This window comes from Methylophaga sp. UBA2012 (assembly GCF_002335235.1).
GTDB lineage: Bacteria > Pseudomonadota > Gammaproteobacteria > Nitrosococcales > Methylophagaceae > Methylophaga > Methylophaga thalassica.
Genome location: NZ_DDCG01000001.1, coordinates 225714 through 283384, shown reverse-complemented (window position 1 = coordinate 283384; position 57671 = coordinate 225714). Strand labels below are relative to the sequence as shown.

51 protein-coding genes, 1 tRNA gene and 1 pseudogene (2 of these 53 cut by a window edge) are annotated in these 57671 nt (G+C 43.6%); 15 read left to right on the top strand and 38 right to left on the bottom strand.

What is annotated here, in order from left to right; all coding sequences use genetic code 11:
• The 8 genes from B2248_RS01305 to B2248_RS01270 all read right to left on the bottom strand — a co-directional run.
• On the bottom strand, window positions 1-727 hold the 5' end (the start) of the coding sequence (locus B2248_RS01305; RefSeq protein WP_273181454.1) for a GspE/PulE family protein. The gene continues 992 nt to the left of window position 1, outside the view; 727 of the gene's 1719 nt are visible here — the first part of the coding sequence; it begins with the start codon at window positions 725-727; its stop codon lies beyond the left edge, outside the window.
• A complete protein-coding gene (locus tag B2248_RS01300; RefSeq protein ID WP_273181456.1) occupies window positions 724-1920 on the bottom strand; it encodes a type II secretion system F family protein in 1197 nt (398 codons plus the stop codon). The genes B2248_RS01305 and B2248_RS01300 overlap by 4 nt, the downstream gene beginning before the upstream one ends.
• Before the next feature lie 12 nt (window positions 1921-1932).
• Window positions 1933-2382 carry a type II secretion system major pseudopilin GspG gene (gene gspG, locus B2248_RS01295; protein WP_273181459.1) on the bottom strand — a complete coding sequence of 150 codons (450 nt, stop codon included), beginning with the start codon at window positions 2380-2382 and terminating at the stop codon, window positions 1933-1935.
• A 73-nt stretch (window positions 2383-2455) separates the two neighbouring features.
• Window positions 2456-4663, bottom strand: coding sequence for a calcium-binding protein (locus B2248_RS01290; protein WP_273181461.1), 2208 nt, complete (start codon window positions 4661-4663; stop codon window positions 2456-2458).
• 105 nt (window positions 4664-4768) lie between these two features.
• Entirely contained in the window at window positions 4769-5701 is a 933-nt protein-coding gene (locus B2248_RS01285) for a hypothetical protein (RefSeq protein WP_273181463.1), read from the bottom strand.
• 159 nt (window positions 5702-5860) lie between these two features.
• A complete protein-coding gene (locus B2248_RS01280; protein ID WP_273181464.1) occupies window positions 5861-9277 on the bottom strand; it encodes a TonB-dependent receptor domain-containing protein in 3417 nt (1138 codons plus the stop codon).
• Between the two features lie 145 nt (window positions 9278-9422).
• A complete protein-coding gene (locus tag B2248_RS01275) occupies window positions 9423-10394 on the bottom strand; it encodes a FecR domain-containing protein (RefSeq protein WP_273181466.1) in 972 nt (323 codons plus the stop codon).
• 11 nt (window positions 10395-10405) lie between these two features.
• Window positions 10406-10954 carry a sigma-70 family RNA polymerase sigma factor gene (locus B2248_RS01270; RefSeq protein ID WP_273181469.1) on the bottom strand — a complete coding sequence of 183 codons (549 nt, stop codon included), beginning with the start codon at window positions 10952-10954 and terminating at the stop codon, window positions 10406-10408.
• 428 nt (window positions 10955-11382) lie between these two features.
• Here B2248_RS01270 and B2248_RS01265 point away from each other — a divergent pair, with 428 nt between their 5' ends.
• The 7 genes from B2248_RS01265 (at window position 11383) to B2248_RS01235 (ending at window position 18035) form a co-directional block, all read left to right on the top strand.
• Entirely contained in the window at window positions 11383-12126 is a 744-nt protein-coding gene (locus B2248_RS01265) for a dienelactone hydrolase family protein (protein WP_007145253.1), read from the top strand.
• A 398-nt stretch (window positions 12127-12524) separates the two neighbouring features.
• On the top strand, window positions 12525-13499 hold the full coding sequence (locus tag B2248_RS01260; protein ID WP_273181472.1) for a zinc transporter ZntB: 975 nt from the start codon (window positions 12525-12527) through the stop codon (window positions 13497-13499).
• A gap of 127 nt (window positions 13500-13626) precedes the next feature.
• Window positions 13627-13702, top strand: a tRNA-Val gene (locus B2248_RS01255).
• 90 nt (window positions 13703-13792) lie between these two features.
• Window positions 13793-14566: a nuclease-related domain-containing protein gene (locus tag B2248_RS01250; RefSeq protein WP_273181473.1), complete on the top strand. Its 774-nt coding sequence runs from the start codon at window positions 13793-13795 to the stop codon at window positions 14564-14566.
• A 29-nt stretch (window positions 14567-14595) separates the two neighbouring features.
• Complete coding sequence (locus B2248_RS01245) at window positions 14596-15498, top strand: KPN_02809 family neutral zinc metallopeptidase (protein ID WP_273181475.1); 903 nt, start codon at window positions 14596-14598, stop codon at window positions 15496-15498.
• Window positions 15499-15635: 137 nt separating this feature from the next.
• Window positions 15636-17699 carry an EAL domain-containing protein gene (locus tag B2248_RS01240; protein ID WP_273181477.1) on the top strand — a complete coding sequence of 688 codons (2064 nt, stop codon included), beginning with the start codon at window positions 15636-15638 and terminating at the stop codon, window positions 17697-17699.
• Window positions 17700-18035: a hypothetical protein gene (locus tag B2248_RS01235; RefSeq protein ID WP_273181479.1), complete on the top strand. Its 336-nt coding sequence runs from the start codon at window positions 17700-17702 to the stop codon at window positions 18033-18035.
• Between the two features lie 23 nt (window positions 18036-18058).
• Here B2248_RS01235 and B2248_RS01230 read toward each other — a convergent pair whose 3' ends face one another.
• Genes B2248_RS01230 through B2248_RS01210 form a run of 5 tightly spaced genes read right to left on the bottom strand, consistent with a single transcriptional unit; the run spans window position 18059 to window position 21274 of the window.
• Complete coding sequence (locus B2248_RS01230) at window positions 18059-18865, bottom strand: quinoprotein dehydrogenase-associated SoxYZ-like carrier (protein ID WP_273181480.1); 807 nt, start codon at window positions 18863-18865, stop codon at window positions 18059-18061.
• Between the two features lie 4 nt (window positions 18866-18869).
• Window positions 18870-19811: a quinoprotein relay system zinc metallohydrolase 2 gene (locus B2248_RS01225; protein WP_273181482.1), complete on the bottom strand. Its 942-nt coding sequence runs from the start codon at window positions 19809-19811 to the stop codon at window positions 18870-18872.
• Between the two features lie 34 nt (window positions 19812-19845).
• Window positions 19846-20112 (bottom strand): DUF4242 domain-containing protein, encoded by a 267-nt coding sequence (locus B2248_RS01220; protein ID WP_007145261.1) that lies wholly within the window; start codon window positions 20110-20112, stop codon window positions 19846-19848.
• A 59-nt stretch (window positions 20113-20171) separates the two neighbouring features.
• A complete protein-coding gene (locus tag B2248_RS01215) occupies window positions 20172-20765 on the bottom strand; it encodes a TetR/AcrR family transcriptional regulator (protein ID WP_273181486.1) in 594 nt (197 codons plus the stop codon).
• Window positions 20766-20818: 53 nt separating this feature from the next.
• Window positions 20819-21274, bottom strand: a complete 456-nt coding sequence (locus B2248_RS01210; RefSeq protein WP_007145263.1) for a hypothetical protein — start codon at window positions 21272-21274, stop codon at window positions 20819-20821.
• Between the two features lie 164 nt (window positions 21275-21438).
• On the opposite strand from B2248_RS01210, the gene B2248_RS01205 reads away from it, so the two are divergent.
• A complete protein-coding gene (locus tag B2248_RS01205; RefSeq protein ID WP_273181489.1) occupies window positions 21439-21768 on the top strand; it encodes a hypothetical protein in 330 nt (109 codons plus the stop codon).
• Here the strand turns inward: B2248_RS01205 and B2248_RS01200 are convergent.
• Entirely contained in the window at window positions 21765-23453 is a 1689-nt protein-coding gene (locus tag B2248_RS01200; RefSeq protein ID WP_273181491.1) for a GAF domain-containing hybrid sensor histidine kinase/response regulator, read from the bottom strand. The genes B2248_RS01205 and B2248_RS01200 overlap by 4 nt on opposite strands.
• Window positions 23454-23682: 229 nt before the next feature.
• Here B2248_RS01200 and B2248_RS01195 point away from each other — a divergent pair, with 229 nt between their 5' ends.
• Both B2248_RS01195 and B2248_RS01190 read left to right on the top strand, forming a co-directional pair.
• Window positions 23683-25092 carry a phospholipase D-like domain-containing protein gene (locus tag B2248_RS01195; RefSeq protein WP_273181493.1) on the top strand — a complete coding sequence of 470 codons (1410 nt, stop codon included), beginning with the start codon at window positions 23683-23685 and terminating at the stop codon, window positions 25090-25092.
• A gap of 33 nt (window positions 25093-25125) precedes the next feature.
• Window positions 25126-25401, top strand: a complete 276-nt coding sequence (locus tag B2248_RS01190) for an Lrp/AsnC family transcriptional regulator (RefSeq protein WP_273181495.1) — start codon at window positions 25126-25128, stop codon at window positions 25399-25401.
• Between the two features lies 1 nt (window position 25402).
• Here B2248_RS01190 and B2248_RS01185 read toward each other — a convergent pair whose 3' ends face one another.
• Genes B2248_RS01185 through B2248_RS01170 form a run of 4 tightly spaced genes read right to left on the bottom strand, consistent with a single transcriptional unit; the run spans window position 25403 to window position 30123 of the window.
• The gene (locus B2248_RS01185; RefSeq protein WP_273181496.1) at window positions 25403-26302 is read right to left on the bottom strand and encodes an HlyD family secretion protein; all 900 of its coding nucleotides are present in this window, start codon (window positions 26300-26302) and stop codon (window positions 25403-25405) included.
• Window position 26303: 1 nt separating this feature from the next.
• Entirely contained in the window at window positions 26304-26513 is a 210-nt protein-coding gene (locus B2248_RS01180) for a DUF1656 domain-containing protein (protein ID WP_007145270.1), read from the bottom strand.
• Window positions 26510-28651, bottom strand: coding sequence for an FUSC family protein (locus tag B2248_RS01175; protein WP_273181498.1), 2142 nt, complete (start codon window positions 28649-28651; stop codon window positions 26510-26512). The genes B2248_RS01180 and B2248_RS01175 overlap by 4 nt, the downstream gene beginning before the upstream one ends.
• Window positions 28651-30123: an efflux transporter outer membrane subunit gene (locus B2248_RS01170; RefSeq protein WP_273181501.1), complete on the bottom strand. Its 1473-nt coding sequence runs from the start codon at window positions 30121-30123 to the stop codon at window positions 28651-28653. The genes B2248_RS01175 and B2248_RS01170 overlap by 1 nt, the downstream gene beginning before the upstream one ends.
• 119 nt (window positions 30124-30242) lie before the next feature.
• Here B2248_RS01170 and B2248_RS01165 point away from each other — a divergent pair, with 119 nt between their 5' ends.
• Entirely contained in the window at window positions 30243-31169 is a 927-nt protein-coding gene (locus B2248_RS01165) for a LysR family transcriptional regulator (protein WP_273181503.1), read from the top strand.
• Between the two features lie 37 nt (window positions 31170-31206).
• On the opposite strand, the gene fldB is transcribed toward B2248_RS01165, so the two are convergent.
• The 6 genes from fldB to B2248_RS01135 all read right to left on the bottom strand — a co-directional run bounded on the left by fldB (window position 31207) and on the right by B2248_RS01135 (window position 38766).
• Complete coding sequence (fldB, locus tag B2248_RS01160) at window positions 31207-31722, bottom strand: flavodoxin FldB (protein ID WP_007145274.1); 516 nt, start codon at window positions 31720-31722, stop codon at window positions 31207-31209.
• Window positions 31723-31825: 103 nt separating this feature from the next.
• Window positions 31826-32608, bottom strand: a complete 783-nt coding sequence (locus tag B2248_RS01155; RefSeq protein WP_273181506.1) for a hypothetical protein — start codon at window positions 32606-32608, stop codon at window positions 31826-31828.
• Between the two features lie 444 nt (window positions 32609-33052).
• Window positions 33053-36160 (bottom strand): efflux RND transporter permease subunit, encoded by a 3108-nt coding sequence (locus B2248_RS01150; protein ID WP_273181508.1) that lies wholly within the window; start codon window positions 36158-36160, stop codon window positions 33053-33055.
• Window positions 36161-36175: 15 nt separating this feature from the next.
• Window positions 36176-37108: an efflux RND transporter periplasmic adaptor subunit gene (locus tag B2248_RS01145; RefSeq protein WP_273181511.1), complete on the bottom strand. Its 933-nt coding sequence runs from the start codon at window positions 37106-37108 to the stop codon at window positions 36176-36178.
• The gene (locus B2248_RS01140) at window positions 37101-38408 is read right to left on the bottom strand and encodes a TolC family protein (RefSeq protein ID WP_273181514.1); all 1308 of its coding nucleotides are present in this window, start codon (window positions 38406-38408) and stop codon (window positions 37101-37103) included. Before B2248_RS01140 ends, B2248_RS01145 begins: the two co-directional genes overlap by 8 nt.
• Before the next feature lie 67 nt (window positions 38409-38475).
• Window positions 38476-38766 carry a hypothetical protein gene (locus B2248_RS01135; protein WP_273181516.1) on the bottom strand — a complete coding sequence of 97 codons (291 nt, stop codon included), beginning with the start codon at window positions 38764-38766 and terminating at the stop codon, window positions 38476-38478.
• 119 nt (window positions 38767-38885) lie between these two features.
• Between B2248_RS01135 and B2248_RS01130 the strand changes: the two genes are divergently transcribed.
• The gene (locus B2248_RS01130) at window positions 38886-39752 is read left to right on the top strand and encodes an alpha/beta hydrolase (protein ID WP_273181518.1); all 867 of its coding nucleotides are present in this window, start codon (window positions 38886-38888) and stop codon (window positions 39750-39752) included.
• Between the two features lie 49 nt (window positions 39753-39801).
• Here the strand turns inward: B2248_RS01130 and B2248_RS01125 are convergent, their stop codons facing one another.
• Complete coding sequence (locus B2248_RS01125) at window positions 39802-40764, bottom strand: hypothetical protein (RefSeq protein ID WP_007145282.1); 963 nt, start codon at window positions 40762-40764, stop codon at window positions 39802-39804.
• Between the two features lie 152 nt (window positions 40765-40916).
• Window positions 40917-42227 (bottom strand): sensor domain-containing protein, encoded by a 1311-nt coding sequence (locus tag B2248_RS01120; protein WP_007145283.1) that lies wholly within the window; start codon window positions 42225-42227, stop codon window positions 40917-40919.
• 151 nt (window positions 42228-42378) lie between these two features.
• On the opposite strand from B2248_RS01120, the gene B2248_RS01115 reads away from it, so the two are divergent.
• Both B2248_RS01115 and B2248_RS01110 read left to right on the top strand, forming a co-directional pair.
• Entirely contained in the window at window positions 42379-43392 is a 1014-nt protein-coding gene (locus B2248_RS01115; RefSeq protein ID WP_273181521.1) for a catalase family peroxidase, read from the top strand.
• A gap of 32 nt (window positions 43393-43424) precedes the next feature.
• Window positions 43425-43667 carry a hypothetical protein gene (locus tag B2248_RS01110; protein WP_273181523.1) on the top strand — a complete coding sequence of 81 codons (243 nt, stop codon included), beginning with the start codon at window positions 43425-43427 and terminating at the stop codon, window positions 43665-43667.
• 55 nt (window positions 43668-43722) lie between these two features.
• On the opposite strand, the gene fae is transcribed toward B2248_RS01110, so the two are convergent.
• The 3 genes and pseudogenes from fae to ahr form a co-directional block, all read right to left on the bottom strand.
• A complete protein-coding gene (fae, locus tag B2248_RS01105; RefSeq protein ID WP_273181526.1) occupies window positions 43723-44274 on the bottom strand; it encodes a formaldehyde-activating enzyme in 552 nt (183 codons plus the stop codon).
• A 32-nt stretch (window positions 44275-44306) separates the two neighbouring features.
• Window positions 44307-44360, bottom strand: a pseudogene (locus tag B2248_RS14755) (AgrD family cyclic lactone autoinducer peptide); the annotation flags it as partial.
• A 71-nt stretch (window positions 44361-44431) separates the two neighbouring features.
• Window positions 44432-45430, bottom strand: a complete 999-nt coding sequence (gene ahr, locus B2248_RS01100; RefSeq protein WP_273181528.1) for an NADPH-dependent aldehyde reductase Ahr — start codon at window positions 45428-45430, stop codon at window positions 44432-44434.
• A 179-nt stretch (window positions 45431-45609) separates the two neighbouring features.
• On the opposite strand from ahr, the gene B2248_RS01095 reads away from it, so the two are divergent.
• On the top strand, window positions 45610-47226 hold the full coding sequence (locus tag B2248_RS01095; protein ID WP_273181532.1) for a methyl-accepting chemotaxis protein: 1617 nt from the start codon (window positions 45610-45612) through the stop codon (window positions 47224-47226).
• Window positions 47227-47268: 42 nt separating this feature from the next.
• Here B2248_RS01095 and B2248_RS01090 read toward each other — a convergent pair whose 3' ends face one another.
• The 9 genes from B2248_RS01090 to ureC form a co-directional block, all read right to left on the bottom strand.
• A complete protein-coding gene (locus tag B2248_RS01090; RefSeq protein WP_007145289.1) occupies window positions 47269-48048 on the bottom strand; it encodes an RMD1 family protein in 780 nt (259 codons plus the stop codon).
• Window positions 48049-48133: 85 nt separating this feature from the next.
• The gene (locus B2248_RS01085) at window positions 48134-49210 is read right to left on the bottom strand and encodes an NAD(P)-dependent alcohol dehydrogenase (RefSeq protein ID WP_273181534.1); all 1077 of its coding nucleotides are present in this window, start codon (window positions 49208-49210) and stop codon (window positions 48134-48136) included.
• Between the two features lie 232 nt (window positions 49211-49442).
• Window positions 49443-50384 (bottom strand): response regulator transcription factor, encoded by a 942-nt coding sequence (locus B2248_RS01080; protein ID WP_273181536.1) that lies wholly within the window; start codon window positions 50382-50384, stop codon window positions 49443-49445.
• The gene (locus B2248_RS01075) at window positions 50377-53790 is read right to left on the bottom strand and encodes a hybrid sensor histidine kinase/response regulator (protein ID WP_273181538.1); all 3414 of its coding nucleotides are present in this window, start codon (window positions 53788-53790) and stop codon (window positions 50377-50379) included. The genes B2248_RS01080 and B2248_RS01075 overlap by 8 nt, the downstream gene beginning before the upstream one ends.
• A 181-nt stretch (window positions 53791-53971) precedes the next feature.
• Window positions 53972-54541: a HupE/UreJ family protein gene (locus tag B2248_RS01070; protein ID WP_007145293.1), complete on the bottom strand. Its 570-nt coding sequence runs from the start codon at window positions 54539-54541 to the stop codon at window positions 53972-53974.
• Window positions 54542-54562: 21 nt separating this feature from the next.
• Window positions 54563-55171 (bottom strand): urease accessory protein UreG, encoded by a 609-nt coding sequence (gene ureG / locus B2248_RS01065; RefSeq protein ID WP_007145294.1) that lies wholly within the window; start codon window positions 55169-55171, stop codon window positions 54563-54565.
• Between the two features lie 12 nt (window positions 55172-55183).
• Complete coding sequence (locus B2248_RS01060; protein ID WP_273181541.1) at window positions 55184-55867, bottom strand: urease accessory protein UreF; 684 nt, start codon at window positions 55865-55867, stop codon at window positions 55184-55186.
• Between the two features lie 2 nt (window positions 55868-55869).
• Complete coding sequence (gene ureE / locus B2248_RS01055; protein ID WP_273181545.1) at window positions 55870-56361, bottom strand: urease accessory protein UreE; 492 nt, start codon at window positions 56359-56361, stop codon at window positions 55870-55872.
• A 9-nt stretch (window positions 56362-56370) separates the two neighbouring features.
• On the bottom strand, window positions 56371-57671 hold the 3' portion of the coding sequence (gene ureC, locus B2248_RS01050) for an urease subunit alpha (RefSeq protein ID WP_273181546.1). Its footprint extends 418 nt past the window's final position; only the last 1301 of its 1719 coding nucleotides appear in the window; its start codon lies off the right edge, out of view — the gene reads right to left on this strand; the stop codon is at window positions 56371-56373.

The window sequence follows — 57671 nt, the reverse complement described above, 5'->3', positions numbered from 1 at the left end:
TGACTTTGACACGGGAAATCACTTGCTCTGCCTGAGCCAGTCCCTGAATACCACCGACATGACTCAATACACCATCAATACGGTATTTCACTTTAAGCCCGTTTTGATCCGTTTCCAGATGCACATCACTGGCCCCAGCTTTCAGGGCATCGTATAAAGTCGAGCGTACAAACTTCACAATCGGGCTGGTATCTTCGCTGATTGAGCGTAAGGAGATATCTTCTATACCTTGCTCATCCTCATTACGCTCAGCATGGTGCTCTGATACCTCATCACCTAAAGCACGCATATTGGCTTCATGATGAGATAGATAGACGTTTAAATCGTCGGTGTGCGCCAAGGCCCAGGTGGCTGGTTCATTCACCAGCAGATCCAGTTTGGAATACAAATTGGCTTCAAATGGATTTGCGTGAACCAGATATAAGGCGTCATGTTTATCACGCACCGCCAGGCAGCCGATTTTCTCCGCCTGCGTAAACGGCACCACATCAAAATCAGGTTGCAAGTGATAGAGCTGAGAAATCGTCAACACCGGATAACGCACCAATAAACCCAGCGCTTGCACAAATACATCAGGAGTTAACTCACTGACTTCTTCCAGCACCTTAAGTAAAGGCTGCTTAGTTTGCTGTGCCAATTGCGTGGCTTGATTTAACTGCTCTACAGTCAGCGCATCGACCTGAATATCCGTCTGTATAATCGGCGTGTCATGATAGGCCGTATTCATTGAATACTCCCTGCCAATTCAAAAATCGGCATATACATCAGCACCACGACTAAGCCCACCACCAGACCAATAATGATCATCAAAGCCGGTTCAAGTAATTTGGTAAACCATTCGACCGCACGGGCAATTTCATCATCGTAGAACACGCCAATGCGTTCCATCATGTCGCCCATCTGTCCGGTACGCTCACCCACCCGTAACATACGGACAGAAATCGAGGTGGTCATGCCATGTAATTCCATGGCGTTAGATAAGGGTTTACCTTCTTTCACATCATTAGCCACCAAGGCTAATTTGCTGCGTAATAAAGGTTGTAATAACGAGGACACCATCTGCATAGCCGTAATCAATGGGATACCACCACGCAGTAACATACTTAATGTTCGGTAAAAACGGGCAAGCTGGTAGATTCGCAGCGTTTCGCCCAGTTTAGGAATTTGCCAGACTTTCGCCATAATAAAACGACGTACAAACGACCGCGTCAGCACATAACTCATTACAGCAATACTGGCGATAAACACCATAAACGCTTCACGTCCATGACTGTGTAATAACTGCCCCCAGCTCAGTAATAACTGTGATAACCAAGGCAGATCCGCATTGGTGCTTTCATAAATCACACTGAATTTGGGTACGACATACCCCAGTAAAAACAACACAACCAAGCCGCCGACCACCAGTAATAACACCGGATATATAGCTGCAGAGACGATTTTCTTTTTCATTGCATCGACTTGGGACTGATACGCCACATGTCGACTTAATGCCGTTGTCATATCCCCCGTACGTTCGCTGGAACGAATCAGGGCTATATATAAAGGAGTAAACACCTCTGGTACTTTTTCCAGAGCAGTAGATAAAGGCTGTCCATCAAATAAAGCGGCTTTGATTTGGTTCAATACCGCTTTTGATTCGGCATGAGTTTCTTTCTCAGCTAAGGCTTCTATGGCCTCAACCAGACTGAGTCCGGACTCGAGCAATGCCAGTAATTCCTGGCTGAACAGCATCACATTGAATTTAGTTTTTTTTAATTGAGGCAAACCAAGAGACAATGCCCCACTTTTTTGTTGATTGATAGAAAGTACGTGATGGCCTTGTCTTTCTGCCAGATAACGTGCCTGATTGGCATTACCGGCTTCAATCTCTATCAGTCTGACTGCACCATCATGAATGACTTTCATCGTAAAAATCATAAAGTCAGAAACCTAACGCCAGCTCACAATGTCGGCCGCCGTGTCTTTACCACCGCTGGCACCATCGCTGCCTAATGACCACAAGTCATAGTCTGCATACTGACTATGTGTGCCCGGCATCTGATAAAAATACGGGTTATCCCAAGGATCGTTTGGTACGTCTTTTTTAAGGTATGGCCCTTGCCATTTACGTTCATTATTGGGTGGTGTATTGAGTGCAGCCAGTCCCTGCTCTGTTGTTGGGTAATGGCCAACATCCAAACGATATTGATCCAGAGCTTTACCTAATGCTTCAATCTGAGCACGGGCCGTTTTCACTTCGGACTTACCAATTTGAGCAAAATACTTTGGTCCAACATAACCGGCTAACAAACCGATAATGACCATCACCACCAAGAGTTCTAACAAGGTAAATCCGGCTTGATGGTTTTTCTGTTTTAAATAAATAACAACGTCTGGCATAACAATAATCTCAGCGGGTGACCAGTAAGAAAAAAGAGGATGTACCCAACGGGTACACCCTCTCCATTCACTTTTATGCAAACACTTCAATGTCAGATGCGCTTAATGAAGTCACACCTGTCAAAGTAGCAAATTGCACAGCAGCACCAGAGCCACTGCCATCCGCGTCATAGCTCAATGCACCCGTTGATGTGTCGAATAACAAGAAGTCATTCGCATCACCAGCAGCTGCACCTACACTACAAACAAGATTATCAGCAGTGAAACTACCTGCCGTCAGAGAAGTAAACTGATCAATGTTCAGGGCAATCGTATCCAACCCACTCACAAAGTCAGTAATGGTATCGATACCAGTTAAATCAAATGCAGTATCTACATAGGTTTGAACTTCATCGTCATCACCAGTCACGACTTGCTCATGGACCTGACCAAACACGAAAGTATCCGCGCCATCACCACCAGTCAGCGTATCGTTACCACCGTTACCGACGAAAACATCATCCTGCGTTGTACCGATAAAGGTATTGTCATTACCATTACCTTCAAAACGCAGACCATTTGCAGTTACACCAGAAGCATCAACAACGACATTATCGATGGTACCGCCATTGTTACCCAGGCTATTGTCTAAATCATCGACAGTACCGTTGGCAGCAAAATAGTAGTGGTCATTCAACATTTGCAATGCATCATTTTCCACATTCAGTTGGTCTACTGTGCCACCTACCTGAACCACTTCCATACCTTGGAAATTGTCATCATTTAAAACGATAGTGCCGTTAGCTTTTGTATCTGCACCGACACCCGTGGTAATCCGTAATGTATCAACACCATCACCACCCACGATCAGATCGTGTTCAGCACCTGTTGCAATCCATTCCTGATTACCATCATCAGCCGCAGAGGTTGTACCAGAATTACCTGAACCGAAACCACCGACAAGGAAGATATCGTCACCGTCTTCACCATACAGGCTATCGGCACCGCTTCCACCAACCAGGACATCGTTACCATCACCACCGTAGTAAGTATCATTACCACCGTTCATGACACCGTAGTCGACACCATCACTGCCATATACAGTTTCAGTCGCACCAGCTGATTCATTGCCGCCATAAACATGAGTAAAGCTACCTTCTTCACCTTCACTGGCATCGTAGATCATGTCAACGTTGTGGAATAAATTCGCTACTGCAAATTCCTCAACAGAGAACTCAGCGTAGTCATATTCCTCTTCCTCTGCACCGACGATATCTTCATCAGGTTCAAACTCAGCTTCTTCAAACTCCATCTCAACCGTGACTGACTCGCTCGATCCACCGGCTGTACCATGAATCTGCAGACCTGGATTTAAGAAACCCGTGCTTAATGACTCAGCATTGTCTTCCAACTGCTCAGAAGATAAGGTGATATTAACGCCGCTATCCAGTTCTAGACGCTCAATTCCAGAGAATGATAAAGACTCATCAAAGTCACCGCTTTCTGTAAACTGCAAAGTATCAACAGCGTTATAGCCTGCAAAGGTAGAGGCAGCGGTATTGATTTCAGTCGAACCAGGACGAGTAACCAGATTCAAGCGAACATCCGTTTCAGCTTGTTCTGACATTTCCTGATCTTCAATTTCAACAAACTCATTGTTAACAGTGTCGAAACCGAATAAAGGCCCTTCTTCTTCCTCGCCTTCTTCTTCCTCTTCTTCGCCTTCTTCACCTTCAGCTTCGTTCAAATCAACGTATCTTGCTGCATCGCCTGAAAGGTCTTGAGCTGAAACACCACCTTGGATGATGGTCAGTTCTTCAAACTCATCCCCCATTACAAACGTGTCATTTCCAGCGCCACCAATGAGAACATCTTGTGAAGTTACATGAAAGAGATTACCAGAGACAGTTTCATCGCCAGCACTACTTCCTTGACCGTCTATGTAATCTGAACCAGCACCGCCAGATAAGATATCGTCACCATCACCTGCAAAGATAACGTCATCACCTTCTCCGCCAGCAATAATATCCTCACCACTGCCAGTTACGATGTTATCGATGCCCTTACCACCTGAAATAATATTATCCCCACCATCTGAGTAAACGATATCATTACCATCCCCGCCTGCAATAATGTCATTGCCAGTTCCAGTAAAGATAATATCGTCGCCTGCACCGCCGTGAATAATATTATTACCATTACCACCATCTATAGTGTTACCGAGATCATTCCCCAACACTAAGTCATTTGCTGAGGTACCTGTGTAACTCGTTTCAGTTGAGTTAAAAACTTTAATCGCCATATCCGTTCCTTATATATAAGTAAAAGCTTGTCAACGTAATTTTTGTCCAAGAGCAGATGGCAAAACATCTCGCCATCTGCCCTAGACTTATCACACGAACAATCCTTAGTTTGGAATCACACCTTCTACTTCTACTTCAATAAATGGATTATCAGTTGAACCATCAGCACTTAGCTCTTGGAAGGTTTGACGCAGACGAATTGCATCCGCAGCAGTCGTAAATGTGCCACTTGTACAGCTCGCTCTGACATAGCTCATTCCTGATAAAGGATTAGTACTACCGTCATCATCGAGAAAATTCGCATCGGTAGTGAAATCTACCCAGTCTGTATCGATATCGGCTTTTTGCTCTGCTGCAGTTGGACGTCCTGCTGGCGTAGGCCATACATTTACACCGTTAATAGCAGGACTTGAACCTAGACCAGTGATGGGTTGATCAACAAAACCAGGACGATGTTGAACTGAGGTAAAGGTTCGCCCTATACGATAAATTGGTGATGCAGTAGTAGGCACCGTAGAATATGCAACATCTATGGTTTTACCACTCCAACCTTTTCGAGCTATGTCATTCACTTCAAAAGTCTGTTTACCACTTACAGTTAAGTTGTAGTCTGTGTTTGTCAAAGATACTCGCATACCATAGATACACATATTAGTACTGGAATTACGCCAGACATACTCTTTCACATTGCCAATCACCACATCAGTATTATTGGTGTAGCTATTATTCATAGTGATTGTACGTGTCCCATTAACGACGGGAATTCGGCTAGCCCCAGTAAAACTTGAGTCTGGCGGTAATAATTCACTAGTAGGTAAAACAGCACAAGGACTCGCTGTTGATGTTGGTCGAACCGGGGCATCTGCACCTGAACCAGAACCAAAATCACCGGTTGGATTACATAAAATGTATGCACTCGTATCACTACCTACAGATACACCTGTTGCAGGTAAGTTTTCCCAAGCTGCCAATGCTTGAGTCGATGCTAAACAACTTAAACTACTTAACAACGCTAATTTTAATTTGAAGTTTTTCATCATTTTTCTCCATCCATGTACAATAGACGGGCATTTGTGGCTGCCCGAAGCACCCATTCACCATAATCTTTAGTTCGTGCCTTAATACTTACCAAGATTGTGGTTGAATTCCTTTTGTGGCAGTCGCAATTGCACTACCTATTTCCATATCTCAAACAACTAAAATTGCCATCTCAAACTCAGCCATGCACCTCTTTTGGCTCCTGGTGCCACAAAGTTTGTACTATCCCATTCAAGTGAATTATGGTTGTAACCAGCAGGACCATCATCAGCGCCGTAAGGGCCCGGTGAAAATGGATTTCGACCTAAGGTGCCAGCAGTAAAATATTCTTTATCAAAAATATTATTCACTAATAAGTTAATGCTTAAATTCTCATCAAATCGATAGGTACTTTGAAAATTGAAGGTCATATACCCTGGTACTTTGCCTGGATTACTAGTGGGTTTTCGAGTAACCACGACTTGTTTACCTGAAATTTCCCTAGTCTCAGTCAAGACAACCCCTTTTCGATGTTTATTGTTTTCATTACCGCGAACAAAACTTTCTGAGTGTGCAATGGCTGTGAGACCGATATTCCATTTAGGGGTAACGTCATAAGTTACCGTTGCATTGAGGTTATGAAGTGATACACCAGGCATACGATCACCCGGCTCGACATCAATCATACGGCTATAATTGTAATTACCACTAAATCGCTCGTATGAGCTGCTATTATCATTACCGGCGATGGTAAAGTTATCTTCAAAGGTGGCATCTGTCAGGGCATAATTAACTGTGAAACCCCAGCGATCTTTTTGCCCAGAAACACCAAACTCAATCCCCTGGCGCCGCGTTTTTCCAATAGTGTCAAAGTAGTTACGGTTACCGGGAAAAGTCACCATATATAAATCATCTTTTAAATTAGTTTGATATGCCGCGATATTCCACTGGATGTTGTCGCCCAACAGACCGCGCATCCCTACTTCCCATGTTTCGGCTTTAATCTGTGGTAAATACGGGTCACCTGATAAATTCGATGGCAGTGAACAAGTACGATTCTCTCTAAGGCTCTTATACACACCATCAATGAGTGTTTTATCCAGAGCGCAACCTAATTCGATTACAGAAGGTACACGAACACCTTGAGCAAAATTAGCGTAAACATTCAATGTTTCTTTAGCTTGCCAAGCCACGCCTAAAGAAGGATTTAATGAGTAATAACTAAAATCCTCTTTTTCCTCTTCATTAATAAGTTTCGACGTATCGGGGATAACATAACCTGTAGGGCAATCTTCACCCGGACGACACACACCGAAACTATCTGGGTAGGCTTCTAATTCGGCTAGATTGGGAACAAAACCAATACCATATTCCCTAGACTTCATTCTATTCTGACCTTGAGTATCGTTATATCGTGCAGATAAATTGAAGTGCCATGTTTCAACGGGACTCCAGGTTTCACTAAAATAGAGACTTTTGGTTGTTTGCTCCCCTTCAAAGTCATTATTTTTAATAGGTACATCGGCTGCAATATATTGATCGCGTATTTGTTCTGGTGATAAGAAGAATTCACGATCAGCATCAAATAAACCTAACTGTTGTGAGTTACTATATTCAGCTGTCGGACGATCAACAGAAGCTCCGATCATGACTTTATGTTTATCTAAGTTCCAGTTGAGTTGAATTGAAAAACCATCTGTTATTTGATCGATGGTATTCTTCGTCAATACCCCTGTTGGTGTTCCCTCAGCTACGCCAGGGTTTGTCTGGCTATAAGCTGCGCCATCAACAGTCTGTACGCCCCCATCAGGACCTGTCACCTCAAGTGTGTCGCCATCAGCAGCTGTACATTGATCTTTATTGATAGCGGGTTTTATAAGTAAGTAATACTGAGTGCCATTATCAATGAAATTGAAACTGCCAGTACTTGTAATCGCATAATCTAATGTATCTGTCGTATTTATTAAGCTTCTGTCTAAATTACTTAATGCCTGATAAGTCATAGAACCATCATTGGGTTCTTCCGGTGCTTGAATACCAAGCTGCGCATACCTGGCTGTTGTATTGATATTTTTATAATAGTTGAAGGTATCTTGAGCATACTGAGCATACTCAGGTGGTAAATCAGCAAGAAATGTTTCTGGTGGCAAATCGGCAAATGCTTGCTCTAAGGGTTGACCGCTTAAAGCAAAAGCAAAAAACTGAGCATCATCAACAACATAATAATCTGGGATGTTGTATTTATTCTCATCCGATACTTGATATAAACAAGTATATTGTTCACCCTCGGCAAGGTCTCGTCTTACTGTCTGATTTTCAAATTCAGTATAAACATCTGCTCCCCACGAATCTCGCTGACTATTACGACGATAAACTTGGCCTGTCACACTAAATGTGTCATTGACCTGATATGCTCCAGATAACTGAAATTGTTGTAGTTTATTTTCTGTCGTATCAGGTGAAGTAAATACCCCATTTCGATCTTGGCGATATTCTTCTGTTGGAATTAAGCCATTACCAACCAAGTCTGTTTTTACAATTAAGGTACTTAAATTAAGATCAAGTTTTTCACCACGATAGCTGGCTTTACCAAATAATTGGTTGACTTTACTGGGTGAGTTTTCACGCCAGCCATCCTCCATAAAAAAGCTACCAGCCCCAAAGAAGGCTATTGTGCCATTATTCCAGCCACTTTCAGCCAATAATTGCTCACGACCAAAAGAACCTTTCATCACATCAAAAACGGTTTCCGTGAAGTTAAAACCATCTTTGGTTTTCATTGTAAAAGCTCCACCTAGTGTATTGAGACCAAATATCGGATTAGAGCCTGGGAATACATCGACAGCTGCTATCGCATTCATGGGAATCATGTCCCAGTTGACGACATCACCAAATGGTTCATTAACGCGGATACCATCAATAAAAACACTTAATCCCTGGGGACTACCAATTTGCGGCCCCGCTGTGAAACCACGATATTGGATATCCATCTGAAATGGATTGCCCTGATAATCGTTAACCGTGACACCTTGAAGTTTGGAGTTAAATAAATCTGTCATACTCAAAGAACGAGCATTTCTGATTTCTTCCGCACTAATACTTTGCACGTTACCTGGAATTTCTTCTTTGGTGAGCCCAAGACCAGGCAGTGGTCCGACTTCATAAAAACGTTGTGCTCTGACTTTAACCGTATCCAGAATTAAGCGGTCATCCCCCAAAGCAGGTAACTCTTCTTGTCCTGGCACCAGAAAATAGCCGCCATCTGTATCATCAATGGCTTCGAGGCCACTGTCGTTTAATAATTTTTGAAAGCCTTCTTCAACGGAATATTCACCATGAAGCCCTTGGGTTTCTTTTCCTTCTGCCAGTGCTGGGTCAAAGGTTAATCTCACGCCATTTTCAGCCGCGTAATTTGATATTGCTTTACCTAGAGGGCCAGCAGGAATGTCATAACGTTTCACTTGTTCAGACGCATTATCTTCGGCCAGGGCAAGATGATTGATTGACATGGCACCGACCATGCTCATCGTGGCGATAGATAAACAACGACATAGCTTTTTCTTAAGGCACACTGGGCCCTTTGCTTGCAGTTCCAATATTTCTCTCCGACTAATAATTATTATTTTTTTGTTGTTCTTACTAGGTATGCCAATCGAGAATCGGAAAGTGACAATTTTTTTTAGACTTTTTTTGAAATTTTTTTGAAAACGTTGATATAGCTAGGTTTACGAGGGGATTTTTTTAGGCAGGTTTAAGCATGGTGACATAACGTGTGTAACTTTCAACACGCACTGGCAGGGTTTTACTGATGCTTCTTAATGCACCGTCAATATTGTTTACCGGGAAAGCACCGGAGATTTCTAAATCAGCAATGCGAGGGTCGCAGCGCATAACACCAGTTTTATAACGGGAAAGTTCATCTATAAATTCACTTAAGCGCATCTTATCGACAACGAGCGTGCCTGTTGTCCAGCCCAAAGTTGAGGCATCAAACAACATTTTTTGTTGGAATAACGCTGCGGTGAACTTCACTGCTTCACCTTTATTGACAACGACCTTGTCTCCATAGCCATCTATCGGCCTGACTTCAACGGCATCCTGATAGACATTCACGCAGCTTCTATCATGGATGATACGGGTACTGAACTTTGTACCAAGCGCTGTGACAGTGCCGTGCTCGGTTGTGAGGATAAACGGACGATAGGATGGATTAGGATCTTCTGCGGTTTCTACATAGACTTCGCCTTGTAATAACCTGACGTTTCTGACCTGCTCATCATAATGCACGGATAATTTGGTATCCGTATTCAGCACCAGTTGGGTGTTGTCATCTAAGGTCACGTGTTTAATTTCACCGACAGCGGTTGAATAGTCTGCTAATAAGACTTGCCATGGTTTTTGCTGATAGCCATACCAGCCTGCAGTGCCTGCAGCCACCAATAAGCTGAGGGTTTTAATGACTTGGCGACGTTCATGTGATTTGAGGTGTCGGGTATCAATCGGTCGATTTAAAACGGCGATACTGGTTTTTGAATCCAGCCCCATAAAACAGTTGGTGACGGCTTCAACCTGTTCCCATGCTTGTCTGTTCTCTGGTGAAGCATTTAGCCACCTCTCCCATTCTTTGCGATCTGCATCTGTTGCTTCACCGGAAGTCAGTTCAACAAACCAGTTGGTCGCTTCATAGATAGCATTTTTATTAGAATGGGCCATGACAAAACAATTTAATTATCCATGTTTAAACAATGCAGCAATGCCTTAGCAATGTACTGTCGAACTGAGCTGACGGAAATCGATAGTCGTGACGCAATTTCAGCATGTGAAAGCCCTTCCAGTTGACACCATAAAAAAGCGCTGCGAACCCGTTCAGGCAAGCCATCGAGCATTTCATCTATTTTGGCGAGCGTCTCCACCATAATATTGAGTGACTCAGGTGAAGGGACTTCGACTTCTGGCATATTTTCCAAAGCGTCAAGATAGGCTCTTTCAATATCCCGACGCCGAACATGATTGACCATCAGCCCATGGGCCACAGTGGTGAGATAGGCACGAGGCTCTTTGATACTGGTCAGATCGTCTTTTTGCAAAATTTTGGAAAAGGTATCTTGCATCAAGTCGGCCGCATCAAAGCTGCAACCGAGTTTCTTTCTGAACCAGCCTAATAACCAGCTATTGTGTGCACGGTAAAGATCAGTGACGATGGAGTCACGCGTTGCATTAAGATTACCCAGAATACTGACGTCTGATTCGTGGTGTAGGGCTATGTCACTCAATTGCCTGCTCCCCTTTTACATAAGCTGCCGGATTGTGCCTGCCTTATGTTTTGTCGAGGTTTGCAGTAACATGACTAATCACAAGTTCTGGGTAAACTCTGCGTGCATGTTCACAAAATTTCACATAAGGTAACGTAAATTTACTACGCATTACCTTGAGTAAATATAGGAAAAAATCCTAAATTTACAAAGATTAATCCATTTATAAAAAATGAAAGCCTGCTTAGCCGCTTCGGGAGGTTTTTACCCTGACTTTTTAAATATTAACTATTTTTCATTTTTTTAATCTGAATACAAACCTCAAGTATGGAGATGCAGAATGATGCTTTTCGATTTGCGGATAAATACAGCGATGATGAAGCAAACGACTTCTTGTACAATAGCCTCCTTTCATTCTTCAGACATTCAAGCAATCTAGCGAGCCTACTATGAAAATTCAAAGCCACTTTGTCGATCTTGATACCCCTACTGGCGTTATGCGTACTTATATTCACCGTCCGGTCGGTGAAGGTAGCTACCCGGTGATTTTGTTCTACTCTGAAATTTTCCAACAGACTGGCCCGATTGAACGTGCAGCAAGACTGATGGCAAGCCATGGTTATGCTGTATTAGTGCCCGAAGTTTTCCATGAACTAAACCCTATCGGCACCGTATTGGGTTATGACGACGCTGGTCGTGACAAAGGTAATGCGGATAAAGAAGCGAAAGATGTTCAGGGTTATGACTCTGATAATGTAGCCATGATTGAGTTTGTAAAAACCCAACCGTGGTGCAATGGTCATATTGGTGCTATGGGTTATTGCATTGGTGGTCACCTGGCTTTCCGTGCAGCCCTTCAACCTGAAGTCAAAGGTACAGCGTGTTTCTACGCTACGGATTTACATATCCAAAAAATTCCAAACAAACCCGGCCAACACAGTATGGAACGCCTTGATGACATTAAAGGCGAGTTATTAATGATTTGGGGTAAACAGGATAATCATGTACCTGCTGATGGTTTGTTAAAAATCTATCAGGAATTAAAAGCGACAGATATTACCTTCACCTGGCATGAGTTTAATGCTGAACATGCGTTTATGCGTGATGAAGGTGATGGTGGCCGTTATGATGCACAAACCGCACAAATCGGCTATCAACTGGCGTTAAATCTGTTCAGCAGAACACTTCGCTAATCAGCTTTTCTATTTAGCCTGAAAGGGAGTCAGTGACATCATTGACTCCTGAGGCATTCCCACAAATCATCTAGTAAATATCCACAAACTTCGTGTCATGCCGAAGTAAAGGCATTACACACCATTATCATGCCCAAATACTTATCACCGTCATGCCAGAGTCCTTCTGGCATCCAGTTCAGGCCTTTGAACAATAACGGTTTCTTTACGGTTAAAATGGCTTCTTTTTCACGGCTCGGACTGGATTCCAGCCTGCGCTGGAATGACGGGGGCTATCGGCTTCGGGCTGGATTCCAGTCTACTGTGGAACGGCAAAGTCATCTGGCTGAAATACTGGCAATGCCTCACTCTTGTTATGCTAAGCTCAAATTTTTTAATTGCATGGGAACACTTTTGTCATGTCCAACCCTTCAGGTTTAGCCTTTGCCCATTTACTCAACGGTGAGGGTGGCAGTACCCGTCTCAATGTGAATGATCTGCCGCAATGGCAGGCTGAAGATGGCATTCTCTGGCTGCATTTTGACTACACGCATCCTGATGCTGAACGTTGGCTACTTGAACAGTCCGGATTGGATGGTGTGATCGCTAATGCCTTATTAGAGGAAGAAACGCGACCTCGTACGACCTCCATTAATGATGGTTTACTGATGTCTTTACGCGGTATTAATCATTATGAGGATGCCCGTTCCGACGATTTGATTTCAATTCGCATGTGGATTGATCCACGTATTATCGTCACTACCCGACGTGAAATGTCTTACTCTGCTGCAGAACTGGATAAATTACTGAGCAAAGGTAATGGCCCTAAAAACAGTGCTGAGTTTCTCATTTCGTTAGTCGATCTGACGGTGGATGGTATGTCTGATACGGTTGCCGGTTTCGAAGATGTTATCGCGGACTACGAAGATGCCGTTTTAGTAGACGATACGGAAAACTTACACAACGATATTGCCAATTTACGCCGTCAGGTAATTAAAATGCATCGGTATTTAGCCCCGGAAAGAGATGCCCTGGCTCGTTTGACACTGGAAAAGATATCCTGGTTATCGGATTATGACCGACTTCAAATCCATGAAATCAGTGACACCCTCATTCGTTATATTGAAAACCTGGATGCGGTGCGTGAACGAGCCGTACTGGTTCAGGAAGAGCTGCACAGTAAAACGTCTGAGCAACTTAATTCGCGTATGTATGTGTTATCGGTGATTGCAGCCGTGTTTCTTCCCTTAGGCTTTGTGACAGGATTATTAGGTATTAATGTGGGTGGTATCCCAGGTGCCAATGACAGTCATGCTTTTACTGATGTGATCGTGATTCTCTGTGTAGTGGCCGTATTGTTATTATTTTTGTTTCGTTGGAAAAAATGGTTTTAGATGCGCTTTAAACGGTGAATCAATCACTTATCGGCACTACTGTTGAATCCACCAGATAAATATAACAATTTCTTTATTTTTTTCGAGCAAATCTGAAAAAGATGTTGTAGAATGCCACGCTTTCTTGGGGTGCTTAGCTCAGCTGGGAGAGCATCGCCCTTACAAGGCGAGGGTCGGGGGTTCGAACCCCTCAGCACCCACCAAGAAAAATTCCTCTTTGCATAATCAGTACTTGTTTCCCATTAAAATATTGTGCATTGTAAGCCCTTGGCGACTCTATCCAAGGTGCTGAAATGGACTTCACTCCGCTCTACACGTCATTACTGTCTTTCTGGTATTTCATTCCTTTATTTTTCTGTCTGGCTATCCTGCGTTCAGCCTGGTTCAAAGGTGTGATGGGCGAGTTTCTGGTCAATGTCATTGCCCGATGGCAACTCGATAAACAACATTATCATTTAATCAAAAACGTGACCCTGCCGACCGAAGATGGGACCACTCAGATTGATCACATTATCGTTTCGGTTTATGGCATTTTTGTGGTGGAAACAAAAAATATTCGTGGCTGGATATTCGGTAATCCCTCCCAGAAAAACTGGACTCAGCAACTATACAAACATAAATACACTTTTCAGAATCCACTGCAGCAAAATCATAAACACCTCAAAACGCTTCAGACTTTACTCAACTTATCTGACGAACAAGTCTTTTCTGTGATCGTTTTCATTGGTGACAGTGACTTTAAAACGCCCATGCCAGACAATGTCACTTATGGTCTGGGTTATGTTCGCTATATCAAGTCTAAAACCAATCCAGTTCTCAACCTGGCAGAGAAAGAAAACCTCATATCACAGATTGAGTCTGGTCGGCTTTCACCTAGCCTGAAAACAAACAGAGAGCACGTGGCCCATGTTAGGCAGTTAGTTGAACGAAAGCTGATAGATGCCCCCATATGTTCACGCTGTGGTCATAAGATGGTGAAACGCCAAAGCAAAAAAGGTGACCGTGCTGGCCAGTTTTTCTGGGGCTGTAGTCAATATCCGAAATGTCGTAATATCAACACGGTGTAACCCTATTCCCTTCTATTAAGGACACGAAAATGAAATGGCGCGGTAACCGAAGAAGTAGCAATATTGATGACCGTCGAAATCAGCGTGTTTCAGGGATTCGTGGTGGTTCAGGCGGTATTATTCGATTATTACCCGCCGTGTTTAGATTACTCGGCTTCAAAGGCACCGCATTATTACTGATTAGCATTGTTGTATTAGCGGCATTGACAGGTAATTTACCTGTGCTGTTATCCCTTCTCGGTATGCCCTCTTCGGCACCTAATGTCTCCTCCTTCGAACCGCTACAGGAAACAACTGAAGAAAAAGAACGTGTCGAGTTTGTTTCTGTCGTTCTGGCGGATACCGAAGATACCTGGTCAGCTATCTTTAAAGAAAATGATCAACGTTACTCCCCACCCAAACTGGTTTTGTTTCGTGGTGTGGTTAACTCGGCTTGTGGTTCTGCACAATCAGCGATGGGGCCATTTTATTGTCCTGCTGATCAACAGGTTTACATCGATCTGAGTTTTTATGACCAGCTAAAAAATCAGTTCAAAGCCCCTGGCGATTTCGCCCAGGCTTATGTCATTGCCCATGAGGTGGGTCATCACATCCAGACCTTATTAGGCATTTCACAACAAGTAAAGGCCGCTCGTAGCAAAATGAGTCAGGTGGAATGGAATAAACTCTCTGTCAAACAAGAATTACAGGCCGATTGCTTTGCCGGTATCTGGGCACACTATGCTAATGAATCAAGACAACTGCTGGAAGCCGGCGATCTGGAAGAAGGCTTAACGGCAGCGAGTGCTATCGGAGATGATACTTTACAAAAACAGGCCTCTGGGGTTGTCAGACCTGATGCCTTTACTCATGGTAGCTCGGCGCAACGGGTTAAATGGTTTAAAACGGGTTATGACACAGGTAATGTTGAAGCATGTGATACATTTCAATAATAAATAACATTAAGTGTTTATGCTTCACCAATGATTTTTATGAATATATGAGCGGATACACATCTTTTTCTTTGTGTATATGATTCAATGCGCGCTTTTTTAAACATAGAATGAGGGAATTGATATTGAAACATCGAATGCTGTTATGGATAGTAGCAACACGTAATAGTTTTGTTTCATTACTTCCATTGACATTTTTACGGGTGACATTGGATTTACTTATTTATCTGCCATGGCCTGCCTACCAACAATTGATGAATTCATTATTTGGTGCTTCATGGAAAACCCCACTACTCAGTATCAGTGAGCTGACCTTTAGCTTTTTTGCTTTGGCTTTGACAGCCATTATTTCAGTGCAATTGGTCTACAGACTTAATAGTAGCAGGAACAGCGAAAGCGATATGCCGACACCTTTAATGGTCGCTATCAGTGCGGCTATTAATTACATTATCGTGACTAGCTTGTTGGGATATTCTGCTATCGAGTTCAGCATAGAATCGATGGTACTGGCTGTCATTTTAGGGATTGCAACGGCTGAAATGATCTGTTGGTTAACCCATAAACGGCTGCTGGATTTATTACACTTATCCGTTGAATCAGACACCGCCTTTTATAACGCCATGCGCCTGACCCCGACCATTGTTATTGTCGGGGTTTTCTTTTTTGTAGTGGCAGCATTTATCAATTTGTTACCTGATTTTCCTGATGTGTACGATGGCCTCACGCATTGGGCTCAGGCTGAGGGTTATGGCGCATGGATATTAAGCACGCTGACGGTATTGGTTAATCAGGGTTTATGGTTTATTGGCGTTCACGGTGGTATCGCTATTCAGTCTTACCACGACGGGGCATTTTTTATTCATGATATTGCTGCTATCAGTGCTGATTGGGTGACACGTTCTGTTTATGACAGTTTTGTTTTGATAGGTGGCTCTGGTGCAACGCTAGGCTTAGTGATTGCTATTTTGATAACGACACGCCGTGGCATGCAAAATAAAGTCGCCAAAATTTCGATCATCCCTAGTCTGTTTAACATCAATGATATTCTCATTTACGGTTTACCGATTGTTCTCAACCCACGCTATTTAATTCCCTTTTTTATGGTGCCTTTGTCATTAATGGCTGTCTCATTACTGGCTTTTCAATCAGGCTTGGTACATGTAGTGAACCCAGGCAGTGTGACCTGGACGACACCGCCCATTTTGTCTGCGTGGTTACTGACTGAGTCATGGTATGGAGTTGCACTGCAATTGTTGACAATCAGTATCAGTACACTGCTCTATTTACCTTTTGTTCGCAAAGCCGAGATATACAGACATCAGCAAGAGCAATTGGCTTTTGAAGAGGCGACTAACACCATCATCCATAATGGCCAGACCAAACAACAAATTATCAGCAGACAAGACAAGGTTGGAATGATTGCCAGAGATCTGGTCTATGATTTGCGTCAGGCAATTTACCATGATGAATTAACGGTTGTTTACCAACCTAAACATCATCGTGCTGGTCACATTGTTGGGGTTGAAGCACTGGTTCGCTGGACGCACCCAAGATACGGTTTTGTGTCTCCTGCGATGCTAGTCATGCTGGCTGAAGATAGTGGTGATATTAATAAATTAGGTCGTTGGGTATTCGAACACTGCTGTATCGCTAAGGCGAAATGGAATGCTGAAGGCCATCAGGCGCTGACAATGGCCATCAATATCTCTCCACTGCAACTGAGTGATAATGCTTTACCGACTTTTTTATCGGGCTGTGTCACTAAATACGGACTTCATCCTGAAGAAATTGAGCTGGAAATTACCGAGTCATCAGAAATTTCTGATTCACAGCAAGTTGAGAAAATATTACAAGAAATCAGTGATATAGGTATTCACTTGGCTATGGATGATTTTGGCATGGGGTATTCCTCACTGTTACATATGCGTCGCTTTAAAGTAAATGCGATTAAGATTGATGGATCGATTACACGTGATGTTCTAACCAATTCAACTAATGCCGATATCATTCGCACCATCAGTGCTTTAGGTAAAGCTCAAAAAGTCTCTGTGGTAGCAGAATACGTGGAAACAAAAGAACAACGTGAAGCCTTGCTTGAGATGGGCTGTGATATCTTTCAAGGCTATTATCATAGTCCACCACTCAAACCTGAAGATTGCCCTGGGTATTTTTTATCTCATCGCCATGAAGGTGCTGAATAAATGACAAATGCTGCTGATACGGTGATGACGCTTTATCACTGGAATATTCTGATTGTGCCAAGTGGTGAGGAAATTTTTGTTGGGCTGCGTCAACGTCCTGAAACCGTGCCTCCATTCAAGCCTGCTGATGAAGAAGATGAGCTGCTTCCATTTACTTTACGTAACAGCAGCCCGATTACTGAATTTAATCCGGCACGAGGCATAGGTTATACCGAATCTGGCCGACGTTATGTGGTTATCGGACCGGCCAGCGATCCAACCGGCATGATTCGTTTGAGTGTCGATCAAATGATGCCAACTGAACAAATTAACTGGAAATATCCATTCAGCGACTGACATCCTTGTCAGTCAGCACATCATTAAATCTGCTTTTCTATTGTATAGATCTGCTTTTTATTATCGGTCACTTCTGCTTTTAGCAAACCATGCCCTGCTTTCCCGGCTGGCAGCATAAAACGCATGCTGGGATCTTCACTAATCGATATGCCAGTATCAATAGTCATCAACACCTTACCTTCCAGCGTGATCTGCATTTTTTCGACATAATGTGCCGGAATATAACCACGGGTTTTTAAGTCCATTTGCAGACCGCTATTGTTGGGATGACTGATGACCACCTGAACTGGTTTCGCCTCATAAGAGTCACCATCACGATAACGAATCTGCATTTTGCCCAGTCTCGCCAAGGCAGCGACCTGATCTTTTGCTGCTGGCGCACTACAACCACCCGAAGCTTTCACAAAACGCTTCACCATGTGCAGGCTGCCATCGTTCATTTCTGCAATGGCTCGAATATAGGTGTATTGATCGACCCGCATTCGTGTCGATATATCAACCGTTTCCAAACTCGGTGACAAATGGAAGTTAGCTGAATACGGCATTGGATTATTATCAATAAATACATGCAGATTTTTGATGTAAGAACTGGCGGTTTGCGGTTGCTTTGAATAGAGATGGATTGGCACTATCGCCGCGTCTTCAGCTCTTTTTGGTGCTTCGATCACTAACCAGTCATCGGCATCTTCTAAAATCGTTTTATTTTCAAAATAGATTTCTTTAAGGGTTTGCCATTGCTCCTGAGGCTCATCAGCGGCCATGCACAAAGCTGGCAACAAAAATAAGCTCAATAAAGCAGCAAGCCCGATATTTTTAAATAATGTGTTCATTCGGTTATTCCCATTCCAGTTCAGTAAAAGCCGCTGTGATATTGCGTTTATGATAGTCGTCGAATAACAGCCACTTACCCTTCTCACTCAGGCCGACGGATTCGGTTGCTTCGTTGATGGTTCCCATATTATTAATGATGGCTCTGATTTGCTCTCGAATCGTACTGAAATAATGCGCTTCATCATCAAAGGCTTGTTGCCACTCTTCATGTTGAGCAGGTCCATGGCCGGGAATCACCGCATTTAACTTCATGGATTTAAGTGCTTCAATTGTGCTTAGCCAACCATTAATACTGCCATCCAAGGCTGGAATCCGTTTTACAAAGAGTAAGTCGCCGGTCCATAAAGTCTTGGTTTTTTTATCCAGCACGGTCAGGTCATTATCTGTGTGTGAGGTGGGATAACTGTTTAGTACCAATTCTCGCCCGCCTAAATCGATGGTGAGAGGTTCACCCACACTGACCAGTCGTGTTGGTTCAATAAACTCTGTGCCTTTGTAATATTCCCCCAGAATGTCGCTGAAGCGTGTTTCATAGAATGCTTTTCGGGCTTCGATAGCGGCTGGCATTTTGTCATTACCAATAAAAGTGGCTTTGGTTTCTTTAAATGCCGCATTGCCTAGAAAATGATCGGGATGGGCATGGGTATTAATGACATAACAGATTGGCAAATCACTTTTTTCACGAATGGCTTCAAATAACGCTTTACCCTCAAGATAACTGCCACCGCTATCCACTACGGCAATACACTTGTCACCGACAATGAAACCGGTATTCGCGATTTCGCCTTTATTATGTTGATTGGCATCCTCTTGTGCTCCCTGATGGTAAAAAATACCATCTGAGACCTGTTTTAACGGATAGTCATCCGCATAAACGTTCACTGCCAGCATGCTGCTGAGTACGATACTGATGCCGCTTATATAAGCTTTTGTTTTGTTTTTCATTTCTCTCCCCTTCAATTAGGGTGTCTTCCTTATCTCAAGATTTGGGTTTTATTGTATTTTTAACTTCTGAGATGACATTTGCTGGGAAACCACCTTGTTCAGCATGACGCAAGATTAAGTCTTTATTTTCTGCCTTGTAAACACAATAGATTTTGTTATCGGTGACATAACTTTCCACCCACTCTATCTCAGGCCCCATTTCTCGCAAAACAGAACAGGATTTATCGCTTATCTGGTCAAGTTCATTGACTGTTAGCTCACCTGCCCCTGGAATCTCGCGTTCGATAATGTACTTATTCATGATTTCACCTCATTAAACATGACCGGTCGTCTTTATTTAGGTTCAAAAAAATTCAACGTTTAGTGTTGAATAAAATAATCATCAAGTAATAGCGTCAAGCAACGTTTTAATGCTTGCGTCGACTTTTCGATTTTCATCTGTAGTAATGCGCCTTGCCATTGATCAAATAACAGTTTTGCCATTACCTCTGGTGTAATATCCTGACGAAGAATACCGCTCTGCTGTGCTTCCCCCAGGCCTTGTTCGAGTAATTGGCAATAGTCACTCACTGCAGCTAACAATGTTTGTCGGCATAATTCACTGGCACTGCTGATTTCCCCCATCATATCGCCTAATAAGCAGCCACCACGGTAATCTGACTGCTCCAGATCCTCGATTAGTGATTCAAAGTAGGCTTTGATAGCCTCGTGACCATTTAAGTCTGTTTTGTTCAGAAAAGATTGTAGCCGTGCAATAAATGGGGCGATGTAGTGACGAATGGCTTCTGCCGTGAAGTTCTCTTTACTTTCAAAGTAGCTATAGAACGAGCCTTTGGGCACCTGAACGGTATCTAATATCAATTTGATACCGGTGCCATGATAACCATTTCGCATCAGTAACTGGATCCCCTGATTGAGGATTTGTTCTTTTTTAATCTGTTTTTGTGTACTCATATCTGCATAATGCGACCGGTCGTCTTTGCTTGTCAATCATTGATCGTAGAGATTCACTTTTCGCTTCGGCACTCTCTGGCTTGCAAGCGTGCATACGCTTCCGCTTCATGATGTATATCACTAATCAGACCGCGATGTAATGCAACCGAAATCGCATCCTGATTATGAAATCGTGCGCCTTGTTTAAACAGTAAATCCAGCAAGTCACGTGCAGGCATATCTAAGTATTTCGATAATTCCTGAGCTTCTTTGGAGAGCTTGTCCAGTACTTCAGGATGTTGCTGTTGCACATTCAGCGTCGCCAGGTTATCAATGATGGCCAACTCTCTTATCGTTTCATCACTGAGTCCGTTATCCTGAACAAACCGTAGACTGGTTAACCCTGTCAATTGATGAAATGTATTTTGAACAAGATTTAAATCGGCATTCCTTCCGGCTAACGCGACTTTTAACCATTTCAGGCGATGCCTTGCGAGAACAATCATGCTTTTTTCTGTTTCTCTACTCATGCTAATTGCTCCGAGTCAAAACACACTTCCTTTGTTATCACATAAAACCTGTCTCTGACAAACCTTGATCGTATTTTTTAATATGGAAAAACAGCCATACCCCCTGATTTTCTATTAGAATCAATGACTCACTATATGGATAAAGCATTTAGCTGAGGTAACGCATGAAATACGTTTATTGCCTGATAATGTTCTGTCTGACGACATCATTCGCCACAGCGGATGACCTTGAACGAAATACAATCACCAGTTGTGCTTACCAGGCTGGAACAGCCTATGAAATACAAAAAATCAGACAAACTGAGGGTGATGACTGGGCCACATTTGAGAATAAAATCAATTCGATTTATAAAGATACACAAGGACGTGATGATCTTTTAGCAATAGGAAGACGCGTTTATATTTACCCAGTTGAAACCTCTGTCGATAAAGTGCATGAAGAGCTGTTTCAGGCTTGTGTAAAACGCCAACAAGGAACTGAACCATTAATTTAATAAAGCGGATGTTTGCGTGTAGACCAATACACCATTTTTTCTAATAATTGATCGAGCTTAATAGGCTTTGTCATGTAATCACTCATACCTGCTCGCAAACATTTCTCATCGTCCCCTTTCATGGCATTAGCCGTTAAAGCAATGATTGGTACATCCTGACAGTGTTTACCTAACTTACCTTCTCGGATTTGCTTACTGGTGGTATAGCCGTCCATCACTGGCATTTGACAGTCCATCAAAATCAGCTGTATTGGCTTATAAGCATCAAATTGAGTGAGCAATTGACTTGCTTGAACACCATTTTCAGCCGTAGTGAATTGCACATTTAGTCGAGTCAGAAAAAATTCCAGCACAGATCGATTAGTAATGTCGTCATCTACAATCAAAACATGTGCGCCTTGTAGATCAGATTCTGTGAACGATGCTTGTTGGTGAACTTCTGTGTTTGTTAATTTCGGCGCTGTCTCTTTCAGCCGTTTTAGTTTGATAGTGAAACAAAAACAAGAGCCTTTACCCGACTCGCTTTTAACGGTGATATTGCCCCCCATTAATTCACACAGTTTTTTTGAGATCACCAAGCCCAGCCCAGTACCGCCAAAACTTTTTGATGAACTGTTGTCAATTTGTTCAAAGGGTTCAAACAGACGACTTATCTGATTGGCATTAATACCAATACCACTATCTATCACCTGGCAGGATAGCGTCATATCATTATCAGATTGCTCAACAAGACTGGCCTTGAGCTGAATATGACCATACTGGGTAAATTTATCTGCATTGCTTAATAGATTGCGCAGGATTTGTTCTAGACGGGTAGCATCACCTACGACCACTAAATCCTTGTTCCAGTCTAGCGACAGATGATAGTTTTTATCCTTATTTTTGTTACGTAAACTGAAGGTTTCAAACACATCTTCAAATAGCTTTGTCAGATTAAATATGTCATCACGAATGTGAACTTTTTTAGCTTCAAGTTTGGAAAAATCGAGAATGTCATTGATGATATTGAGCAGCAAGTCGGCACTTTTACTGGCTAATTCGATGTGCCGTTGCTGAGTTGCCGTAAGCTCACTGTGGCTTAAGATATCCAGCATACCAATCACACCGGCTATGGGACTGCGTAACTCATGTGTCATATTCGCCATAAAAGCTGATTTGGCTTTGCTGGCCTGCTCTAGTCGCTGACTGGACAAACGAAGTTCAATAAGCGACTCCACCTGATACGCAAACATCTGCAGGCGCTTTAATTCTTGTTCACTTAATGTTCTGACTTTGTGATCAATGATACATAGAGTGCCCAGCAAATATTGGTGATTATTAAATCTGTATCGCAGTGGAACCCCAGCATAGAAAACAATGTGTGGTGGACCTGTGACCAGAGGATTGTCTCTGAACCGTTCATCTGCATCGGTATTTTCAATGACCAATGGAGTTTTATGATAAATGGCATGGCCGCAAAAAGAGATGTCACGTCCCGTTTCGCAAACATCCAAACCTTGTATCGATTTAAACCACTGGCGGGATTCATCAATTAGAGAAATCGCCACGATTGGGATGTCAAAAACATGGGCGACCAATCGAGTGAGATTATCAAAAACTGCTTCAGGCTCTGAATCCAGAAGCTCAAGAGAAAATAAAGCGTCTAAACGTTCTCGTTCATCGCCAGGTATTTTCGGTGCTTCCATTGTCTGCGCCCCCGCCAAGTTACCTCCCGCTTTGACACTAAATTACTATAGTAAAATCAATCGGGTAGAAAAACTGATATAGCGCCATCATAGCAGAATCTGTATGCAAAAAAACCGGCTCATGTGTTGAATAATATTCAGTGATCAGCATAGGCCGTTTTCAGTGAAGTGAATCGTTTTCTTAGTGAGACTCCGTTACTATGACGTTTGTCATCATTGGGTTGTCAACATGGATATCGTTTACATTTTATTGTTAGTTCTATTACATGCAGGTCCAGCGGCTTATAGTGTTTTTCATATTTTGCTTTACAAACGTGACAGCCGAGCTGCACTTGGCTGGATAATGTCTTGCTTGTTTATTCCCTATGGTGGCCCAGTCGCTTATTTTTTCTTTGGTGTGAACCGGGTTCGCAGCCGTGCCACCAGTATTAAACGGCGTTTATTCAAAATTCCGTTTGAATCAGGTTATGCCAAACGCTCGATAATCCATATCACTAGTTACGGACTGGATAGTATTGGTGAAAGAATCACTGGAACCAAACTCAGTGCTGGTAATGATGTCAGCATTTTCCATAATGGTGATGAAGCCTATCCCGCTATGATTAAGGCCATCAAAGTAGCTCAAAAGCGTATTCTGTTAACCACCTATATTCTCAAAACAGACAAAACAGGCACTGAGTTTATTGACGCGCTTTCTGATGCCGTCAGACGCGGTGTTGAAGTCAAGGTGATCATTGATGGCATTGGTGAGTGGTATTCCTGGCAAAAACCGTCAAAGCGTTTAAAAGCGCTGGGCATAGAAGTCGCAAAATTCACACCACCACGTCTTCTGCCCCCCAATATCTATATCAATATGCGTAATCACCGCAAACTGATGGTCGTTGATAACACTATCGCGTTTGCCGGTGGCATGAATATTAGCGATGATCATCGTCAACTTGCACTGCAACCCAGACGCATCACCGATATTCACTTTAGTTTTGAAGGGCCCGTTGTAAAAGATTTAATTCGTATTTTTTATGATGACTGGTTAATTGCCAGTGAAACAAAAATGGATTGCTCGTTCCCGACACCGAATCCTCGGCCAAACAGCTATCACTGTCGCGTGATTCCGGAAGATCCAGATGAAGCGATGGATGCCTTATCGTTAACGATTCAGAGCGTGATTTCAGCGGCAAAAAACACCGTGGATATTATGACGCCCTACTTTATCCCCAGCCGGGAAATCATCGCCTCCTTACAATCAGCATCGATGCGTGGTGTTCGGGTTCGTATCGTGTTGCCAGCAAAAAATAATCTCATCTATATTCATTGGGCTAACCGAAATATGCTGACTGAACTGTTGCTTTGGAATGTAGAAGTCTTTTATCAACCGGCGCCGTTCTGTCATAGCAAACTACTATGTGTTGATGATCATTATTCTCTGGTGGGATCGGCTAATCTGGATCCTCGCAGTCTGAGGCTAAACTACGAATTAGGCATTGAGATTTTCTCACACACCTTAAATAAAGAATTAAGCCAACACTTTGATAATATCATTGCGAGAAGTGAAGCAATCAGTGATAAGGATCTGGCAAACCGTAGCGTGCCTGTTAGACTACGCGACTCATTTATGAGCTTGTTATCCCCTTATTTGTAAACGATAACCTAGTGCAACCGTCTGGAGAACCCAATGATTACCTCATTTATTTTAATTCAAACTGAACGTACGAAAATTACCCAAGTTGCTGAAACACTGGCGGATGTCGATGGTATCAGTGAAGTCTATTCTGTCAGCGGTAATTATGACCTGGTGGCCATTGCCCGGGTTAAGGATAATGATGAACTCGCTACCTTGGTGACCAGCAAAATTGTCGATATCGAAGCGATTACGAAAACTGAGACCATGCTGGCTTTTCGCGTTTATAGCAAACATGATCTCGACTCAATGTTTTCAATCGGTCTCTAAGTTAATTCGCTGACATTGAGCCTGTGGTGGCAGGCTCTTTATTAGCGTTATTACTTTTCACAATCACCGTACAAGTCATACCGGCAGCCAGCAGCGTCTGCTCGGGAATATCATCTAAAGTGATACGCACCGGTATACGCTGCTCCAGACGAACCCAGTTAAACGTGGGGTTTACATCAGCCACCAAGTCACGGCTCTCCGGGTTGTCGCTGTCATAGATGCCTCTGGCAATACTCTCAACATGACCCGTCAGTATTTGCCCATTCATCAGTTCAATATCGACAGGATCATTCACTTCTAGCAAAGCCAGCTTTGTCTCTTCAAAATAGCCGTATACCCAGAAAGAATGTTTGTCGATTAATGCCATCATCGCCTGTCCTGTGTGGGCATAATCACCTACGTAGACATTTAAGTTTGTTATGTATCCATCTGTTTTTGCATAAACTTTCGTTCTTTCCAAATCCAGTTTAGCCGCATTCAACTTCGCCACTGCCGAATGGTAATCGGCTAGTGCTGCCGAGGATTGGTGATCCGCATCAATCTTACTTTCACGGGAAACCGTGCGTTTATCCATGGCCTGACGGCGTTTGGCCTGGGCCTGATACATTTCCAGAAGTGTTTTTTTGTTTGCAACCACTGCTTCTGCATTTTTGACAGCTAAGGCATAACGCTCCGCATCTACTGCCATCAGCAAATCCCCTTTTTTCACTTCCTGATTATCTTTGACAGCCACTTCAGTAACGATACCTGATACGTCTGGTGCGACATTAATAATCTCGGCACGCACACGCCCGTCACGTGTCCAGGGTGAATGCATATACTTCTGCCATAAGCTGTAGGCCAGAAAACTGGCGGCCAGAAAAAAACATAAGGTGACAAGATAACTTATAAACTTCTTCATGCTATTGATAGACCATAAAAGCAGTGAAACAAAATAAACAGACAAACACACTCAGTTTAAACAGTGCCGGATGCCAGACATAACGGTAGACACCTAAACGGGCAAACAGCATATCCAATAACCACATCAGCATTAAACTCAAAACAAACAGGCCAGTGATGGCAGGAAAGATCACACCAGAGATACTCCACTCACGCATCACATCCATCATGACTTCACTCCAGCAGGTAAAGGCTCAGCAAACAGGTAGTTATCAAGCAAGACGTTTCTAATAAAGTGCAGATAGCTCAATATCTGTTTAGGAATAGATTCATCAAAATGCACAATGTCTGAGGTATATGGCTGCAACCAGGCCATCATTTTCTCCAGATGCCCTAAAGCACTTATCCTGTGATTGGCAGTAGGTTTTTCAAACACCGTTATCAACGCTTTATTTAATCCCTGTTTATACCATTTCCAATCATCATTCAGTCCACCTGATGATGAAAGTCGTTGTTCAACATCATCGATCTCCATCAATGCATGGCCGACTATCTGCACTGAGAAGCAGGTTTTTAATAATTTTTTATATTGTTGTGGTGAGTCACCGGCAAAGCCATAGGACTGACTTAATAAGTCCCGAGTCTGGCTCTCAAATTGATGGCGACGTTGAGAACGCTGACGGTTGAATAAAGCCATTATTTGATGACGCATTTCCTTATTCAGTCGTTGCCAGACGAAACGATTATCAGCAGGAATAATAACGGTCAAAATCACAGCCACCATACTCTGAGCCAGTATCAAGGCAATATAGTTATTTAAGGTCGCCGCTGTATCATAAACCGCTTGGTTGAGCGGAATAGCACCTAAACAAAAGAAGATAAGCAGGCCCATGCCATAACCGGTGTATTTTGGTTTAGTGGAAAGATAAAGTCCCACTATCAAGGGAACAGCAAGAGCAAAACACAACAAAGCAAAACCATCTAAATGCGGTAGCAGAAGCAAATTAATAAGTATGCCACTCAGCGCTGCCAATATGGTTCCCAGGGTGATCTGTTTGGCTGATCTGGCCGGGTTTGGTGTTGTGGTCACAATGGCAGAAATCGCAATGGCGACCATCGCGAATGTACTACCACTTGGCCAGGCAATTTCAATCCAAAATGTGCCAAATAACAAAACGATAAGACTGGTTCTTAATCCAGTTATCAGTGCACCAACAGGGTTCATTTTGGTACTGAATGTCACACGCTGTCGTTCGTAATGATGTTGATCAGCCGCCAGCGTGGACTGTGTTTCACAATACAATCGCATTTCATCAAACAAACGAAAAATTAACTCACAGGCCGTGTCAAAATCCCGCTGATCTGCTTCACTGATATGACCAGGAAGAAACTGTCGCTCTTCACGAATTTTCTGTCTCAGTTGTGCTTGATGGGAAAAAATTTCATTTGCCAGATCAGCAGCCTGTTGTGAGGTCAACGTGGCATGACGAACAGGCAGCAATGTCTGTTTGACCGTATTTAAACAGCGTTCAATAGCCACCATTACCGACGTTGGTGCATCCTGTCTGATACGATTCAAAAGCATATGCAAGCCCGCATAACGGGTCGTTAACTGCATAAACTCCTGGTTTAAACGCGCCAATCTTTGTTTACGTAACTTGGTAGAATAATCTTCTATACTACTGACATATCTAAGGTTTTCCAAACCTACAGACTGCGTTGCAAACAGCATCATTTTGTTTTCATACATTGCCTGCTGATCGGGGTTTTCCAGACTGGTAACCATAAAATCAGCAAAGTCACCAAAACGCTGGCTGACCGCTTTTTGAATTGCCTGACCTGATGTTTGTGGAAATAGGGTGGCACTGATCACCGTGGCAATGAATATACCAAGGCTAATTTCCAGTACTCGCCACACGGCTAACATAAAGGCCATATCTGGGCTTTGTATGGCGGGAATGCCTATCAATGTGGCTGTATAGCCCGCCAGCACAAAAGCATAGGAACGATAATCCCGAAATGCCATTGCCCCAGCAGCACAAAGACCAATCCACACAGCTACAGCTAACAGAAACAACACACGCTCCTGAGCGACTAATGCAACCAGAATGAGCATCACAACACAACCAATCAAGGTGCCTAGAAAGCGAAATAATCCCTTGACCAGCACCTGACCGCTCTGTGGCTGCATGACAATAACCACCGTGATACAGGCCACGGCAGGTTGTGGTAACTCCAGTCGCATGGCAAGCCATAAAGTCAGAAATAAAGCGACCAAACCCTGAATAATAAAATTCCAGGTCAGACCATCTTCATTTAACCACTGTTTTGCTGCCTGTTTTAGCGTTAACACGCTGCTGGAAGCCATTAAGGTTTTTCCTGATACCGAAGTGCAGCTTGTTTTGGACCATCATCCTCTGTGGTCAGCCCTCCGCCTAATGCAATAATGAGGTCAGCCCGATATTGCAGCACCTGCGCATTTATTTGTTGAGAAAAAAGCTGTTGCTGTAACCAGGCCAGTTTGGCATCCAGTACGGGTAAATAATCCGTCAGCCCCACTTCATAGGCGTCATTTGCATGTAGATATGCTTGATGTGATGCCTTAATAGCAGAGGCCAGTGTTGCTGATTGTGTCAGCGAACTTTTCAGTGAGACGGCGCTATCTGCAATTTGCTGCATCGCCTCAGTTAAGGTTTTTTTATACAGAGCCACTGTCATATCATAACTGGCCGTTGCTTCAGATAACTCACCTCTAATTCTGCCTGCATCAAAAATCGGCAGAGAGATGGCTGGTCCTGCGTCGTAGGTCAGTTTGTCATGACTAAAAACACTTAATACGCTTCCGTTAACAGCCATGAAACCGATAGCAGCGGAAAGATTAATATTCGGATAAAAAGCAGTATGAGCAATATCAATATGTTTATTCGCACTGAACACTAACCAGCGGCTTGCCACCACATCCGGACGATGCCCAAGTAATTCAGCTGGTATATGACTGGGTAAAGACACCTCGTCTGTTATCGTTAAGTGTGGTGGTTTTAGACTGTCAGCAAAAGCTGGGCCTTCACCTAATAAGGCCGCAATTGCATGTTTGGCTATCACAATATGATCCTTAACTGCTTCAAGTTTTGCCTCGGCGTCAGCAAGCTGCGTTTCAGCCTGATGTACCGCAACTTCCGTATTCAAGCCCATTTTCAGCTGTGCTTTTATCACATCAAGCTTCTCTTGATAGGTGTTCACAGCCTGCTGAGCCAGTTCCAGCTCATCGTGATTCAGTGACAGTTGAATATATGAAGACATTAATGCGGATTCGATATTCAGCTTCGCTATCTGGCTTTTTGCTGTTTGCTTTTTAATCTCACTTAATGCCACTTCACTTTGCAGTGAGTTTTTATTCCAAATATCAGGATCATAGTGGAGGCTGAGTAAGCCTGTATTATTCCAACTGGTGGTACCGCCCAACTCGCCCGGGCCGTAGAAATAATCCGTCGGCCAACGTTTACGGTTAATTTGAGCTTCAGCATCCATTGTTGGCGATAAAGCAGCATCGGTCTGTGCCGCTAATGACGTAGCCAGCCGAATCCTTGCCTGTGATTCCTGCACCGATGGGCTTTGGCTGACGGCAAGCTGCATTAACTGATTAAGTTGTTCATCCTGAAAACATTGCCACCACTGATCTGTCGGCCACGCCGCATCTTCTTGTATTTCTTGCACATGTTCGCTTAATTGGAAGGTGTTATCTACCGGCACATCACTCTGCGGCACAATACCCTCAGAGCTGATGCAAGCAGACAAAAGTAGCAACATCGTGTAAGGAAAAAGAAGAAATAACGTTTTCACTATCGACTCAAAATACGCTTTAAATGACAAATGGTTGGCTATTTTATTTCTTATCAAACTACCAATAAACAGTATTTAATGTTAATAATTGTTACAAAATTCGTAACAATAGGTGATAAATGGATACCATTGAATCAATGAAAATCTTTTTACAGGTAAATGAAAGCGGCAGTTTTACTAAGGCAGCAGAAAGATTGGAAACCAGCTCAGCTAATGTGTCACGTGCTATATCGGCCTTAGAACAGCACCTTAGCACTCGTTTATTACACAGAACTACGCGTCGAATCGCATTAACTGAAGCCGGCCAACGCTACCTACTGCGATGTGAACAGATATTAGCGAATGTGGAAGAAGCTGAAGCGGAAGCACGGGATGCTCAGATGAATCCGGTTGGACGACTTAGACTTCATGCAATGCCAGCATTGGCAAACAAATATCTTGTTAGAGCCGTTAGCGCCTATAGAGAGCTTTATCCGGCTGTTTCCTTTGATATCACACTGGCAAACCGTATTCCTGAGTTGATTGAGGAAGGTATTGATGTCTCGATCATCATGGCGCCACAACTGCCTGACTCCAGCCTGATAGCAAAAGTGATTGGTCAGACCTACAGCATATTGTGTGCCTCCCCAGCGTATTTAGCCGAGCACGGCATGCCTACAAACCCGGCTGACTTAGAGCAACATCAGGGTATAAAAATGGCTTCTAGCGTGCTGCCATTAGATTACTGGGAACTAACCTCAGCCATTGGCGACGCCAGCGTTGATATTAAAAATTCGCCCTTTCAAGTCAATGTAGGCAGCACCGTCAAACAAGCGATTATGCATGGTATGGGAATAGGGATGATTCCTATATTCAGTGTCGTTGATGAGTTGGCATCAGGTTCATTGATACGGGTATTACCTGACTATCGAGGCACGTTATTTAATGTCTATGCTCTCTACCCATCGCGGGCTTATCTGGATGCAAAAACCAGTAGTTGGGTCGATTTTTTAAGTCTTCACTTGCCCGATGAGCTCGCCAGGGATTCTGAACGTCTGACAGAATGAAAAGACGGCTCCAGTTTGAAACCGTCCTCACTCAAATTTATGCTGCTTTCAATAAGCTCGATTTCAGTTGCTGACACCACTGATTGAGTCGACTTTCCGTCAGTTCTGGCTGACAGTCTTCATCCAAAGCTAAGCCAACAAAAAACTGCTTATCAGCCGTCAAGGCTTTTGAGGCATCAAACTCATACCCCTCCACAGGCCAGTGACCAATAACTTTAGCCCCTCTAGCCAGCACTTTATCGTGCAACATACCCATTGCGTCCTGAAACCACTCGGCGTAGGCAAATTGATCACCCATTCCGAGAAAGGCCACGGTTTTACTGGAGAAGTCGACTTCATCAATCTCGTCCCAGACATCCTGCCAGTCTGCCTGCACCTCACCATAATCCCAGGTCGGGATAGCAAAGATGATATTGTCAAAAAACTCCAGCGCCGCCAGTCCGACATCTTTTACATCAAATAGCTCAACCTGATCTTCACCCAGGATTTTGGCTATTTTTACTGCTGCGTCTGAGGTATTACCTGTGGTTGAACCATAAATAACTGCAATCATTACTCACCTATTTGCATTTAATTAACATATGCAAATGATATTCATTATTATTTAATAATTCAACTGACAATGTCACACTGGCAAGGTGAATGCTTCACAAGGCCTATAATTGTGGACTTGTTTTTCCCGCATTACGTTTATCAAGCGCTTCCTGCTTTAACTCGCCTACCCACTCCATAGCAGCCTCATACGCCTCAACCCAACCTGGCACATCAACCATCGTTGCTGTGATATTGGTAGCGGGTTGATCATCGATTGTGCCAAATTGAAAGCTCATCCAGCTTGCACACTCATCCAGACTTTTTACTTCAGGGTTTCTGAAATCATTCACTTGATAACGGCTACCCTCTTTGTTGAATACCAGTCCCATAATGGTGTCTGCATTCAATGTCCGTGGTGGGGTGATTTGTGAACTGGATGCGCCCAAACAATTGAGTTTGCCCTGCGGAAAAATCCAGTCCAGTGGTCCGGCATTATCAAAGGGCTGACCATATTGCTCAATAAGTGATTGACGATAATCAGCGACCGTGACGGGATCGACATGGTTTTCAGAGACACGATAAATGGCAACTAAACGACCTGCTTTTGGTAAGGGCGTAAATATCAACTTAAAGCTATCTGCACGACGCTGACCTTGCTCGGTTTCCTCAATATTGGCAGATAAGCTATGAATAAAACTTGGCGTTTTATATGTCTTCACGCCATCACTGTAGGTGTAATACTGCTTTTCTTCTTCAATCGCACTGGCATTGACACCGTAATTGAGCAGAGCACTTTTTGCATCATCAAGCGTCATGCCAAGCTGTAAGCCGGCCATATCGACATCATCTGCCAATGCAGAACAGCTAAACAATATAGCTGCAAAATACGGGATGAAGGTTTTCATATTCTTTTCCTCTATGGGATCTATAAGACTGGGCTGACGATATAAAGCAATTTATTGTTAAACACAATATCCCTTGTATCATAACCCTGTTATAGGCATAAAACGTTACAGTGATGAAGCGGATTATTGTGCCTGATACAAACCTTCAAATTCACTCATGGTGAAGACAGCCATGATATTGTGCTCATCATCGAGATTTCCATACTTTGGCCCTTCTGTGCCACGTATGCTGAATAAAACACACGTATTCTCATCGCCACCACACGTTCTGTTCGGCTCAGGCTAGCTAATCATATATGCACACAATGTAGACTCTGTACCACATAAGTATGGCTAACCGCACAGTGGCTATGTAACACAGTAGGATCGTTGGCTTTGTAAAGTCGGTACTTTTACCCACAATAAACATCAGGGCTGCCATCACAACCCTGATTTTATTTTTATCTAGTTTTTACGATGATGTACCAGCAGATATAAAGCCGGTAACACGATTAGGGTAAGTAAGGTGGATGACACAATACCGCCTATCACTACCGTTGCTAATGGTCGTTGTATCTCTGCACCGGTACCCGTATTCAGTGCCATAGGAACAAAACCAAGACTAGCAACTAAAGCAGTCATCATGACCGGACGCAATCGTAACATCCCCCCCTCCACAATCGCTTTATAGAGATCGCCGTTTTGGTGCCAATGATCACGAATGAATGACAACATCACCAGACCATTTAATACCGCAATACCGGACAGGGCAATAAAACCGACAGCCGCTGAAATCGATAGAGGCATACCCCTTAACAATAAAGCCACAATGCCACCGGTTAAGGCCAACGGTACTCCGGTGAAGATAATAGCGGCATCCTTAACAGAACCCAGCATGGTCACCAATAACAATAAAATGCCAAATAAGGTGACAGGTACTACGATAGCCAGCCGTTGACTGGCTGAGGCTAGCTGTTCAAAGGTACCACCAAACTCCAGCCAATAACCATCAGGTAATGTCAGTTGCTGACCAAGTTTTTGCTGAGCTTCCTGCACAAAAGATCCCAGATCACGATCTCTGACATTGGCTGTGACCACAACACGACGTTTCGCATTTTCACGCGAGATTTGGCTTGGCACATCAACAAGTTTAATGGTTGCTATCTCCGATAACGGCACATAACTACCAGAAGGCAAAGACACGGGTAACTCAGAGAGTGCCGCCATATCCTGTCGGCGTTCATCAGCTAATCGAATAACCAGTTTAAAGCGTCGATCACCTTCATAGATTAACCCCGCATCCTGACCACCAATCGCTGTGGACAGCATAGTCTGCAAGTCATCCACACTGAGGCCATAACGCGATAGCGCCAAGCGTTTGGGTTCTACTGAGACCATCGGTAAACCACTGACTTGTTCCAGTCTGGCATCCGCTTGGCCTGGTATCTCTTTGATAATAGTTAAAATCGATTGTGCTGATTGTTTAAGCTGTTCCAGATCATCACCAAACACTTTTATGGCCACATCCGCCCTGACACCTGAGATCAACTCGTTAAAACGCATCTCAATGGGTTGGGTGAATTCATAGTTATTGCCAGGCAAGTCCTTCACAGCTGTCTCGATTTGCTTTATAAGCGCTGACTTTGGCAATGCCGGATTAGGCCAGTCTTTTCTTGGCTTTAATATTAGAAAGGTATCAGCCACATTCGGTGGCATAGGGTCGGTCGCTACTTCAGGCGTACCGATTTTGGCGTAGACCTTATCCACCTGTGGAAACTGTTTCAGCCGTTGTTCCAGTACTTCCTGCATGTCTATCGATTGCTGCAGACTGGTACCGGTGGTACGTAAGGCATGTAAGGCAATATCGCCTTCATTGAGCTGAGGAATAAACTCTGTACCCATTTTTGATGCCAACATGAGTGAACAGGCCACCAACACAAACGCAGCAACTATCACCAACCAACGTAACTTCAGACTCCATATCAACAGCGGCCGGTAAATCGATTTGCTGGCAGAAATAATCAGACTTTCACTTTCTTTGACTTTGCCTTTCATAAACACAGCCACAGCGGCAGGCACAATGGTCAGAGACATCATCATTGCTGCCAGCAAAGCCAGTACGACTGTCGCTGCCATGGGTTCAAACATCTTGCCTTCCACCCCAGTCAAAGTGAATAAAGGGATGTAAACCAGTGTGATAATCAACATGCCAAATAAGCTGGGTCGAATTACTTCATTGGTCGCATCAAACACAACCGTCAGCCGTTCATTTAATGGTAAAACTGCATCACGACCAGACTGAGCCAGTGATAAACGCCGCACACTGTTTTCCACAATAATCACTGCACCATCGACAATCAGGCCAAAATCCAGTGCGCCCAGACTCATCAGGTTGGCAGAAATACCAGCCTGAACCATGCCAGTTATGGTTGCCAACATGGCAAGTGGAATCACGGCGGCAGTGATAAATGCAGCGCGAATGTTACCCAGTAATAAAAACAACACCACAATGACCAATAATGCGCCTTCCAATAAATTTTTCTGAACGGTGGCAATCGCTTTATCGACTAGTGTAGTTCTGTCATATACCGCTTCGGCAATAACGCCGTCAGGTAGCGTCAACTGAATCTGGTTTAACTCAGCAGCAACCCGTTTGGCGACCTCACGTGAGTTCTCCCCTATCAGCATCATCGCCGTGCCCATCACCGTTTCCTGACCATTCTGGGTAGCAGCGCCGGTTCTTAGCGTTTTACCGATTGCTACATCAGCAATATCCATAATCTTGATTGGCGTGCCTGACATCTGCTTCACCACGACCTGCTCGATATCATCGATGGTTTGTAACTGTCCTGGAGAACGCACCAGTAATTGCTGTCCATAACGCTCGATATAACCGGCACCACGATTACTATTGTTTGCTTTTAATGCGTGATGGATGTCGCCAAAGCTGATACCAAACTCCAGCATTTTTTGTGGATCAGGTTGGATATGGTATTGCTTAGCATAGCCGCCTATCGTATTGACCTCGGTAATCCCTGGTACACGCGTTAACCGGGGCTGAATAATCCAGTCCTGTATTTCACGTAACGCCGTCATATCATAGGGTTGACCATTGGCTTGTCGGGCTTTTGGTTGAGCAGAAACGGTATAAACAAAAATCTCACCCAATCCGGAGGCAATCGGCCCCATTTCGGGCTCCAAGCCATCAGGCAGTTCACTTTTGATACTAGCCAGACGGTTATTTAGCAGATTTCGGGCGAAATATAAATCCGTCCCCTCTTTAAATACGACGGTGACCTGCGATAGACCATAACGAGAAATCGATCGTGTATACGACAACTGAGGAATACCCGCCAGCGCACGCTCAACGGGGTAGGTAATACGCTGCTCGGTTTCTAACGGCGAATACCCCTCAGCTTTGGTATTAATCTGTACCTGCACATTGGTGATATCCGGTACCGCATCAATAGGTAAATGCTGGTAACTCCAAGCACCAGCTGCCATTAGTAAGATAATTAATGACAATATAAGACCACGTCGCTCAATAGAGAAACGTAAAATTGAAGCAATCATAACGTCTCCTTGAGTTTAGTGACTGTGCTCAGCGCCGTCTTTTTCAAGATCGGCTTTTATCAGATAACTGTTTTCAGTCACTATTTCTTGACCCGCATTCAAACCTTCCAGCACTTCGGCATACTGATTGTCCTGAATCCCCAGCGCTACTGGGAGTGGTTTATAAACGTCCCCTTCTTTAATGAAAACAACGGTTTTATTTTCATATTGCTGCAAAGCGGATAGCGGTACCCTTAGATTCACTTCACGTTTATCAATGAGGACTTGAGCACCGACCAGCAAGCCCGGAAACCAGTTGTCATCAGGATTTTTGAATTTCACCCTGGCAATTCTGAATGGCTCGCCACTGGTATTGGGCAAAAGCTGGGAAATGACAGAACGGGTTTGCATATCATCACTCTGTAAAACAACCGTCTGCTTTGAGTTAATCAGACTCGCCTGAGAAGGAAACACTTTGAGCTCAGCCCATAAAGTAGACGTATCAGTAATGGTAAACAGCGTCTGCTCAGAAACGACTTCACCGGCATTGGCATGTTTTGCTATTACGCTGCCAGACAATGGTGCGGTGACATTATAGGTTTGCAAGCTGCTATTGGATTCTACACTGGCTAATACCTGACCTTTTTTCACCGTATCCCCATACTCAACATACACACGGGTGATACGTCCGGCAAAGCGTGCAGTCACATGGCTGGTATGCTCAGGCGACAAAGTCACATCACCATATAAGGTGATTGTTTTACTGATATCACCGCCACTGACAACAGCCGTAGTGATGGCGTTTAATGCTGCCGTATCCTCGGAGATGTGTGCTGCTTCCTCCTCATGATTTTCGTCATGTTCGTGGCTATGCTCATCGGCAAAAACAGGCTTAACTGAGATCAGCATCAAGATAAAAAATACGATTAACATGAGAAAATCAGCAAGGCTTATATATCGCTTATTCATGGCTGTTACCCTCATTATTTTGTTCGATTAACAAAGGCTCTGCTGTGAGTTGTTCAATTTCTGCCGCCAGTAATAAGGCATCCGCTGACGCCTCTATAAGAGCACGCTTGGCATTAAGCAACTCTTGTCTTGCGGTGAGGAAATCGAGATAGCTATACAGGCCTCGCTGGTAAGCTGTTTTGGTCTGAGTTAAGGCATCGGTCAGTTGTGGAATGATGGATTGCTGCAAGGTCGTGGCTGCATTAATCGCCTGTTCTCTTGCGCTATAAGCCTGATACAGTTGGGTATGTATACGCAGCAGAAAGTCTTGTTGGCGATAGCTTATTTCATTTCTTGCTGCCAGAGCTGATTTCACCGCTGACTCAGCACGTTTTTCTGCAAATAACGGGACAGAAAAGCCGGCCACCAGGGCTGATTCATCAATATCGGCATTGCGTCGAATACCAACAGACCAATCAATATCAGCGTGTTGTTGGGTTTTTGCCAACCGGATTTCCGATTCCTTTAAGCGTGTTTCAGCAGCAAAAAATTCCAACGAGGGATTATTCTTGACCATCTCAAACAGTGACTCAAATGAGCGACTGCTACCGTAATCAAACAAAGAACCGGAAACCTGATTAAAGTCTGGCTGCATCTGTCCCCATAAATTAGCCAATGCCATTTTGTGAGCATGCATGCGTTGCTCGACGCGCTTAACATTTAACCTGGCCTGCTCAACCGCAGCCACCGCTCGGGCATAATCGGCCTTAGGGGCAATCGCTGCCCTGACACGTTTATTCACTTCGTCAGCCGTGGCTTGAGCAAGTGATACTTCTTCTTCAGCAAGCTGTATGCGCTGTTTATCGATCAATAACTGAATATAGTTTTTGGTGACCGTACTCAGTAAATCAAGCGAAGCAATCTGTTTTTTTATCTTGCTGAGAGCCAGTTGTTGATCAACCACATTGACCCTGGCTTGTTTTTTTCCGCCAAGCTCCAGTACAGAAGATAAAGACACCGTCAGCTCTGCTGATTTAGTGCCACTTAGCTGACCTGTACCAGCGACGTTTTCTAGTTCAGCCCCTATACGATAGGCTGGTGATAGCTGGGCTGTTTCACGCTCAGCCTGCAGGCCTTGTTCACGAATTGGAAAGACGTTAAGTGAAGGATTTTGATTTAAGGTTTTTTTAATTGCTTCAGCTAATGTCAATGTAGCATTTGTTGCGGCATGGGCCTGAAACGACACCATCAACAGACTGAAAGCACAATAAAGGCACACACGCAGTAAAGGCGTTTGCCCATTTGTATAAATGAGTTTCATTATATGAATCCTGAAATAAATACTCTTTCATCACGAATACGTGATGAGCTAAGGTGTTAAATCAGGATCAGGCTTTTGGAGGGCGATACATCGAGCTGATGGAGCCCGATATGGGTGTGTATTGGTAGCGACTGAAAAAAGCGTCTTTGAATGAAGACACGGATAAGTTCACCATATGTGGCACAGCAACAAAGTGTACACAGTGGCTATGACCACATTGATGATGGTCGGCATCGATATGCACAGAATCCGGACTATCGTCGGCAATGGGATCGATAAGACTATGATTATCTTGTTCGTCAAAAATAATATGATGCACATCAGCAGCGACAATGCTGGACTGCAGCACCATCATCATAATTAAGCTGTATAAAAAACTCTGATGTTCATCATGACTGCTAGGATAACTGAAAGCCGGGTTCAGATGAAACAAATTTAATGAATTAAACGCTGAACAATGTGATGAAGGATAAGATGATGAAATTAAATATCCTGCTTGGATTTTTTCTTTTACTAATGAACGGTGCAGTGTTATCAGCAGACAATTCCATCAAGATGATTCGTGATCTGTCTTATGGTGACTCACCACTTCAAACCATGGATATCTATTTACCTGCCAATGCTGACAAGGCGCCCATTTTATTTTTAATTCATGGTGGAGCCTGGCAGTTTGGGGATAAACGTGCCACCGGGTTAATCAAAAACAAAATCGATCGCTGGCTCAAACAAGGATTTATTATTGTTTCGGCCAATTACCGTCTAGTCCCTGAAGTAGACCCAGTGACACAGGCCCAGGATCTTGCTTTGGCATTAAAAACCATACAAAAGCAGGCCGGCGCATGGGGTGGTGATGCGGATAAATGTATCTTGCTGGGTCATTCCGCTGGCGCGCATTTGCTCGCTTTACTGACAACCAACCAAGCCTTTAGTCAACAAAATTCACTTCGTCGCTGGTTAGGTAGTTTGATTATTGATAGTCAGGTGCTGGATTTGGTCTGGCTAATGCAACATAAGCATGTTGAGTTTTACGATAAAGCGTTTGGAGGACAGGCAGGCTACTGGCAAAAGGCGTCACCGATAAATTATGTGGATGCTAATGACCTGCCCATGCTTATTGTGTGTTCACTGCAGCGTCCCTATGCCTGTGATAATTCAGCACGCTTTGTTGATAAAGTGAATGATGCTGGCAGTAAAGCGGAATTGCTTAAGATGGATATGACCCACAATGAAACCTTAGAAGAAATCGGCAGGGACAATGCATATACCAAGAGCATCGAGAAATTTATGTCTGGGTTGGATCCTGTTGTGGCTGATCATCTAAGCCGACCTAATGATAAAAAATAGTAAACATCGCCGTCAGCTTTGACCACGATGTTTACCATTGGACGTATATCTATTTACCTTTGATTTTGAGATTTAATTCACGCTCAATCTCGTCTTCATCTGCTGCAAATAAAGCGACTTTCTGAATATCTTCAATCGTCATCGGTGTTTTTGGAGTCAGTGCTATCTTGAATTCATGGCGATCATCAACAAAGTCTTCAACCGCACTGTAAAACATTTTCTCAATAGCTTGATGGCTATATTCGATGTCCTTCTTCAGCTCATCAGTCAGCTGCTCTTCAAACTGTTTTTCGCTCATATTCATCTGCTTTGCCATATTCTCTATTAGCAGATCCGTTGTTTTACCTTTATCTTTTACCACCAGTTCAAAGTGATGAATGAGGGCTCGTTGCATGCCACCGAACATCAACACAACAGGATCGAGCGGCATATTTTCTATTTCCGCCTTCACTTCCATCCCTGCCACCTTGTTCAGTTCGGATTTTAACTTGATGTCGACAAATGGCAGTGAATTACCTTTTGCTGGTGAATAGTCATATTCCAGATAAAAATCCGTCGTCGGCTTGCCATCTGTTAAGGTGTTTATGGTCTGATAGACCACCTTCTCAGCTGGTTTAACGCTATTCTCAGCTAAGAGTTTGAAATCGACTTCTGTTGCTATACCGCTTAAGGTTACTTCGAGCTGACTGGGCAATTTGGATGATTCCAGTGAGGATAATCCCACCTCACTATCGACTGTTACTGATTCAATACTCACCACATTAGCGGCATTATTGCCCGCTAAGTTTTGCAGACCAGACATGTCTATCGTGACATTTTTTAATGTCACTGCATTTGAAAACAAAGAGGTTTGAAGTGCGCCATACTTCACCGGACTGGTACCATCCATCATGGTTAGCTCGGTATCAATACGTTCTTTCACAAACTCATGTTTGGCATGATCGGCGTAAAAATAGCCGGAGACAACGGCCAGTCCAACCAGGCCGCCAATAATAAGTTGTTTTTGTTTCATTAAAATCCTTGTGTGAGGTTTAATTTGTGGCTTATAAGACTAGATATTTCACTGTAGCGCTTGTTAGCACAACAATAGAAATATCGGTGTGAAATCTCTGAATCGATTTGCTGCAGTAAGGGTAAAGCAGAACACGATGCGCGGTTTAGTAATTAATCCAACGACATAGTAGTGGAACGATCATCAACATAAAATTGATATTGGTTACGACCTGCCGCTTTTGCTGCATACATGGCCTGATCGGCTTTTTTCAATAAATCTGAAATCTCATCAGCATCATTTGGATACTGCACGATACCGATACTTACCGATAAACGACAATCGATACCATTAATTGGATATGGCACATTGAGTTTACTGATTAATCTGTCCATAAAACGTTTGAGATCTTTTTGTGGAAACTCACCGGACAGCAATATAATAAATTCATCACCGGCATAGCGAGCGATCAAGTCAGCATTACGACATGTTTTGGTTAAAACATCTGCAGCATGGCGCAATACCTCATCGCCAAAATCATGACCATAATTATCATTAAAGTCTTTAAAGTTATCCAAATCGAGAAATAACAGGACTAAATTATCACGGGAAATAGACTCTTTGACCATCTCCATTTCATGGCAGAGTGATTTCAAAAATAAATCTCTATTTGCTAAGCCTGTTAGATTATCGTAGTTAGCCTGTTTCCAGATAAGCTGCTGTGCTTGCATATCGTGGGTAATATTTCTGGCAATGATAGAACCACCGATAACTGTGCCAGTTTGATCTTGCAAGGGTGAAACTGTCTCAGACACATTAATCACTAAACCATCTCTGTTTTTCCTGGTGGTTTTGTAGTGCTCAAGACTTTCGTGATGCTTAATTTTTCTGAGAATATGATCTGCCTGTTGATCGTCATCATCAAAAAGTAAAGATATTGACTTACCGAGAATATCACTCGCACTAAAACCAAAGATATGTTCAGCACCGTTATTCCAACTGGTAATTGTGCCGTCGAGCGAGACACTGTAAATGGCATCTTCAGATGATTCAACGATAGCTCGGTATTCATGGCTTAATCGAATAGCTTCAACTTGCTCGGTGATATCACGAGCAATTTTTGATGCTGCTACGATAGTACCCAGGGCATCAAACACTGGCGAAATGGTGACTGAAATATCAATCAACCGACCCGTTTTATGTTTTCTAACCGTCTGAAAATGTTCAACCACTTCACCACGTCTTAACTTTTCTAGTATCTCAGCCTCCTCACGAAGTTTATTTTCAGGAAAAATTTTGAGCATACTTTCGCCGATCATTTCATCAGCGGTATAACCAAAAATCCTCTCAGCCGCTGGATTCCAGCTCAATACAATGCCATCTAATGTTTTACAGATAATGGCATCAAAACTTGAATCAATGATGGACTGATAAATATTTTCCTTGAACAAGCTGATACTGTGATCTTGACGTTTTTGGTTCACGGGTATACATCCAATGTTATCTTCACCTTATTCTATGACTTATTGGTGTGTGATATCTATGCTTATCAGAATTATTATTATGTTTTTGTAGTCTTACCAAAGTTAGTTTTGTTGGCGTCTTCATACTTTTCTTATTATTAGGAATACACTCATGGCTACCTCATCCAGTTTTTTTATGAATACTCTCCTGATGTCTTCTCTCGCCTTTTTTCCTGTCTCCCCAAGCCTTGCAGATGATGACACTGATAAACCAGTCGTTGAACAACTGGTTGATACATTAAGTACTATCGCCGGTCCACATCCAGGCATCAGAAAGAACCATGCTAAGGGGATTGTTGTTTTAGGAGAATTCACACCCAGCTCTGAAGCTTCATCAGTCTCCACCGCTGAACATTTGCAATCCGCATCCACACCGGTGACTATCCGGTTTTCTAACACCACCGGTATTCCTGATATTGCCGATACCAATCCGAGCTCATTTCCAAAAGGTATCGCCATACGTTTTCAGCTTGCTGATAATAGCTATACAGATATTGTCAGTATCTCTGTTAATCGCTTCCCTGCAGCCACGCCTGAAGATTTTTTAGGCTTACTTAATGCTGTTGCAGCATCAGCTCCGGATACACCTGCCCCCAAACCGATTACACAGTTTCTTGCCAGTCATCCTGCAGCTAAAACCTTTGTAGAAATAGAAAAACCAGCCCCCGTTAGCTTTGCGACCCAACCCTTTTATGGGGTCAATGCGTTTAAGTTCACCAATAAAGAAGGTGAGGTTAACTATGGTCGTTATCAGATTATTCCCGTCAATGGCCCTGAATATTTAACCGATGAACAACGTGCTGCAGCCGGTGATAATTACCTATTTGAGGAATTACCTCAGCGTCTGAAACAAAGTAAAGCAGAATTCATTCTCGCGTTACAACTCGCTGAAAAAGGCGATGAGGTGAATGATCCGACCATGGTTTGGCCAGAGACACGTCAACTTGTCAAATTGGGCACACTCACCATTGAGTCAATCGATCCCAACGGTGAACAGTTTGCCAAACAAACAATGTTTAACCCATTAGCCTTAACAGATGGTATAGAAGCCAGTAAAGACCCTATTTTACTTGCCCGTCCTTCAGCCTACGCGATTAGTTATGGCCGTCGGCTTGCTGGCCAATAAGCAAATACATTCAAAAAATAGAGGATAAGCTGATGGCCGAAGAATTTGAAGAAATCACACACTGTCAGATGTGTGATGCTGAATTTCGGGTGGGCAGACAAGGTAATGAGGGAAATTATATTCCCCGCTACCATTTATCTGTTTGCCAACGTTGTTATGATTGCAACCGGGCCGGATGGTCACCGTTGTATGAACAAATGCTTATTAAACACTGTGATGAACATCGTATAACCTTGCCGGATAGGAACCAGTCCGGCTTGATACCGGTTGAATGACTACAAACAAAAAAGCCAGACGTTTGTCTGGCTTTTTATTATGACCGCTGGTCACTTACCACTGAGACTCGCCCGTTTCAGGATCATACATTTCGTGATGGATACTGTTGCGGTTAGCAATCAATTCATCAATGGTTGGGGAACCTGACATTGCGCGTTTAATCGCTAACTTCATTGCTTCATAGTTAGTACGGTATAAATCTTTACGATCCACATCTGGATTTGCAGCCGCATCGGGTGAAATCCAGATCATGGCAACGATACATAATTCTTCTGCATGCTCTTTTGGAATAACGCCTTCAATTACGCTATCCAATACGGCATCAGCCACCGCAGATTGTACCGGACCACCAAACAACTCGACATATGAGCTAGATTTGATAGTGACTTTCGGTACGATCATTGTTGCTGGTTTTACTTGTTGATTGGTCGCACGAATCGCAAACATTCGCGTGTGGCCTTCTGTTTGCCCCATTAAATTAGCAAAGGCATGACCTGCTGGACCTTTGACGCTGCCAATCAAAATTTCAGGCATCGCATCTGTGCCTTGATCTTCACTGGCAAAAACGGTGGCTTCGGCGGTTTTAAACCAAACGGGTTCTGACATATTATTAACTCCATTGATGATAATTTGTGCGCCATTTTAGGCTGATGCCAGAACAAGCCACAAGCGTTTTTTACGCTCTGGGTAACATAAAAAAATAAGCCTGCTCAAAAACCATCTGAACAGGCTATTTCAACTACCGTAAATAAGTGGGACTGACTCAATATTCCAGCACAATCCGATAACGTACATCACCCTCACGAAGCTTTTCGATCGCCTCATTAATTTTTTCAAACGGATAGCGTTCAATAACCGGTTTTACGCCATGACGTTGAGCAAACTCCAGCATCATACTGCTGGTTTGCATGCTGCCGGTATCTGAACCAGATACACTGCGCTGCGCTTCCGTTAAATTAAATACCTTCAAATCTAATGGCTCAAGCGTGGCACCAACAAAGTGAAGTCTGCCTTTGGGTTTTAATTTACTGAGATATAGATTCCAATCTAATTTGACATTCACCGTCGATAAAATCATATCGAACTTTCTCGGCAATAAAGACATCGCTGCCTCGTCCCTGGAATCGACGCTGAAATGTGCCCCCATATCGAGCGCTTCCTGTAATTTAGTTTCACTGGTGAAAGCAGTGACTTCGCAGCCCCAGGCATTGAGAAACTGTAGAGCAATGTGACCAAGACCGCCAATACCAATAACAGCGACTTTATCCGTTGGTTTAATGCCAAATTGAACCAGTGGGTTGAAGACAGTAACGCCACCGCACAGTAAAGGCCCGACAGATTCCAGATCCATACTCGCTGGTAAGGCAATCACACTGTTAGCATTAGCTCTGACTTTATCAGCAAAACCACCGTGATGACTGACAATCGTACCGGTCAAGTTAGAACACAGGTTTTCATCGCCGTTATGACACTGTTCACAGGATTCACAATAATCGGCATACCAACCTAAGCCGACCGATTGCCCAACGCTGAATTGTGTGACTTCGCTGCCAACAGCATTAATCACGCCTACCACTTCATGGCCGGCGACTAATGGGTATGAAGACATTCCCCAATCATTATCAATCATGCTGATATCACTATGACAAATACCACAGTACTTAACGGTAATTTCTACTTCATTTTGTCCCAATGTGCCTGGGTCAAATGTATAAGGTTTGAGCTCCTCACCTGCGCTCATAGCGGCGTATGCATTGATCATCAATCGGTCCTTTTATCAGAAATGTAATACAACATCGCTATAGTCTAAAAGTTTATCGGGTAATACTTATCTCATAATGGCAATATTTTGTCGGTTATAAGGTTTCTTTAACTTTGATTAAACCTCAACTAAATCGGGCCGATATCCTGTATGGCTCTGTCGTTACTAGGTAGAAAAAAATGAATATAAACCTGCAAAGCATTAGAACAAAAAGCTCCATACCCGTAGTCGTGATGGGGTTAACGATCGTTGTTGTCATTGCCATGTTTTTATGGATGATGAGTAAACAAAATCACGCAATAGAATTACAGACTGAATTATTTATGCCTGCAAATGAGAAGATTCTTAATGCAGACCGGGACTTACATCAAGCAAAAATCGCTTCAATTAATATTCTTACCGATCGAGGCGATAAAGCAGAAGAAACTAAAGTCTGGCAGGAAAATATTCAACAAGCTCGTCAACGATACGAACAGTTTTTAGACTACACAAAAATCTATCCTGATGTTTCTAATGGTAAGGAAGCCTTTGAAGAAGCCTTTAAAAACTGGAACATCGCCACTGAAAGAATGGTGAACGAATCAACAGCCTCCAATCAACAAGAATTAGCTCAGCAGGAAGAAGAAGCGTTCCAGAACCTACGTTCCATATTGGATAAAAAAGGCGAAGTGTTACTGAATAAATTTCACGTTTTAGACACACAACTAAAAAGCGACCTGAAGCGCAGTATGACCGTCACTATCATCGTTGTACTAGCAATTATCGTTGTTGCACTATACTTCAGTTACACGGTACCCAAAAAACTCACTTCTGACATAAACGATCTCATCAAACGCATTGATATGATCGCCTCAGGTGATGGCGATTTAACTGCCCGCCTGGATACCAGCTCAAAAGATGAGTTCGGCGAGTTGGCACAATCTTTCAACCGATTTGTTGAAAAGTTACAGGATTTAATCAAAACCACATTGGATAACGTCAAAGGACTCAGCTCTCTCACAGTGCAATTGGCTGATTCGTCTAACAAAACAAAAAGTATTAATGAAACCTTGAATTTATCTACTGAGTCGATTGTCAGTGCTGTGCATGAAATGACGCTGGCTAATAAAGAAATGTCGAATGTGGCGACCAACTCAGCCTCAGAAGCCGATCAAACATCACAACTGGCTGTAAAAGGCATACATGTTGTTGAAGAATCGAATAAATGTATTTCAGAGCTTATCAAAGACATGGATATTGTCCTCAACTGCTCTCAACAACTCGAACAAAACTCCACCAGTATTTTATCGGTATTAGAAGTCATTAGCTCAGTCGCTGAGCAAACGAATCTATTAGCACTGAATGCAGCCATTGAAGCTGCCCGCGCGGGTGATCATGGCCGTGGTTTTGCCGTTGTTGCTGATGAAGTACGTTCTTTGGCAACAAGAACCCAGCAAAGCACGGATGATATCAGCCAGATTATTACACAGCTGCAAAACTCGGTCAGCCAGTCATCTTCAGCCATCACGCAGGGTAAAACGGATGTGGATAAAACCGCTAATACTTTCCAGGAAGCGTCTACTGTGTTTGATGAAATCAGGGCATCATCTCGCCGTGTTAACGATATGGCAATTCAAACGGCTGCAGCAACAGAAGAACAAACTGCTGTTGCTGAAGATATCAGTAAAAACCTGCATGGCTTGAATCAACAAACTGAATCAGCCCAACAAGTGTCAAAAACAGGTGATGAGATATCGAAAAAAATCACCAACTTCTCTGAAAATATGATGAATCTTATGGGACGTTTTAAAGTATAGACCTGTTCTAAAGAGTCAGATCGCTATCGATCTGGCTCTTTTTTAATGCAAAAACAGCACGATTTCCAGTGCGATCAGGATAATAATTATCCACTCTAAGGTCGATGAATGTTTATGATTCTGCTCATTGGCCAGCATATCCAGTAACTCATGAATGCTTTCCAGCTTTTTATTTAACACATTAATTCGGGCAACCACGTCCAGATAGCGTGAAACCATAGTATATAAAGGTTCAAGCTCAGGATAATCCCAGAAAAATTCCGGCGTATCCAATAAACTATAGTTCAACAGAATATCGCCACGAGCACCAAACAACACACCGCGTGACTTGGCAATGGCTTTTCTGCTCATCGCCACTTTACCGGTTTTGGCTAATGAGACCGGAATATGAGCATGAGCTTGAATCACTTCCTGCGCCAGTCGTTCAAATTCAGCCAATTTGACAGACTGAGCGAGTGCATGTGACACGGCCAGGCGTTCCATACTGTCTTCGTTTGCAAAACTGATTTTATCAGCATGCATTTTGATCGTGTCAGTATGACTATCAAAAGCATATTGCTCAAAGTCGGGGATGATTTTTGAATCAAGAACAAATGTCTGAATTTTTGTCAGTAAGGATTGCTTGGTGTTTTCAGTAACGCCCCAAAACACCACCACACCATAATCAAATAGAAAGGCTTCGCCGGAGTCAAGCTCAAGTTGCATTGCATCATGCAGACGAATACAGCGGTAATTGTCATTAACAAACTGCTCTAAATCCGGTAAAACAAATGACCGACCAATCGCTAAAGACTCGATCAATGTTGTAGCAAACTGCGTCATCACTCTACCCCTAAAAAAGTTAGGCGTACTCTACGCTGAAACGCTTGTTTTGGATAGTAAAAACTGTGTATTAATTAACGAAAAATCACATTGTTATCGCCACTTTTAATACCCCATCCCGCTGATGAGAAAACAGGTCATAAGCATCAACGATATCATCCAGTTTATAACGGTGCGTCACCATATCCTGTAGGTTAACCCGATTTGATTCAATCACACTCATCAGGCGTCGCATACGCTCTTTACCCCCAGGACATAAACTGGTGATGATTTTATGGTCACCCAGGCCCGCACTGAAGGCATCAAGTGGAATTGTTAAATCGGTTGAATACACACCTAAACTGGACAATGTCCCGCCCGGTTTTAATACGCGTAAGGCTGACTCAAAGGTTTGTTGTGTTCCCAGGGCTTCAATCACCGCATCCACACCACGCCCACCCGTAATTTTCATGATTTCTGAAATGATATCGACTTTACGGTAGTCCAGCGTGATGTCCGCTCCTAACTGCCTGGCATAAGATAATCGTTCATCAATACCATCAATCGCAATTATCAGGCTGGCCCCTTTTAATCTCGCGCCTGCTGTCGCACACAAACCAATCGGTCCTTGGGCAAACACCGCCACAATATCACCAATTTTTATGTTTGCAGATTCAGCCCCTGCAAAACCTGTCGACATGATGTCAGGGCACATCAAAACTTGTTCATCAGTTAAGCCATAGGGCACGGGTGCTAAATTGGCCTGTGCATCCGGCACCACTAAAAACTCAGCTTGTGCGCCATCAATAGTATTACCAAAACGCCAGCCACCCATGGGTTTATAACCATGACTATGGCAACCGCCATCCTGAGCTGGCAATCCGTCCTGACAGGCGTAAGAATGGAAACTCGGGCATATTGCCCCGGCAATAACGCGCTGACCTTCTTTATAGTCTTGTACATTTTTACCCAGTTTCTCGATAATACCCACGGGTTCATGACCGATAGTTAATCCCTGCTCGACGGGATATTCCCCTTTCAGAATGTGAACATCAGTACCACAGATCGTGGTCGTGGTGATGCGGATCAGGGCGTCGTTATCACCAATATCAGGAATCGGTTTCTCAACAATTTCAATACGGCCTTTTTCAATAAAGGCGGCTGCTTTCATCATTCCCGTCATATCAATGCTCCTTGCATTCGCTGCATTATGATTACTGAGTCATTAATACAGTAACATTTTGAAATACATTGCGTTATGACCTGGATCAAGTCAGCTTTAGTTAAATTCAAGCAGAGAAAAATACCTGTTTTGTAGCTCGGTATGATGGAAGTATGGCCATGGAAAATGAAAAACGCCTATAAGGCGCCGGTCACTATTACGTCACAGCTGACGGCATTCCCGTGTTTTGCTTTTAAGTATCGTTAGCATGACCGCTTAAGGTGTGCAGCTTGGTAACAGCTAATGAGGCGGCAGCCGTTCGGGTCTCAACGCCCAGCTTCACAAACACATGTTCCATATGTTTATTCACTGTTCTGGGACTGGTACCAAGAATTTCCCCAATACTTTTATCGGTTTTCCCTAAAATGACCCAGTGTAATACCTCAGCCTCACGCTTGGTCAGATTAAAGACGGCTTTTAAGGCTTCGACCTGAGCGGCTTCTGACTCTTCTCGTAACAAGATAAGCCATTGCTCATCATTACGAATATCGGCTGGGGTAAAAATTAACCGTCCTGTTGGATGGTTAATCATCAGTGGTCGTAACCGTTTTTTACCGCCTTCACTTAATTGTTGAATCCATTGCTGTAATTGCTCAGCATGGGTTCCCCCATCCTCTTTATCATTAAGATATTTTTCTACCAGATCACGGGCCAACGGCGTTTGCCAGATAATTTTATCGGTACCTGGAAGCACAGCAATAGCCGCCTGACCGAAGGCATCAAGCGCCCCTTGGGTATGACTCATCATTCTAGAATTTTTCAGATGGGTATTTAACCGGGCAATGACTTCAATTGGACTTAAGGGTTTGGTGACATAATCAATGCCACCGGCAGAAAATCCAGCGACGACATCTTCAGACTCGGTAAGACCAGTCATAAAAATCACCGGAATATGGCGAGTATTGATATCCTGCTTTAATCGGCGACACACATCGAATCCGCCAAGTTCAGGCATCACAGCATCAAGTAATACAATATCCGGATAAGCCTCATTACAGATTCGAATGGCATCTTTTCCATTATTGGCTACCAGAACGGTATAACCGGACTCCACAAGAGAAGCATGTAAAAGTGCTAGTGTTTCAGGCGCATCATCGACGACCAGCACCACAGCATTTTGATTTGCCTCAGTCATTTTGCAGTTTCTCTTTGATAAATTGTTTCATATTCTCCAGTTGGAATGATTCTGCCATTCGACGCATTTCACTAATAAACGACTTACTCACCGTCCCTTGCGAATCAAGCTCATCAATGATTTCTTTTAGCCCCATGATATAGCCGAGATCCAGCATTTCAAGCAGGGATTCAAGCACCTGTTTTTCAGGCAGTGGTTGTTGGCTGTCTGTGATCTGTTTTATCTCAGACCGTTCATCCTCTGCTTGTATCCACTCTAAGTTCAGTCGTTCACCAATCCAGTTGATAAGCTCCATTAAATTAACCGGTTTGAGGACAAAGTCACTCGGTAAAATACCGGAGGAATTTTCCAGATTTCGGTCAAAGGCATTAGCAGAAATGATACATATGTGGACATCAGACTGATGTACGTTTCGAATCAGATGACAGGTTTCCCAACCATCCATTTCCGGCATCGCCAGATCCATGAAAATAATATCAGGTTTGAAGTCAGGATAAATACGTAAACATTCTGGGCCTGACGCTGCTTCTCTGACGTCAAAGCCTAAAGGCTCCAGTACATTGATTAATAATTCTCTGTCGATAGGTTCATTATCCACCACGAGCAGTTTACGTCGACGTCCCTTGTAGCCCACAGGCATACGCAGTGCCAACGATGGTAAGGCTTCATCAAGACGCACAGAAGGTAAAAATAACCTAATGTAAAATGTGGTGCCCTCACCCACTTTACTTTCCAGATCTAACACGCCGCCCATTAATTGAGTTAATAATTTACAAATCGTCAGACCCAGCCCCGTTCCACCGACACCTGTAGCAGTATTGCCTCTGACAAAGGGCTGGAAGATATTTTCAATATCTTTTTCGTCAATACCGGGTCCGGTATCCGCCACCTCAATTGACAAGAATTCACGAGCATAACGAAACCGGATATCAATACCACCCTCACGGGTATATTTCACCGCATTACCGATAATATTGATTAAGATCTGGCTTAAACGTTTGTGATCGGCACGAACCACTGGTGGTAAATCCGCTGGAATATGGTAGTTAAAATACAATCCTTTATTCTTCGCCTGAATTTCAAACATGCTGACAATCTGTTGAATATATTCAGGAAACCGTAAAGATTTAATATCAAACTGCAACTTGCCACTTTCAATACGGGCAATATCAAGCGTGCCTTCAATCAATGACAATAAATGCTCACCACTGCGTAAAATCACTTTTGTAGCGTGTTTATTACTGTCGACAATATCGGCATTATTATCAAGTAACTGGGCATAACCCAAAATGCTGTTCAGCGGTGTACGTAACTCATGACTAATACCCGTGATATAACGACTTTTCGCCTGATTGGCCTGCTCAGCCACCACGCGTGCCTGTTGTAGCTCGGCGTCCGTTTGTTTATGCAGAATAATCTCACGCTGTAATAAATTATTCTGATTATTTGATTCCTGCTGAGCTACATTCCGGCTTTGTGATGTCAGCACCAGCCACCAGACAATAATGCCACTGACTAATACCAGGGCGGAAAACGCTTTGATAAAACCAAGCTGTATCGCTGGCATGATATGCGCTGAATATTCAGTGACCGTGAGTGAGATATGTACATAGATCAAGCCGAAGATTGAGGCCAGGATTAGTACCGTCAGTGACATCAATAATAAATAATGTCCGACACCACTATGAATATTGCCTGACAACGCTTTTGGCAAGACTTTACTAATAATGGCTTCCCATTGTGACGTCAAACGTCCATGTGGTTTACAAGCATCATTACAGCGAGCATCCAGACAGCAGCATAGAGAGCAAATCGGCCCTTGATAGGCAGGACAATAAGCCACGTCCTGAATTTCATAATCACGGCCACAAATACTGCAGGTTTCTTTGGTTTTGCTTGGATGAAATTTAAAAGGTTGTCGGGCGAGATAATATTTTCCCTTGGTAAACCAGGCAATCAATGGTGAAGCAACCAAGGCAGTAAACATGGCGATAAATGAAGAAAATGCCTGCGCTTCCAGCCCAAACACACCCAGAAAAGCGGTTACAGAAAGCAGTGAGGCAATGCCCATCGCCCCAACGCCTACCGGATTAATGTCATATAAATAAGCACGACGAAACTCGACACCTTTCGGGCTTAATCCAAGCGGCTTATTAATAACCAGATCAGCAACAACAGCAGTAATCCACGAAATCGCGATATTGGAATACAAGCCCAGAATCTGTTCCAGCGCCTGGAATACATCCAACAACATCAGCATGGTGGCGATCAATACATTAAATAATAACCACACCACACGACCGGGATGACTATGGGTCAAACGAGCAAAAAAGTTGGACCAGGCTAATGATCCAGCATAGGCATTAGTGATATTGATTTTAATTTGTGACAGCACCACAAAAAACACGGTAACGGCCAGCAGCACATCCGGATTAGAGAAAACATAACTAAAGCCCACGTAATACATATGGGTTGGATTGATGGCTTGCTCAACGCTCATTCCCGCCATTAATGCCAGATAAGCCAATAATGCGCCGATAAACATTTTTGCCATGCCCATGGAAATCCAGCCTGGACCGGCCATTAATACGCCCAAATGCCATTTCAGATTATTTTTACTGGTACGTTCTGGCATAAAACGCAAGAAGTCGACTTGCTCACCAACTTGTGGGATTAATGCCATAGCAATCGCCACAGCCGTGCCAAACATATAGATATTAAAGTCACTGTCATAGCCGGACTCACCGGCAAAATTAATCAGACCGCTAAACGCATCGGGTTGTTTAATAAAGATAAACACCAATGGCAATATCATCATAAACAGCCACAAGGGCTGGGTCAGCATCTGAATACGACTGATTAAGGTCACTCCATGCGTGACTAATGGAATCACCACTACAGCACAAATGAGATAACTGACATAAAGCGGTATGGTGAAATATAAACTCAGCGCATACGCCATGATCACCGCTTCGAGCGCAAACAATATAAAGGTGAACGTGGCATAGACAAACGAAGAAATCGTCGATCCGATATAACCAAAGCCCGCACCACGCGTCAGCAAGTCCATATCCAGACCATATTTAGCAGCATAGTGGCTAATCGGCAGGCTGGTTAAAAAGATAATTAAACTAACGGTTAAGATCGCCCAAAAGGCATTGGTAAATCCGTAGTTGACGGCGATGGTGCCGCCTATAGCTTCTAAAACCAGAAACGATATTGCGCCCAAAGCGGTATTGGAGACACGAAAAATCGGCCATTTTCTAAATGAATTTGGCGTAAATCTTAGGGCGTAGTCTTCCAGTGTTTCATTGGCAACCCAGGTATTGTAATCCCGACGTATTTTGACAATACGTTGTGGTGCTTCACTTTCAGAAGAAGGAGTTATGGCATCATTCGGTGTCAAATTCTTATCCTGACGTTGGGAAGATGCTTTTGCCTGTCCGTTAAACAAACAGCAACTTGGTACAACAAACGATTCAACATCTTAACTGATGCTCTTAGTGATTTTATCTACGTAATTCTACGTATAAAAAAATGCCCTGATCAGACTCAGGACATTTTTTATATACTGACCAGCATGGACTTTATGCGATAAGGAAAAATGCTCCTGCTACCGTTAGCACGGATACTAACAGGCTTTGCAGATAACGTCCCACGCTATCTTTCTGGTTACCCAGAACAAAGCCAATAAGCAATAAGACTGACGTTGTCAGTACTAATCCGATGATCGCCTGCAAACCATTATTCGCCAGAATGAGTTCTTGACCATGAACAAAACCATGCATCAATCCAAATACGCTAGTTAAGGCAATCTGCCAGACAACATTGATTTTGGCACTCAATAGCAACACAACGCCCATAGCGATGACACTAACGGCAATGCCCATCTCAACTATATTGGACTGTCCCATAAAGGCGCCCATTGTCAGGCCTACAAGCAGAAAACTAATAAATAACGCTGGTATCTGAAAGCGATTCTGTGTCGGCGCCCGCGCTGCCCAGAAACCAATAGCCAACATCACTAATAAGTGATCAAGCCCGGTCAGCGGATGTAAAACACCACTCATAAATCCCACTGCATCATGTCCTGGATGTGCCATCGCAGACAGCGGCAATCCCATCAATGTCATGAATATCAAAAGGCTTTTTTTCATAATCAATTCCTCGTCATTTAGTTAGTGCAGCATTAAGCCTTGTTTTTCAATAAACAAGATAATCTCATCCAGACCTTGTTCATCTTTTAGATTGGTAAAAAAGAAAGGTCGCTCACCACGCATACGTTTCGCGTCCTCATCCATCACTTCTAATGATGCACCGACTAAAGGTGCCAGATCTGTTTTGTTAATAATGAGCAAATCAGATTTAGTGATGCCCGGCCCACCCTTACGCGGTATTTTTTCACCGGCCGATACGTCAATCACGTACAAGGTCAAATCCGAAAGCTCCGGGCTGAAAGTCGCTGCCAGATTATCGCCACCACTCTCAATAAACACGATATCCAATGGCTCGAAACGTTTACTGAGCTGTGCCACCGCTTCCAGATTCATCGATGCATCTTCACGAATCGCGGTATGTGGACAACCACCGGTTTCCACACCAATAATTCGGTCGGCAGACAGGGCTTCATTTCGGGTCAGAAACTGAGCATCTTCTTTGGTATAAATATCGTTGGTAACAACGGCAATATTATAGGTATCACGCAAACGCTTACATAAGGCCAGGGTTAATGCCGTTTTGCCTGAGCCAACCGGCCCGCCAATACCTACCCGTAATGGTTCTTTCATTCATACCTCACTTTAAGAACGGAATAATCTTGAATATTGTGTTTCATGTCGGCAACTGGCGATACTCAGAGCCGGACAGAAGTTACTGATATCATCATCAGCACATTGCATGGCCTGCTCTATGACTATCGTTATTTGTTCGCTGACAGCAACCAGAATTTGCTGCCCTGCCACCTGGCCTAAAGGAATCGCTTTCATCGCTGCACTGACCTGATTTTCTATCCATGACCAGGCATAAACATGCAGCATTTCATGCAAGCTTATCTGCCAGTTCACTGCCGTAGCCGCATACACCGTAGGGAAACTTGGCTCATCAATTGAAGCGACAACATCTAACATCGCTTGTGGCCAGGCATCTAAATCCTGTTGCAGACGTAATAAGGAATAGCCCATCTGTCTCGATTCAAGCCAGGTTTCAGCACTATCCCTACCCGCTTTATAATAACTATCCCAATGGTTTATGGCCGTTTCATCCATGCTCTGCCAGGCCATAAACAAACGTTTAATCACAGGCAATTCAAACTGGGCATAATAGGTCAGCAATACATCGCTGATCCAACGCTGTGCCGATGTTTTATCTGTGACATCACCCGACTCGATCGCCCATTCAAACCCTTGAGAATAGCTGTAGGCACCGATAGGTAATGCTGGACTGGCCAGTTGTAATAATCGGGAAAATGCTGCCGTGGTGGTCATGATTAATGATGGTGGTGATGTGAATGATCGTGATCGTGGTCGTGATCATCATGATGATGGTGATGACCACCGCCATAGGCACCGGCTTCAGGTTCAAACGGTGCTTGGGTTTCTTCCACATTCACATGCAATCCCAACAACATATCTTTTAATACATAATCGGCTTCCAGCTTTAACCAGCCGTCGCCAATTTCCAGCGGTACGTGACGATTACCCAAATGATAAGCCGCCCGCATCAGGGCATGAGCAGAATGGGTTGTGACAATCATCACTTGCTGATCAGCAGCTTGCACCTGAATGATAGAACCATCCTGTGCTTGCAGCACATCACCACCACGTAAGATTTCGCCTCTGGCCATAAAAATAGCCGCTTCCCGACCTGATGCCAGCTTGACCCGGATTCGACTTTTTTGACGTAAATCAAAACTCATCGACACCTTGTCATCAAAGTCGCTGATGTTGTTGTCTGTTAATTTTGTATGTATTTCAAGCATGCTCTTACTCTAAAAAAGAAAATAGCGTTGTGCCATCGGCAACTCTGTGGCCGGATCGCAAATCAATAATTCGCCATCTGCCAGCACCTGATAAGTTTCAGGATCGACGCTGATATCCGGTGTTGCATCGTTTAATACCATATCTTTTTTCGTTACCTGCCGGCAGTTTTTCACGGCGACAAGTGGTTTGGATAAGTTCAGATTTTTCACTTCTGGATTATCCATAGCCGCTTGCGATACAAAGGTTAATGAGCTTTTAAGCCCCTTACCAAAACTGGCAAACATCGGACGATAATGCACGGGCTGCGGTGTTGGGATTGAGGCATTAGGATCTCCCATCGCTGCTGAAGCAATGCTGCCCCCTTTTAAGATTAATGACGGTTTAACGCCAAAAAATGCCGGTCGCCATAACACCAAATCAGCAAATTTCCCTGGCTCGATTGAACCCACAATATGTGAAATGCCGTGAGTTATCGCTGGGTTAATAGTGTATTTAGCAATATACCGTTTAACCCGAAAGTTATCGGTATTGTCCGCGCCATCTTTGGTATCTTCCGGCAAAGTCCCACGTTGCACTTTCATTTTGTGAGCCGTTTGCCAGGTGCGCATAATCACTTCACCCACGCGTCCCATCGCCTGTGAATCGGATGACATCATCGCAAAGGCACCAGTGTCATGCAGAATATCCTCAGCGGCAATGGTTTCACGGCGAATCCGTGATTCCGCAAAAGCCACATCCTCAGCAATAGCCGGATCAAGGTGATGACACACCATCAACATATCCAGATGTTCATCCAGCGTATTCACAGTAAACGGTCGGGTCGGATTAGTTGATGACGGCAAGACATTTTGTGAGCTGATGGCTTTGATAATATCAGGCGCATGACCACCACCGGCACCTTCTGTATGGAAAGTATGAATGGTCCGGTTTTTAAATGCAGCTAAGGTGGTTTCCACAAAGCCCGATTCATTTAAGGTATCGGTATGAATCGCCACCTGAATATCCATTTCCTCTGCCACGCTCAAACAGTTATCAATCGCTGCCGGCGTGGTGCCCCAGTCCTCATGCAATTTCAGGCCAATGACACCCGCCTCGACTTGTTCACGGGCAGGTTCAGGCAAAGACACATTGCCTTTGCCAAAAAAGCCCATGTTCATAGGAAACGCTTCTGCCGCTTCCAGCATACGGTGAATATGCCATGATCCGGGCGTACAGGTAGTAGCAAAAGTCCCTGTTGCTGGTCCGGTGCCACCACCTAACATTGTTGTCACACCCGAGGTCAGGGCTTCTTCAATTTGTTGTGGGCAAA

Excerpts from the sequence above, each read along its gene's own strand:
- B2248_RS01300 (WP_273181456.1), bottom strand. The coding sequence starts at position 1,920 with ATGATTTTTACGATGAAAGTCATTCATGATGGTGCAGTCAGACTGATA.
- gspG (WP_273181459.1), bottom strand. The coding sequence starts at position 2,382 with ATGCCAGACGTTGTTATTTATTTAAAACAGAAAAACCATCAAGCCGGA.
- B2248_RS01290 (WP_273181461.1), bottom strand. The coding sequence starts at position 4,663 with ATGGCGATTAAAGTTTTTAACTCAACTGAAACGAGTTACACAGGTACC.
- B2248_RS01285 (WP_273181463.1), bottom strand. The coding sequence starts at position 5,701 with ATGAAAAACTTCAAATTAAAATTAGCGTTGTTAAGTAGTTTAAGTTGT.
- B2248_RS01275 (WP_273181466.1), bottom strand. The coding sequence starts at position 10,394 with ATGGCCCATTCTAATAAAAATGCTATCTATGAAGCGACCAACTGGTTT.
- B2248_RS01265 (WP_007145253.1), top strand. The coding sequence starts at position 11,383 with ATGAAAATTCAAAGCCACTTTGTCGATCTTGATACCCCTACTGGCGTT.
- B2248_RS01260 (WP_273181472.1), top strand. The coding sequence starts at position 12,525 with ATGTCCAACCCTTCAGGTTTAGCCTTTGCCCATTTACTCAACGGTGAG.
- B2248_RS01250 (WP_273181473.1), top strand. The coding sequence starts at position 13,793 with ATGGACTTCACTCCGCTCTACACGTCATTACTGTCTTTCTGGTATTTC.
- B2248_RS01245 (WP_273181475.1), top strand. The coding sequence starts at position 14,596 with ATGAAATGGCGCGGTAACCGAAGAAGTAGCAATATTGATGACCGTCGA.
- B2248_RS01240 (WP_273181477.1), top strand. The coding sequence starts at position 15,636 with ATGCTGTTATGGATAGTAGCAACACGTAATAGTTTTGTTTCATTACTT.
- B2248_RS01235 (WP_273181479.1), top strand. The coding sequence starts at position 17,700 with ATGACAAATGCTGCTGATACGGTGATGACGCTTTATCACTGGAATATT.
- B2248_RS01230 (WP_273181480.1), bottom strand. The coding sequence starts at position 18,865 with ATGAACACATTATTTAAAAATATCGGGCTTGCTGCTTTATTGAGCTTA.
- B2248_RS01225 (WP_273181482.1), bottom strand. The coding sequence starts at position 19,811 with ATGAAAAACAAAACAAAAGCTTATATAAGCGGCATCAGTATCGTACTC.
- B2248_RS01220 (WP_007145261.1), bottom strand. The coding sequence starts at position 20,112 with ATGAATAAGTACATTATCGAACGCGAGATTCCAGGGGCAGGTGAGCTA.
- B2248_RS01215 (WP_273181486.1), bottom strand. The coding sequence starts at position 20,765 with ATGAGTACACAAAAACAGATTAAAAAAGAACAAATCCTCAATCAGGGG.
- B2248_RS01210 (WP_007145263.1), bottom strand. The coding sequence starts at position 21,274 with ATGAGTAGAGAAACAGAAAAAAGCATGATTGTTCTCGCAAGGCATCGC.
- B2248_RS01205 (WP_273181489.1), top strand. The coding sequence starts at position 21,439 with ATGAAATACGTTTATTGCCTGATAATGTTCTGTCTGACGACATCATTC.
- B2248_RS01200 (WP_273181491.1), bottom strand. The coding sequence starts at position 23,453 with ATGGAAGCACCGAAAATACCTGGCGATGAACGAGAACGTTTAGACGCT.
- B2248_RS01195 (WP_273181493.1), top strand. The coding sequence starts at position 23,683 with ATGGATATCGTTTACATTTTATTGTTAGTTCTATTACATGCAGGTCCA.
- B2248_RS01190 (WP_273181495.1), top strand. The coding sequence starts at position 25,126 with ATGATTACCTCATTTATTTTAATTCAAACTGAACGTACGAAAATTACC.
- B2248_RS01185 (WP_273181496.1), bottom strand. The coding sequence starts at position 26,302 with ATGAAGAAGTTTATAAGTTATCTTGTCACCTTATGTTTTTTTCTGGCC.
- B2248_RS01180 (WP_007145270.1), bottom strand. The coding sequence starts at position 26,513 with ATGATGGATGTGATGCGTGAGTGGAGTATCTCTGGTGTGATCTTTCCT.
- B2248_RS01175 (WP_273181498.1), bottom strand. The coding sequence starts at position 28,651 with ATGGCTTCCAGCAGCGTGTTAACGCTAAAACAGGCAGCAAAACAGTGG.
- B2248_RS01165 (WP_273181503.1), top strand. The coding sequence starts at position 30,243 with ATGGATACCATTGAATCAATGAAAATCTTTTTACAGGTAAATGAAAGC.
- fldB (WP_007145274.1), bottom strand. The coding sequence starts at position 31,722 with ATGATTGCAGTTATTTATGGTTCAACCACAGGTAATACCTCAGACGCA.
- B2248_RS01155 (WP_273181506.1), bottom strand. The coding sequence starts at position 32,608 with ATGAAAACCTTCATCCCGTATTTTGCAGCTATATTGTTTAGCTGTTCT.
- B2248_RS01150 (WP_273181508.1), bottom strand. The coding sequence starts at position 36,160 with ATGATTGCTTCAATTTTACGTTTCTCTATTGAGCGACGTGGTCTTATA.
- B2248_RS01145 (WP_273181511.1), bottom strand. The coding sequence starts at position 37,108 with ATGAATAAGCGATATATAAGCCTTGCTGATTTTCTCATGTTAATCGTA.
- B2248_RS01140 (WP_273181514.1), bottom strand. The coding sequence starts at position 38,408 with ATGAAACTCATTTATACAAATGGGCAAACGCCTTTACTGCGTGTGTGC.
- B2248_RS01135 (WP_273181516.1), bottom strand. The coding sequence starts at position 38,766 with ATGATGATGGTGCTGCAGTCCAGCATTGTCGCTGCTGATGTGCATCAT.
- B2248_RS01130 (WP_273181518.1), top strand. The coding sequence starts at position 38,886 with ATGAAATTAAATATCCTGCTTGGATTTTTTCTTTTACTAATGAACGGT.
- B2248_RS01125 (WP_007145282.1), bottom strand. The coding sequence starts at position 40,764 with ATGAAACAAAAACAACTTATTATTGGCGGCCTGGTTGGACTGGCCGTT.
- B2248_RS01115 (WP_273181521.1), top strand. The coding sequence starts at position 42,379 with ATGGCTACCTCATCCAGTTTTTTTATGAATACTCTCCTGATGTCTTCT.
- B2248_RS01110 (WP_273181523.1), top strand. The coding sequence starts at position 43,425 with ATGGCCGAAGAATTTGAAGAAATCACACACTGTCAGATGTGTGATGCT.
- fae (WP_273181526.1), bottom strand. The coding sequence starts at position 44,274 with ATGTCAGAACCCGTTTGGTTTAAAACCGCCGAAGCCACCGTTTTTGCC.
- ahr (WP_273181528.1), bottom strand. The coding sequence starts at position 45,430 with ATGATCAATGCATACGCCGCTATGAGCGCAGGTGAGGAGCTCAAACCT.
- B2248_RS01095 (WP_273181532.1), top strand. The coding sequence starts at position 45,610 with ATGAATATAAACCTGCAAAGCATTAGAACAAAAAGCTCCATACCCGTA.
- B2248_RS01090 (WP_007145289.1), bottom strand. The coding sequence starts at position 48,048 with ATGACGCAGTTTGCTACAACATTGATCGAGTCTTTAGCGATTGGTCGG.
- B2248_RS01085 (WP_273181534.1), bottom strand. The coding sequence starts at position 49,210 with ATGACGGGAATGATGAAAGCAGCCGCCTTTATTGAAAAAGGCCGTATT.
- B2248_RS01080 (WP_273181536.1), bottom strand. The coding sequence starts at position 50,384 with ATGACTGAGGCAAATCAAAATGCTGTGGTGCTGGTCGTCGATGATGCG.
- B2248_RS01070 (WP_007145293.1), bottom strand. The coding sequence starts at position 54,541 with ATGAAAAAAAGCCTTTTGATATTCATGACATTGATGGGATTGCCGCTG.
- ureG (WP_007145294.1), bottom strand. The coding sequence starts at position 55,171 with ATGAAAGAACCATTACGGGTAGGTATTGGCGGGCCGGTTGGCTCAGGC.
- B2248_RS01060 (WP_273181541.1), bottom strand. The coding sequence starts at position 55,867 with ATGACCACCACGGCAGCATTTTCCCGATTATTACAACTGGCCAGTCCA.
- ureE (WP_273181545.1), bottom strand. The coding sequence starts at position 56,361 with ATGCTTGAAATACATACAAAATTAACAGACAACAACATCAGCGACTTT.